Below are 50887 nucleotides of genomic sequence, written 5' to 3' on the forward strand. Positions count from 1 at the left end.
TGAGTTTGAGTACGCATTAGAAGTAAATTTAATTACACAAGAACAACATGACAACTATCTGCAGGATCTTAATGAATTAACGTCTTATATTTATGAAAGATATAAAGATAGTTTTACTTTTCGTGCTGAAGATTGGCGTAAAATCAATAACTACTATGAAAAAATTGTAGCCTCAGATTTTGTGCGTAATCGAACTAAAGAAAATTTAGAATATTCCTGGCTAATTGAGATGTAATAATGAAACTATCCCAAAAACCCTTATACTCAAGAGGCCTATCAAGCAAACGATTTATATTCAGATAGCCACAAAAAGGGGTTTTCAGAGACCCGATGGTTAACTGAGAGTGAAATACAAACTCATAATTTGCAGATAAAACCGGATGAAAAAATAACTTTTTTGAAAGTGATTTATATAAAGATAATGAGTATTATGAAAATATTAAGTTTTAAAAATAATAATTTAGCTTATATTAAGTTTAATTTAGCTAAATTTGGTGACGTTAAAGATGTTCAGAAGGCAGAGTTAAGCAAGGCATTGACTGAATCAGATAAGGTATTGGCATTAACCAAAAGTAAATATTTAACGGCTAAAAAACAGTATACAACAATATCAAGCAAAATGTTAAACCAGACATTAGATACTCCAGGAAAAAATTTAGCAGAAAAATCTATTATTGATCAGAAAATAACATCGCAAGGTATGGAGTTGGGAGATTAAACGATATATTATCGTCACAATTACTTTATTTGAATTAGAAATTTTATAGAAATTAATAATTTCTATAAAAAATCAGTTCGCATAATGTTAATGCCGTTATGTTTAATTCGTAGGCTGTATAATGTTGGCCACCGCAGGTGGCTAACAGTCAAGAATTTAGCATAACGGCAGATTATGCGAACTAAAAAAAACTATGACATATATAAAACCCTACACAAAACCCAACGGCAAAGATTAAATATCTTGGTGTGTCATGTGTGTTATTGTTGTTATTTTTTTAGAACGATATAGCTTTGGATTGTACCAAAGATTTTTAGGGTCTCTATTTTTCATTTTTATATTTTCACAGAATTTATTTAGTGTAAGGTTGAACTATATATAATAGTTCAACCTTGTGTCATTTTGACACATTTTAGCCTTTATTTTATTTTTTTGTCAGAATGTATAATATCTTGTACCGCATCTTTTGCATAATTATCTAGTATGTACGTTGCTAGTTCTGTCCATGAAATGGATTTTCCTATTCTGTAACTTAAATCTACTGCTAATCTTTCAATTCTTAGTTTTCTTTCTGCGCTTATTGCTAGGCTAGTTCTCTTTGGTTTTTGCGTTGTCATTTTAACTCCTAAACGTCTTTTGGTTTATGCAGTATTGTATATTATTAAATATCAGAAGGATAATCAAAAAAATGGCATTAATATTATTAGAGAATTATGGCAAATAGCTTTTAAGGATATATTGTCTGTTATAAAAGGTGCAGATATGAATGTTTATGATGATAAACGTATACGAACATTATTAAATGATAGTTATTTTACTGTTACTAGAACAGGGAAAATCTCATATTCGAAGTCAAATAAAATTTATTCGTTTTATCGATCGTTATTGAATGATGGTTATCAATTCGTTAAAAATTCCATGGATCGTAAAACGTTTTGGCGTTACGAACAAGATTTTTTATGGATTGGATTAAGCAAGATGCAATTACAGAATCTACAACAACAGAAAAATAATGTAATTCCGATGTGCAGAGTTATAAATATTGATTTTAATTGTCAGCGTCCGAGTTGGTATGTAGAACCAACATCATTTTATGATGATCCAAAAAATTTAGAATTTTTAAAAGCTGTTTAACGCACTTCTCTTATAAATCTATATTGGTGCGCATAATGTATATTATGTTAAATAAAGTATATTAAATCAATTAAGTTCATTTATTCGCCATTCACCCTCTATTAACAATTCTAAATCTTTATAAGACTATTCTTTTATCAAGAATTCATTTATATTGTTTAGATTAATTACTTAGTGTAGTTATTTAAAAATTTAATAGTGATTTTCTATTTCTTTTCTTTTTATTGAATAGAAATACAAAAAAAATTGGTCAATTTTTGTTTTATGACAAAATATGGTAACCTTATCACTTCAAATCAACAGCCCTTGTATTTAGGATATTATGCATAGTATTTATAAGACATTACGTTCCAATAGTTATTCTGTTCCGTGCGAATTATGCAGTCTCGGTGGGCTCTGTATTCCGATGTTACTCAATAATACATTAAGTAGTGTTTTAGAACGCAAAAGATCTTATTCAAAAGGCGAAATAATAGTTAAAGCAAAAACGCCATTTAAAAAATTCTTCATCGTTCATTCCGGTGCACTTAAAACATTTGTTACAACTTCTGAAAATAATGAACAAATTAATGGATTTTATCTACCTGGAGATATTGTTGGTTTAGACGCCATTTCAACCAAAGTTTATAACAACAACATTCAGGCATTAAGTAACACACTAATCTGTGAACTGCATTATGATGAATTAATGACATTAATTGATACTAATAAGAATGTTAGAGATTTAATCTTTAGATTATTAAGTGCTGACATTTATAATTATCAAAAATTGGTTCTTTGCTATTCTCAGAAAAAATCAGATGAGCGTCTGGCCACCTTTATTTATTCTCTTTACCTTCGATATCAGCAAAGAGGACATTCTTCTTTAAATATAAAACTAGCAATGAGCCGTGCTGAAATAGCTAATTATTTAGGATTAACGATTGAAACTGTAAGTCGTAATTTATCAAAATTACAAGAGCAAAATATTTTAATAGCTAAAGGTAAATATATTTATATCAATAACTTGGAAGCTTTAATAGATTTAGGAAATTAAATTTATTTATGCTAAAATAACTAAAAATTCATTGTAAGGTTTTTTATATGTTAAGTTTCAAGAAAACAATTATCGCTACAACTGTTGCGCTTATTCCATTTTGTTCTTTTGCTGCTCAGCAATTAACTGAAGAACAAGCAAACAGCATGCAATCTTTTAAAAGCATTACGATTCGAGGTGCTTTTTATACTGATAGCGATTATGTTATGGCTATGTCAAAGGCTGCAGACAATGAAGGAGCTGCTTCTTTTTACATAACAACAACAAATATCAGCCCTTCTAATGATACTTTGCGTATCGTTTATGCAAAATTATATAAAGCAGACGCACCTAAAGCTTTAGAACAACCAGAAACTTTACGTAAATTTGAAGGTGTTTACGAATATCCAAAATCTAAAGCAATTCGCTTAGAACCATTTAACATTGTGCGTATTCGTGGATACTTTCCGACAGATTATGATGTAAATCAAGCTATTGCTAAAGAAGCATCAGCGCAAGGTGCATATGGCTTTTACATAGATTCACGTTCAGAATTAGGCAGTAATATTCAAGTAGCTGCTTATTTATTTAAAAAAGATGCTCCTGAACGTAAATTACAACCTGAAAATGCTATTCCTTACGATTCTGAAGCGGGTCAATTAGCATTAGCTAAAGGTGGAGAAGCTGCAATGCAGGTTGAAAAACCTGGTTATTACTCCCCTTCTGCATTTAACGAGAAATATTATGCAGATAAATTTAATAATAAAGTAATTGATAAAACTACAACAAATTCTGCTGCAACTAATAAAGTTACAACAACATCAAATACAGAAACAATAAGTACCGTTGCCACTGAACCTCAAAGAGTAACTCGTTACACTGTCACTCTTCCTGATGGGCGAAAAATTCAGGAACTTAACGATGCAACTGCGGCTAAAATGGTTGCCTTTGATACACTGAAATTTAGAGGTTACTACGTTACTGATCAGGAAATTTCATATCAAGCAGGAAAAAGAGCAATAGAAGCTGGGGCTAAATATTATCATATTGCTCGAGTTGCTCATGATTCTAAAGGGCCAAACATCACTGTATTTGTAGATCTTTATAAATAATCAAAATGGGCGCATAAGCGCCCTTCTTTTTTATCCTTATAATTATATTCTATAATTCAGAAGATACAGTTTCTATTTGTTGTTTTATCCTTTTTGCAGAAATTGGATACGGTGTGCCGAGTTGTTGAGCGAATAAGTTAACTCTAAGTTCTTCTATCATCCATTTAATATTCGTAACATCATTCAATGATTTTTGATGTTCTGACAAACTATTAAACCAACTTTGATATTCGTTTTTCACTTCTTCTATTATATTCATCGACTGTCTATCTTTAGCCACATTAGTTCTTAACTTCTCTATCCGTTTTTCTATAGCGGTTAAATAGCGATAAATATCATGGAGTTTGTTATAACCAGTTTTTGCCACAAAACCCTTATAAACTAGCTCATTTAGCTGCGCTTTGATATCAGATAACGCAAATGCTAAAGACAAATCGATACGGCCTTTAAGTTTTTTATTAATATTAAAATGGAGAGTTAAAATTGATTCCACTTGTTTAGCTATATCCACTACAATTTCATTGATATGCTCTTTGGTATAACCTAACAGTTCTTGATATTGTTCTTGATTTTTAACTTTCTGATTGTACTTCTTAATCAAGTAGTCTATTCCACAGGCAATGCAGTCATCAATAAGGTTAAGAACTGTACCGAATGAATTAAAATATAAGCCTAATTTAGATTTATTTGGTAACTTTTCGTGCAAATATTTAATTGGAGATGGAATATTTAAAATCAACAATCGTCTAATCCCGAGCTTGGTTAATCTTTTTTGTTCCTCAAGTGAATCAACCAGTTTAATACTGACCGAGTTTTGATTATCAATGATGGCTGGATAGGCTTTAACTGTATAATTATTTTGTTTTTCTTCATAAATACTTGGTAAGTGACCAAAATTCCAATCAATAATATTATCTTTCTCTATTTTGACAGATTTTTTTGGAGTCAGCGATGATAATGCTTCTTGAACTTCTGTTTTAAGATGTTCTTTAATCATCATTAGATCTTTGCCAAAAGCTATTTCTCGTCCCTTATCAACAATACTAAAATTCATTTTTAAGTAATCTGGTACTTGTTCTAATTGCCAATCAGTTGGCTGAATTTTTATACTTGTCATTTTCCTAAATTCATTTTCTAATGTTTCAAGTAATGGATGTTCAATTGAATTAACTCTACTTAAAAAAGCCTCAGCATAGTTAGGCGCAGGAACTAAGCTTTTGCGTAAAGATTTTGGTAATGATTTTATTAAAGCAATAACTAAATCATAACGAAATCCAGGTACTTGCCAATCAAATCCTGTATCTTTTATTTGATTTAATATATTAAGCGGAATAGAAATTGTTACACCGTCACGTGCATTACCTAGATCAAATTGATAAGTTAAAGGTAATTTCAAGTTATTCTGATACCAAAAATCTGGATAATCGTTTATTTTTACAGGCTGAGCTGATTGTTTAATCAGCATATTTTTTTCAATATTTAAAAAATCAGGGTCTATTTTTTGTTTGTTTTTCCACCACGTATCAAAGTGTTTTGCGGAAATAACTGATTTGTCTATTCGTTCATCATAAAAATTATAAAGATCATCATCATCAATCAGAATATCCTGACGACGAGATTTATGTTCAAGATCCTCAACTTCATTGATTAATTTCTGATTTTGTTTATAAAACTGGTGATTAGTTTGCCAATCACCTTCAACCAAAGCATTCCGAATAAATAAGGAACGACTTAGTACTGGGTCAATTTTACTATAATTAACTATGCGGTTTGCAACAATTGGTAGACCGAATAAAGTTACTTTTTCATTGGCTAAAGTTGTCCCATTCTTTTTAGACCATCTAGGCTCACTATAACTATATTTAACTAGATGTTTTGCTAATGGTTCAATCCAATCTGCTTCAATTTTAGCAGCCGTTCTACCCCATAGCCGGCTTGTCTCAACAAGTTCACTAGCTATACACCATTTTGGTTGATTTTTAAAGATGGCTGAATTAGGGAATATAGCAAATTTAATATTACGAGCACCGATATATTCATGTTTTTCAATTTCTTTCATACCAACATGTGACAATAAGCCGCTTAATAACGCAGTATGCAGTGAACGATAATCCGCTAATTGACTATTAATCGGAAAAGCAAGTTGTTTAATGGTTTGTCTAATTTGTGTATAAACATCTTGCCATTCTCGAATTCTAAGATAGTTAAGATATTCTTTTTTACACAACCGTCTAAATTGATTACCCGACAAATCTGCTTGTTGATTTGTTACATAATTCCATAAATTGATAAGTGATATAAAATCAGATTCTTTATCAGCAAATCTACGGTGTTTCTCATCAGAAGCTTGCTGTTTATCAAATGGCCTTTCTCGAGGATCTTGTATTGATAGTGCTGCCACAATAATCATAACTTCTTTTATACAACCTAACCGTCTAGCTTCAACTAGCATTCTAGCTAATCTAGGATCAATAGGTAATTGAGATAAAATTTGTCCTATCTCAGTCAAATGATAATGATGATGTTTAGTATAAATTGCACCTAATTCTTCTAATAATCGTATACCATCACGAATATATCTAGAATCAGGTGCTTCAACAAATGGAAAAGCCGCTATATCACCTAAGCCTAATGAAGTCATTTGTAATATAACTGATGCTAAATTGGTTCGAAGAATTTCAGGCTCAGTAAATTCAGGTCTGGATAAAAAATCTTGTTCATCATATAAACGTATACAAATACCATCTGAAGTTCTACCACAACGCCCTTTTCTTTGATTCGCTGATGCTTGAGAAATAGGTTCAATTGGTAATCGTTGAACTTTCGTCCGATAACTATAACGACTAATTCTTGCTAAACCAGGATCGATAACATATTTAATACCAGGAACGGTCAAGGATGTTTCAGCCACATTTGTAGCTAAGATAATTCTTCGAGCACTGTGTGATTGAAAGATACGGTTTTGTTCAGATGCTGATAATCTAGCATATAAAGGCAAAATCTCAGTATGTTTCAGTTCAATTTTCCTTAGCGTATCAGCCAGATCACGTATTTCACGCTCCCCTGTAAGAAAAATCAAAATATCCCCATTACTTTCAAAAGATAATTCATCGATTGCATCTATAATAGGCTGAAAATCATTATTTTTGTCATTTCCATAATCATCATTAAGAATTGTTGGACGATATCTAACTTCGACAGGATAGGTTCGACCTGAAACTTCAATGATTGGAGCATGATTAAAATGATTTGAAAAACGTTCAACATCTATTGTAGCTGAAGTTATGATGACTTTTAAGTCAGGACGTTTAGGTAATAATTGTTTCAAATATCCCAAAATAAAATCGATATTTAAACTACGTTCATGAGCTTCATCTATAATAATAGTATCATATTGAAGTAATAATTTATCTTGCTGAATCTCTGCCAGTAAAATTCCATCAGTCATCAATTTAACCAAAGTAGTTTCGCTGACATGATCAGAAAATCTGACTTTATAGCCCACTAAGTTGCCTATTTCTGTTTTTAATTCCTCAGCAATACGATTGGCAACTGAACGAGCTGCTAACCTTCTCGGTTGGGTATGGCCAATAAAACCTTTAACACCTAAGCCTAGTTCCAAACATATTTTAGGTATTTGTGTCGTTTTTCCTGAACCTGTTTCACCGGCAATAATTACAACCTGATTATTTTTAATTGCTTCAGCTATCGCCTCTTTCTTATCAACTACTGGTAGATTATCTGGAAAATCGATATTTTTAGGTAACGATTGTAATCGAACATTATAATGTGCAACAGCTTGAGCAATCGCCTTTTCGATGGTATCTAAATTTTGATTTTTGTTTGAAAGCTTTCTTATTTTGTGTTGATCTAAGAAAGTCATTGATTGAAAAAATTTAATTTGCTGTTGAATTAACATAAAGAGTAAAATGTAATTATTAAATTTTAATTAAACTGATTATATCAAATTTAGCCAACTATTAGGAGTTAAGATGAAAAAGACTTTACTATTAATAATGCTTTTTACTGGAACATTCGTGATGACTGGTTGTGGTGAATCTAAGAGCGTTAAAGCTGAAGATTTAATGCATCATCGCTTTGTATTGATTAAAGCCAATGGTCAAGATATTTCAACAGATAAAAACGCTGAGCTTGAATTTGGTGAAAACATGAATATTTATGGAAAAATGTGTAATCGCTTTGTTGCAAAAGTAGAATTGGAAAACGAAACGATCAAAGGCCCTGGTGTTAGTATGGCAAAAATGGCTTGTGATGATGAGCAATTGAGTAAGTTAGATGATACCATCGCTCAATTAATTCAAGATGGAGCATCAGTCAGTTTGGACAAAGATCTATTGACTTTAAAAAATAAAGATATTGAACTAATTTATCAACTTAAAGATTTAATGTAATTTAAAAAGACATTTTTTATCACAAACTTGGTAAAAATTTAACCAAAAAAATGTTTTAGTTTTTTTCTATCTCAATTGATGTCTAGTTTTTTGATAAAAAACTTTATTTAAAATGTCGTTAAGACTATAATAAAAAAAGTTTTTAAGAATGGCTTATATTGATGAGATTACTAAATTCTTTAGATATTGCTTTTAATAAGAGTAACTTTTTAAAGTTACTCTTCCCTTTTTATACCAATGCACTGGCATTGGTTTTTTTTGTTTAAATATTTATATTTAAAACCATTTATTTAAATTTGAACATTAACTTTAACAACTAGTAGATAATATTATGAAAAAGACAAAAATCGTTTGTACCATAGGACCAAAATCAGAATCAAAAGAGATGCTAACTAAATTATTAAATGCAGGCATGAATGTAATGCGTTTAAACTTCTCTCATGGTGATTATGAAGAGCATGGTAATCGAATCAAAAATTTACGTGAAGTAATGCAAGAAACAGGCTTAAAAGCTGCCATCATGTTAGATACTAAAGGCCCAGAAATTCGTACTATTAAGCTTGAAGGTGGTAACGATGTATCACTTGTAGCAGGCCAAACTTTCACTTTTACTACTGATGAAAATGTAGTTGGTAATTCAGAACGTGTAGCCGTTACATATAAAGGATTTGCTCAAGATCTTAAACCAGGTAACCGTGTATTAGTTGATGATGGTTTAATCGCTATGGACGTTCAAGAAATCAAAGGTAACGAAGTTATTTGTAAAGTTTTAAATAACGGTGACCTTGGTGAAAATAAAGGTATTAACTTACCTGGTGTTTCAATCAAATTACCTGCACTAGCTGAAAAAGATAAAAATGACTTAATTTTCGGTTGTGAGCAAGGTGTAGATTTTATTGCAGCATCATTTATCCGTAAACGTTCTGATGTTGAAGATATTCGTGCTCATCTTAAAGCTCACGGCGGTGAAGAAATCAAAATCATTTCTAAAATCGAAAATCAAGAAGGTTTAGATAACTTTGATGAAATTTTAGAAGCATCTGATGGTATCATGGTTGCTCGTGGTGATTTAGGTGTGGAAATTGCGGTTGAAGAAGTTATTTTTGCTCAAAAAATGATGATTAAAAAATGTAATAAAGCTTCAAAACCAGTTATTACTGCAACTCAAATGTTAGATTCAATGATCAAAAACCCACGTCCTACTCGTGCTGAAGCTGGTGACGTTGCTAATGCAATTATTGATGGTACAGACGCTGTTATGTTATCTGGCGAAAGTGCTAAAGGTAAATATCCATTTGAAGCAGTTAATGTGATGGCTACTATTTGTAAGCGTACTGATGGTACTATCCCAGCTAAATTAGAGCTAACCACAAAAGAAGAAACATTACGTATTACTGCTGCTGTATGTTGTGGTGCTGTTGAAATCGCAGAACGATTAAATGTACCATTAATTGTTGTTGCTACTCGTAGCGGTAAATCAGCTCGTGAACTTCGTCATTACTTCCCGACAGCTCGTATTTTGGCTCTATCTTCAAGCCAAAAAACTGTCAATCAACTTGCCTTATCTAAAGGTGTTGAACCTATTTTAATTGATGCAATTAATTCAACAGATGATTTCTACCGTTTAGGTAAAGAAATGGCTGTTAAAATTTGTAATGTAAAACAAGGTGATACAATTGTTATGGTATCAGGTGCATTAGTTCCAAGCGGAACAACTAACACAACTTCTGTTCACCGCATCTAATCACCTTTAATTTTGTTTAAATGAATGATAAAAAGCTAGCTATATGCTAGCTTTTTTTTTATCTTACGTTATTCTGTAATAAATCAAATTAGTGGAATGGGCATTACAAAAAATGATAATAGAAAAAGTATATTTACCTAAAGAACTAAGTTGGTTATCATTTAACCAACGGGTGTTACAAGAGGCTGCTGATGAAAGTAATCCTCTCATAGAACGAATCCGTTTTTTAGGTATCTACTCAAGTAATCTTGATGAATTTTATAAAGTCCAATTTGCAAATTTAAAAAAATATGTCCTTATTGAGCAAGAACAAGCTCAAGCAACATCTAATGCTAAACATTTATTGCGTCAGGTTAATCAAAAAGTCATTCAACTTGAATTACAATTTGATCAGCTTTATAACGAGCTATTATTAGAAATGGCAAGGAATCAGATTTTCCTAATAAATGAAAGGCAACTTACCACTTATCAAGAAACTTGGATAAAAAATTATTATAAGCAAAATTTAAGACAGTATATTACCCCTATTTTGTTAGATAGCCATACTGAGTTGATTCAATTTTTAAAAGATGATCATGCTTATTTAGCAGTTGAAATTATCTGTAAAGATAGTATTAGCTATGCATTACTTGAACTTCCTACAGATAATGCGCCTCGGTTTGTTTTATTACCTTCAGAAGTTTCAACTAAAAATAAATCAATTATTTTTTTAGATAACATTTTACGTTATTGTTTAGCGGATATTTTTAAAGTCTTCTTTGATGCGGTAGAATTAAATGCTTATTCTATAAATATTAATCGTGATGCTGAATACGAATTAAATACTGAACTTGATAGTTTACTTGAGTTAATGTCTCAGGGTTTGAAACAGCGGTTAACTGCTCAGCCAGTTCGTTTTACATACCAAAAAGACATGCCAAAGGCATTATTTGAATTATTAATAAATAAACTAAGATTAACTGAACAAGATGCAATGCCTGGTGGACGTTATCCCAATTTCAAAGATTTAGCAAATTTTCCAGATCTTGGTGTCAAAAACTTACTTAATAAACGCTTACCAAGCCTTGCTTATAATCGATTCAAGAAATTCAGAAATGCTTTTGCAACAATAAAAGACCGAGATGTATTGCTCTATTATCCTTACTATTCATTTGGACATGTGCTTGAAATTATGCGACAAGCGTCATTTGATCCTGCTGTTACCCATATTCGTATGAATATTTATCGAGTAGCTAAAGACTCCAGATTTATTCATGCTGCTATAAATGCAGCAAACAACGGTAAAAAAGTCACAGTAGTCGTAGAACTGCAAGCTCGATTTGATGAAGAAGCAAACATAAAATGGGCTAAAAGGTTAATTCGTAGTGGTATAAAAGTTATCTATTCACAACCAAAACTTAAAATTCATGCCAAATTATTCTTAATCGATCGTAAAGAAGACGATCGAATTGTCCGTTATGCTCATATTGGTTCAGGTAATTTTAATGAAAAAACTGCACGTATTTATACAGATTTTTCATTATTAACGGCTGACCCCGCGATTACTGATGAAGTTATCAAAGTATTTAACTTTATTGAAAACCCATTTAAACCGGTAACTTTTCACCATTTATTAGTTTCGCCACAAAATACACGATTACGCTTTCATGAATTTATTGAAAGAGAAATCAATAACGCCAAAGCCGGGAAACCTTCAGGCATTTATCTCAAACTCAATGCGATAACTGATAAAGAGATGATAAATCAACTCTATAAAGCTTCATGTGCTGGCGTGAAAATACGCATGATTGTGCGAGGTACCTGTATACTTGTTCCTCAAATTCCTAATTTAAGTGAAAATATCTATGTAACCAGTATTGTTGACCAATATCTCGAACATGCTCGAGTTTATATTTTCGAAAATGACGGTAATAAAGATACCTACATATCATCTGCCGATTGGATGCCTAGAAATCTTGATAACCGGATTGAGGTTGGCGTAAAAATATTTGATCTGACATTAAAATCCACTATTCATAATATTTTCAATATTCAGTGTAATGATAATGTCAAAGCTCGAATTATCGATAAAGATAATATGAACAATTACGTCCAAAGAGGTAATAAAAAGAAAGTAAGAGCACAACGTGCAATTTATGATTATCTAAAACAATTAGAATCAGCAAGTTAAGGATTTGAACGTGAATAAATTTGATGAATATGCTGTTATTGATCTAGGCTCGAATAGTTTTCATATGGTCATTGCACGTTGTATTGATGGTGCAACACAAATTATTTACAAAAATAAAAAAAATATTCATTTAGCTACCGGTTTAAATGAATTCTATGAGCTAAGTGAGTCAAGTATTAAACGAGGTATAGAATGCCTTGCACTCTTTGCTGAACGGTTGAATGGATTTCCCCCGGAAAATGTTCGAATTGTTGCAACCTATACATTACGTATCGCCACCAATCGGCATAAATTTCTAGCCGAAGCGGCTAAGGTTCTACCCTACCCAATTGAAATTATTTCCGGACAAGAGGAAGCTCGTTTAATCTATTTAGGTACCATGACAGCCGAATCAACCGCCGAAGAAGATACCAAATTTGTTATTGATATTGGTGGTGGATCGACTGAAATTGCCATAGGTCGAGGAAACGATCTCAAACCATTTATTGTGGCAAGTCGACCAATGGGCTGTGTTACTTACACTAAGCAATTTTTTCCACAAAAGACCATTGACCGATATTCATTTTTAAGAGCTAAACTGGCAGCTGAGCAACAAATTGAAAATCTTATTACCACAATAAAAAGACAAAATATTAGTGTCGCATTTGGTACTTCCGGCACAATCAAAAGTATTTACAAAATATTATTAGATTTAGGTGTCAGCGATGGAATCATTACGCCTAAACGTTTGGATGATTTAATCAGTTATATTTTAGAATTCAAGTCTTTTCATGATATTGACTATCCATCTCTTTCAGAAGAAAGAAAAAACGTTTTCGTCAGCGGGTTAGCCATTTTTAGTGGCGTTTTTAATGCATTAGGGTTACAAGAGCTTCAATTTAGCCCATGCGCATTGCGTGAAGGAGTTTTGTATGAACTTATTGATGGTCCAAATTATCGAGATATAAGACAAACAACAGCCGAATCACTCTCTCAGCATTACAACATTGATGAGCGTCATGCCAAACAAGTGGTGAAAACGGCAAAGTATCTTTTTGCACAATGGAAAATGCAAACTTCGACTAATATTCCGCAACATTTAGAATCTATCCTCTATTGGGCAGCGCAACTCCATGAAGTGGGACTGAAAATAAATTTTTCATCAATTCACAAACATTCGAGTTATATTCTATTAAATAGTAACCTACCTGGATTCAACGAAGAACAACAGCTTTTATTGTCTACCCTTGTACGTTATCATCGAAAGTCAATTAACATTGATGAACTGCCCTATTTTAGTTTATTCGAATACAAGCATATCATCTCGTTATTGCAGATTTTGCGGCTTGCCGTTTTATTTAATAATCAGCGTAATAACGATCTGGATCTCACTGCATTTAGATTAAAATTAAATAGTGATAAATTGAGCAAACTGACGATAGAACTCAACGAAAAGTTTGTTGAAAATAATAAGTTAATCTTGCTTGATTTAGAGCAGGAGCAGAAATATTGGAAATCGGTTAATGATTGGAAATTATCGATTGAAATGTTTTAATCACTCAAAAAAACCGCCAGTTAAACTGGCGGTGACAGCTAAACTTTTAGCCTAATCCAATGATTTTCCACCATAAAATACCAATAGTGAAAACAATAATTAAATTTACTACGCTACAAATGAAACCGACTTTCCACCATGTTTTAACCGGTACGAAGCCTTCAGCAAACAGTAACGGGTTACGAGCATTAGCAAATTGGGTAATCGAACCAAAATAGTTAGTACAAATAACTAATGCAAAAATGGCAATCATTTGCGGCACGCCGAGCGCTAAAGCAACCGTTAAAAATACTGGGAATAAAGCAGCAATATGCGCATTACCACTCGCAAAGAAGTAATGTAGATAAACATAGGCTACACACAAAATAACAATGACTAAAACCCAGCTACTATCTCCTAAGTGACCTTTAACCGCATTACCAATTGTATCGCCTAGCCACTTAGTTACGCCAAGTTTATTGACTTGTCCCGCCATCATCAGTAATGCTGCAAACCAAATTAAAGTATCCCAAGCGGCCTTTTCACCTTTGATATCATCCCAACTAAGTACACCGGTTAAAATTAAAATTGTTAAGCCGATAAATGCAGTAGTAGTTGAATCAATACCAAAGTTTTTACCAAAAATCCACAAGCCTAACAGTAATAAAACAGTTGAACCCATAATAAGTTCTTTAAAGGTCAGAGCCCCCATTTTTTTAAGTTCTTCTGTGGCTAATTTAGGCGCTTCTGGTGTCTTTTTAAGTTCAGGATTGGTTAAAAAGTAGATAACTAAAGGAATAACAATAAATGAGACTAAACAAGGTACAATAGCCGCCATAAACCATTGTCCCCAGCCTAAAGTAATACCAAGTTGACTCGTTACTAATTTGGCTGCCAACAAGTTGCCGGTAAAGGCAGTTAAAAACATTGCCGATGTAATATCATTTACATGACTAATGGTTAACATTAAGAAAGTGCCAATACGATTTCTTGATTCATCTTTTGGATTTGAATTAAAATTGATCGCTAATGCTTCAGCGATTGGATAAATCACACCGCCAGCACGAGCTGTCGTACTAGGAATAGCTGGAGCTAATGCCATATCCGTTACCGACAGGCCATAGGCTAAACCTAATGTATTTCTACCTAAAAGTTTAACTAGATAATAAGCTATACGCTTACTTAACCCTGTTTTGATAAAACCACGTGCTATCATAAAAGCAATAACGATAAGCCAAATAAGGCTACTGTTTAATTCGCTTAATGAAATTTTAATCGCCTCTGTCGCTGTTGCTGCCCCTGATGGTCTTAGAACCGCAAAAACTGTTATCGCTAATAATCCAATTGCACCAATTGGCATAATTTCAGCAACAATACAGGCAATAGTTGCAACAAAGATGATACTGGTTTGCCAACCCTCAATACTAATTCCTTCAGGCGGAGAAACAAGTTCCCATAATATTGCTGAAATAACAGCAATAATTATGAGCGGTAACCATTTGACAGGTGGTTTTTTCACTGTGTTCATAGTATTTTCCTTTTTAATTAAAAATGACTTAATTTAATTCATAATAAAAACGATTTAGTTTGATATAAATCTTTTCGTTTCCAATAAAATGTTAATGTAAAACATATTGTTGGCTAATTAGCTGAAAAGCAAAATTATCAGTATTAACTAGTTCGATTGTTTTATTTTTTAAAACAAATATGGCTGATAAATTCGGATGTTCAATCAAATATTTACTAGCTTTTTTAACCCCTAATCCATAGAGAATAGTTGAAAAAATATCTCCTTCAAGCGACGTATCTGAAATTACCGTTACACTTTCTAATTCATTATCTAACGGGTAACCGGTTGAAGGGTTGAATATGTGATGATAACGGTGATTATTTAAGGTAAAGTAACGCTCATAAATCCCTGATGTAACAACAGATTTATTGTTAACTTGAATAATCCCGGCCAGTTCATTGTTGAGTGAAAATGGCTCTTTCAAACCTATTTGCCAATTGCCATTCCTATTTAAAGGTGATTTGCCTAAAGTTAAGACGTTACCACCTAAATTGATAATAGCTTGATGTATGTTATTTTGCTGTAAGACTACTTTAACCACATCTGCTATATAGCCTTTGGCTATAGCACCTAAATCAATTTCCATTCCCTTTTTTTTCAAAAAAACTGCACAAGTTTTAGGATCAAGCTCAATTTCGTTAGGATCGGTTAATAATAGCTGATCATAAATTTGCTGTGGGGAGGGAACTTGCTGGCCTTGAAAACCGATTTTCCATAATTTGACTAAAGGACCAATAGCAAAATTGAAACAACTATTGGGCATTAAACTGATTTTATAAGCTTGCTCAATAAGCGAAAACACAGCACGGCTAACGATAACCGGATGTTTACCCGCAGCAGCGTTAATCGACATAACTTCTGAATGACGGCGGTTAACGGTCAATTTATCTTCAAGTAATTTTATGGTGTGAAACACCCTATGAGCTACGGCTTCATTAGGCTCATAAAGCGTTAATGAAACCGTGGTACCCATTAATACTTGAGTATATTCATGGCTTGAATTAAGCATTTTAAACAAGCTTAAGTCATATTAGTCAATTAATGATTAATGTAATCAGTGGCTTTTCTACCTGCCTGCATACCAAATATAATGATATCAGCAACAGCGTTTCCACCGATACGATTGGCACCATGAACACCACCGACCACTTCGCCAGCAGCAAATACGCCTTGTATTACATGTTTATCCGTATCTAAAACTTGAGTATCGGTATTAATCGTTACCCCACCCATAGTATGATGCACACCCGGAGCAATCTTAATCGCATAAAATGGTCCTTTGTTAATAGGATGTCGCATACCAGTTGTTCGACCAAAGTCTTCGTCACGTTTTGTTTCAGCGAACTGATTATAACGCTCAACAGTTTGAGATAAAGTATTGCTGTCAATTGAGAGTTTATCAGCAAGATCTTTAATCGTATCAGCTTGAACGACTAAATCATGTGATACATATTCTTCAACAGCTTTGTTTTCATTACGTACTTGTTGATCAAATAGAATATACGCATAATGCTCAGGTAATTTAATAATTTCTGCTGAAACTTTATCACGAGTATCTAACTCATTGACAAAGCGTAGCCCTTTTTGGGAGACCAGTATCGCCCCGCCTCCACGAATTGATTCGGAAATCAAATACGAAGTTGTTTGCTCAACAGTTGGATGAATCTGAATTTCTTTCATATCCACTGTGCCTGCGCCCAGTTTTTCTAGAATCATAATTCCGGAACCAGTAGCACCTTTATGGTTAGTGGTAACAAATCCTTTCAGATCTGGTCGATATTTTTCAACCATTTCACGATTTGCACTAAATCCACCAGTAGCAATAATAACCGCTTTGGCTTTAATCGTTTGAACGGAGCCGTCTTCTTCACTGACTTTAACTCCGACAACTCTATGATTTTCAGTTAATATTTCAGTTACATTGGTATCAAGCATGACTTCAATACCACGTCGGTTGATATTTTTTTGCAATCCACTAATTAAAAATCCGCCAACAGCAGCGCCACTTGCCGGGCGATGCGTACGGTCAATGCTCATGCCCCCCGTTGTTGTGATACCACTAAGTTCGATACCATTATTATCTAACCAGTCAATGGCATCAGGTGCATTTTCAACAAAATAACGAAGTAACTCAGGATTATTTTTGTTTTTACCACCTGTTAACGTTTCTTTATAGAACAGATCTTTACTGTCCACAATGCCTTTAAGTTTTTGGAATTTGGTTTCGGCTGCATTCATACCGGCAGAAGCTTTATTTGTATTGCCGCCAATAACCGGCATTTTTTCAACCACAACTACACTTGCTCCTAAATCATGTGCTTGAATAGCGGCTGCTAGTCCAGCGCCACCACTACCAACAACCACCACATCATAAGCTTTATCATTAGGATCACCACCCTCAGCAAGGATAGCTTCTTTATTTGATTTCGCCATAGCTTTCGTTACGGCTTTTTTGAACGCCTCACATTGTGATGTCGCGCCAGAAATTGCATCGACGTGAGGGCTATTAGAGTCAATAATACGATGTTTGATCTCAGAAAAGTTGTTGACCACTTCACTATCAAAATCATTAGCATTGAGCAATTGCATGTCTTTAACAAAGTCATTACCTAATTCAACATTAATTAAGTATTCATAAGACTCATCATTAACCTTTTCTTGATAATTGCCCGGCTTGAATTTTTTTACATTAAGATTCACATCACGAATCAAGCTTTCAACCAATGAAAAGTGCCATAGTGGCTCAGGTATATTGAGTTCTTCACGTTTATCACTATTGATGAAAAGTTCAAGTTTCTCCCCTTTTTCGACTCGACTAAGCCAATCAGGGTAAGCAATACATGCCCGACCAACTGCAACCAGATCAAAGCCGTTATCCATAGCGGCTTCGACATCACTTATATTAACCACATTACCGACACCAACAACCGGAATTTTAGCTAATGTCTGTGATCGCATTGCAACATATTTATTAATTAAAGGCGTTGGATCATTAGTTTCAACAATAGATGGTCTTAAGATCGCCCCCATAGAGAAGTGAACGTAATCAAGTCCCTTTTCAGCCAATTTTTCAAGTAAGTACATCGAATCATCAAAACGAATTCCAGGTACTTCTAATTCTTCCGGCGAAAAACGATAACCAACAATAAAATCAGGGTTGGCATACTCTTTAACCATATTATGAGTAATATCTAAAACAGCCAATGGGAATCGAGCTCGATTATCACGGCTACCACCCCATTTATCAGTTCGTTGATTTGAGTTAGGTGAGTAAAATTGTTGAATTAAGTAGGTATTAGCGCCATGAATTTCGACTCCGTCAAATCCAGCTTGGATCGCTCGACGAACAGCTTGACCAAACTTATCAATCATTTCATCAACTTCATCTGCCGTCAATTCAATTGGGGTTGCTGCGCCTGGTCGTGGTGCAGCTATCGCACTTGGCCCAACTGGCGATTGTCCACCAATAAGTTTAGGCTCAACCATACGGCCACCATGATAAACTTGGATAACCGCTTTGGAGCCTTTCTCTTTAATGGCTTTAGCGATCTTCGCTAACCCTTCTATTTTATCATCATTATCTAAACCAATCGCACCGGGAAACGCTAACCCTTTATTGTCAACAAATCCACATTCAACAATAATAGTGCCAATTTCACCCGCTCTTGCTCGGTAATATTCAATTAAATCATGCGTAACAGAACCTTCGTAAAACCCTGAACAAGTAGTCATTGGTGCCATCATAATACGATTTTTTAGGGAAACACCATTGGGTAAGATTACTGGTTTAAAAATATCTTCGTTTTTCATATTTCATTACCTAATCATTAATATTTAAATGTTAACGTGGATCATAACATCCGAAATTTTTCTTCTCCACTTACATAAGTTTCATTAGTCGGAAAATATCATTTTTTCGACAAAAATTTATTCAAATTTATTAATAATTTATAAAACAATCTATGGATATAACAAAAAGAATTGTCTGTTTTTTATATTATTTTGAAAGTGTTTGCGTACAATACTGCATAAACCTGTCTAAAAAAAAACACTATAACTATTTCATTTACTTATATTTTTTTTAACTTCTATCACTTGTACTTTATTTTTATTCGACTAAAATGCTTACCAATTTTAGAAAAGAGAATTTGATTATGCTTATGGTCCATACAAATAAACCAATAATAAAATTGAATTGTCTTTTTATTTTGAATATTCATCCTCCTTTATGGAGGATTTTTTATATCTATAAATTCAACCTTCCAATTTTATATCAAATTACTAAACAATACCACTTCCAGAACAGCCATAAACAGGAGATACCATGAAACCTTTGATCCCTTTTTATAACCCAAGTATTAGCTATGAAGATAATTATGCTAAAGGGCCTTTTGGACTTTTTGCAGAATTAGACAAAGCAGAACAAGTTTCAACTAAACCAACCAAATTCTTAAATGTTGATGTTAATTTACCATTTGGCCAACCCGCTGGACCTTTGTTAAATGCAAATTATATTAAAGCAGCATTTGCTTATGGATTCGATTTATGTGTATATAAAACGGTAAGAACAAAATTACACAAATGCCATCCGTTACCTAATGTTTTATCTGTTCATCCGAAAGGTAAACTTACGTGTAATTTAGACACAGTTTTAGCTGATACCAATTATAGCCAACCTCTTTCAATCACTAATTCATTTGGGGTTCCATCATTTGCTCCTGATATATGGCAACCAGATATGGCTGATGCTGTTAAAGCTGCGGGTCCAGGACAATGTGTTATTGGTAGCTTCCAAGGAACTCAAGGTAATGGAGTGATTGAACAAGATTATGCATTAGCCGCTAAATTAGTAAGAGAAACCAATGCACCAATTTTAGAAGCAAATTTAAGTTGCCCGAATGAAGGTGCAAGTAAATTACTTTGCTTTGATGTAGATAGAGTTGAAAGAATTGTTAAAGAAATTAAAAATGCTGTACCTGACCGCCCTCTGATCCTGAAATTAGCTTACTTCCCAGATGATGAAAGAATCGTTTCATTATTAACTCGTATTGGAAATATAGTTGATGGGTTAAGCGCGATTAATACGTTGTCAGCAAAACCTGTTGACGCAAATGGTCATCCAGCTTTAGGTGAAAACCGAAAAGAAGGCGGTATCTGTGGCGATGCAATTCGTTGGGCTGGCTTAGATATGGTTAGTCGACTCGATAAATATCGTAAACAAATGGATTTAAAATTTGCAATTATAGGTGTTGGTGGAGTTAGTAACAGTGAACATTATCATCAATTTATAAAAAATGGTGCTGATGCTGTAATGAGTGCAACAGGTGCGATGTGGAATCCGTTACTTGCTATTGAAATTAAAAAGAGTTTGAAATAATAGTAAAAAATAATACATCGCAATAAAGAGCTAATACTTTTGTTACAGGGTAACTTATTTACCCTGTTTTCTCTTAATTTCAACCTTTATATTGATCATTTTTTATAAAAATAATAGTAGACAAAAACGACATGAGCAAAAAACACAGTGGCTAAGATTATTCTAACATGTAAAGAATTAAAAATAATAAAAGGAATAAGTAGCACAACAAACACCATTGCCAACATCTTAAATAAACTTGACCTGGTTGCCTTCTTTTCAATTAGCATTTTTTGGATATAAGTTTGATAGTAACTAGTTTGTGTAAAATAGTTATAGAGGCGCTCTGAACTATTTAACCATAGATATGCAGTAAGTAAATAAAAAGGTACTGTAGGTAACAAAGGAATAAAAATACCAATAGTTCCTAAAGCAAAAGAAACTCCACCTAGAACAACAAATATCGATTTTTTTAGCATGTCTAAATCAATTTAATTAATATTCATAGGATATCGAAGATAGCACAATTATAATAAACAAGGAAAGTATAAAGAAAAATAAGAATTGGCGGAACGGACGGGGCTCGAACCCGCGACCCCCTGCGTGACAGGCAGGTATTCTAACCAACTGAACTACCGCTCCGCTTTTTAGATACTTTAATGTGGAACATCAAAGTAGGCGTGATGTTAAAGATTATTTTTATTTTCGTCAATAAAATTTTTAAAAATAAAGTTCAATTGAATAGAAAACAATCATTAATGTGCTTTAATGTGCTTTCCATAATGCCCCGCCACTTTTTTTATCAATCTTTTCTAAAATTGACTCGTGAGCAGAGAGTTCAGATTCATTTGCTTTAATTATCTTTAAAGGAGTTCCATTACGTTCAATTTTCTTGACGGTATTATTTGACATTGATAATGGATTATCTTCAGCGCTGAATGCTAACGTCGTTTGCCCCCCTGTCATTGCTAAATAAACTTCAGCTAGAATCTCAGCATCAAGTAAAGCGCCATGCAGTGTACGATGTGAATTATCAATCTGATAACGCTCACATAGTGCATCTAGATTATTTCTTTTACCAGGGAAAAGCCGCCGAGCCATAGCTAGTGTATCAGTAACAATACAATGTTCAGCTGTTTTAAAATTTAAACCACAAAGACGAAATTCATAATCCATAAATCCGACATCAAAAGATGCGTTATGAATGACTAATTCAGCACCATCAATAAATTTTATAAAATCATGTGCTATATTTTTAAATATTGGTTTATCTTTAACAAATTCATCACTTATACCGTGAACTCTAAAGGCTTCTTCATCAATTAAACGTTCTGGATTGATATAAACATGGAAATGATTGCCAGTTAGTCGCCGATTTAATACCTCAACAGCACCAATTTCAATAATCTTATGCCCTTCATAGTGATTATTACCATCTTGGTTCATACCTGTTGTTTCAGTATCTAATACAATTTGACGTGTTGAATGTGTTATCACGTTATACTCTTCTTCTAAAATTGGGAAATTTAATAATTAATGGTATAGTCTAACACCAAAATGCGCTGATGTTGATACCTACAGTGTTTTCGCCACTAATTACACAACATCACATTATTTAATTCTAAATTTTATTCAATAGGCAAAGTTTATTTAGTATGTTAAAAAAAATTCAAATTTTCACAGATGGTTCTTGTTTGGGTAACCCTGGTCCCGGTGGATATGCCGCAATTTTAAAATATAAACAAACAGAAAAAGTATTAGCTCAAGGTTATTTTAAAACTACCAATAATCGAATGGAATTATTAGCTGCAATTGTTGCTTTAGAGCTTCTTAAAGAACCGTGTCAAATTCAACTGTATTCTGACAGCCAATATCTACGTAATGGCATTATGAATTGGATTCATGGCTGGAAAAAAAATGGCTGGAAAACATCAAATAAACAACCTGTTAAAAATGTTGATTTGTGGCAACGTTTAGATGAAATAGCTAAATCACATACTATTGAATGGATTTGGGTTAAAGGTCATGCTGGTCATATCGAAAATGAGCGTTGTGATATTATTGCTAAAAATCAAGCCGAATCCCCAACTTTACACGATACTATTTTTGAAGCATCGTTAAAGGACTGAATACAAAAAACAGTTAGATAACTAAGAAGGTATAATAACTATGTATCGATTACATGTTATCCCGGCCCTAAAAGATAATTATATTTGGTTGTTGGAAAACAACGATAAACAAATTGTTATTATCGACCCAGGTGAAGCTGCCCCTGTAATTAGTTATCTAAAAAAACATCACTTGTCACCCCTTGCAATTTTACTAACTCACCACCATATCGATCACACTGGCGGGGTAACAGAGCTAAAAGCATTTTATCCCGATATTGAAGTTTATGGGCCTAGTGAAATTAATTTGCAGATTAACTATCTAGATAATATAGATAAAATATCAATTGCTGATTTTCAATTTGATATTATTTCAGTACCGGGACACACATTAGGACATTTAGCTTATTATTGCCGACCATATCTATTTTGTGGTGATACCTTAATGTCTGCTGGTTGTGGTAGAATTTTTGAGGGTGATTATAAGCAAATGCTAAGCTCGCTTAATAATTTAAAGCGACTACCTGATGATACGCTTATTTGTACAGGACACGAATATACTAAAGCTAATTTGAACTTTGCACAAATGATGGTTCCACATGATAAAGTTATTCATGAATATTATAATTATATTTGCAAAAAGAAAATTACTTTGCCTTCTATTTTAACCAAAGAAAAACAGATTAACTTATTTTTACGGTGTAAAGAAAAATCTTTACAAAACAAATTCAATTGTAACAATGAGTTAGAACTGTTTGCTTTTTTTAGGAGCCAAAAGGACATTTTTTAGGTATAATAAGTCGTTTAAATTAATGTCCTAACTTATAATCTAATGAAAAAATTATTAATATTTACAGTGTTATGTGCTTTTTTAGTCGGGTGTCAAAACCAAGGGTCGCGATACACTTCTGGCTCAAAACCATACAATTCTAAATCAATAGTTAATTCTAGCGTTAAAAGTGGTGGTGTTAATTACGCTTCAGTCACGCAAAATCCTTGGCATTACATGCTAACTCAAATTAACGTAAATGTTCCGAACAACAGCCGAGTTGTCGCGGAAAGAGAACGTTTACTGCGTAATCCACAGGGATTTGAAAATATTGCATTACGATCTGAACCTTATGTATATTACATCATTAATCAGTTACGAAAAAATAAGCTACCGGTTGAACTTGCTTTAATTCCATTAATTGAGAGTGCTTATGACCCTTTAGCTACCTCGCCTGCTCAAGCGGCTGGTTTATGGCAATTTGTGCCAATTACAGCTAAAGAATATGGTTTAAAACGTAGCAGTAGTTTTGATGGACGTCGTGATCTAATTGCTTCAACCAGCTCAGCTATATCTCTTTTACAAAATCTTAATAACCGCTTTAATGGCGACTGGTTATTAACATTAGCTGCATATAATGCAGGTGAAGGTCGAATTCAACGAGCGATTGATAAAAATAAAGCTAAAGGGCTACCTATTGACTATTGGTCTTTAGATTTACCACAAGAAACAATGCATTATGTGCCAAAAATATTAGCTATCATCGACATTGTTAAAAACAATAAACGTTATGGAATTAAACTACCGGATTGTAATTATCAAAACTCTTTAGTTAGAATTGATATGTCTAAAAACATTTCATTGTCTAAAATAGCGCAATATACTGGATTATCACTAAATGATTTAATGACATACAATGCCGGTTATGTGCAACAAACTGTAAATGGCCCTTTTCATCTATTAGTTCCTTATTCTCATGCTAATAAACTATTCAAAAAGTTGAAAAATGAGAATTTAGTTACTAGTCAAGTAACTGAGCTTTTAGAAGATGTGCCACATAACAATATGCCGTTTGAAATTAAATCAACGACAATTCAATACAGTACAGTAAATGCTAAAGATGCTAAATCTATTTTAAGTAATGGCAAAAAACAGATTACTTACCAAGTTAAAGCTGGTGATAATCTTTATTCCATTGCGAGGAATTACCGAGTGAAAATCACCGATCTTTTACAATGGAATAAATTAAAAAATGGACGAGTAAAAGAAGGTGATGTATTAACAATTAATTTAGTCAATTCGAATTCATTTTAAAATTAACTAATAATGGATTATGATCTGATGCGGCTGTACTAATTATCTTAGCCGCATCAAGCTTCAAACCTCGATAAAAAATGAAATCCAATGGCCTGCCTAAAAACGTTTTTCGAATATCAATAGCAAAATTAACCGGTTTAAGATTTATTGATCGAGTCAAATGATAGAGTAAATTCAGTCGTTGCCGACTCCATGCATTAAAATCACCAGCCAAAATCACTGGTCCATCATGTTGCTTAATATAATTTAATAACATATACATCTGTTGACGATATATCTTTACACCAATACTAAAATTGATGGCATGAATATTGGCAACTAATAGCTGTTTAGTAGAATTTTTAATTGGATAAACAGTGATTAGAGCTGATTTGGGTACTCGAATAAATGGCTCTTTTTCTCTAAACGATAATATTTTAGTCGGTGCTGAATCAGTTATAGTCATAACTCCAGCAAAAATATCATTAAAGCAATAAGCTGGTACGTGATCGGCAACTTTGTTATTCGCAGATATAAAATTCAATAATTGTGGTGTTGTTTGGGCTTCTTGTAATAGCATTAACTTGGATTGGCTAGCATATTGCTCAAGAATTTTAATACAATCAGCCCGTTTTTGTTTAAAAATATTCCAAACCAAAACCGAGAATGATGATTGATCAATTAGTGGTTCATCATTGACTATCTTATGGTTTGGTAATATCAGTTCAACACTACTATTTCCTTGATATCGTAGTGTATAGTCTCGATGTTTAAACATTTTAACCGTTCATTTTTTCTTTTAAATAATCATCAAATGACAAAGTATCATTCTGTTCTTTCTTTTGTTGCTTTTCAATTGACATAGTTCTTTGCTGAACAAAATCACCATCAGTCAATAATTGCAAAGGTTCTGAACTAAGCTGATTTTTATATTGAGTTGCTAAAACTAAGCCAAATTTAGCAGTACCTAAATCGCTGATAGCCTCAAGCGTTCTTGCTGAAAGTGTTAATTCAGGCTGGTCAAACATCAGATCAAGCCGTTCGCAAACTTTACGATAATGTTGTTTATCATCTTGATGATCCAATACATCAGCAACACGGAGCAAATCTTTAAATAATTCGTGGCCGACTTTCGATAATGGCTCACGATAACTATCACAGCCGATACCAATTTCAAGACCAGGTCTACGCCCTTCCATAATAACCCGATTCCAATTTAATTTTGTACACTCAAGTTCGGCACTACTCATTTCAGGCGCTGGCGCTAACGCACACCATATCAAAAATAGATCAATAAAGCGGATCTGTTCCTCAGTAATACCTATTGGTGAAAATGGATTAACATCAAGCGCACGCACTTCAATATACTCTATTCCACCACGTAACAAGGCATCTGAAGGTAACTCCCCTGCTCTAGGAACTCGTTTAGGACGAATTGGTGCATAAAATTCATTTTCAATTTGTAAAACATTATCATTTAGTTGTCGATAATGACCATTAACTTTAATGCCTAATTTACTGAACTCATCTGATTTGACATGGGTAGCACGTTTTAATCCTTCAACATAGGTATCTAGATGATTAAAGGTAATACCTAATTGTTTCTGGGCATTGTTTGTGTAACCAATATCGCTTAATCTTAATGAAGTTGCATAAGGCAAAAAGCAGTTACCATTGGTTTGTTCTATAAATGCTTTAGCTTTTTGCTTATCTTGAATAAATGAAGAGCACATAGAAGGCGATGCACCAAACAGGTAAGGAATCACCCAACCAAATCGATAATAATTACGTATTAAAGTAAAATAACCTTCAGAAATAACCGCTTTTCCTTCTTCGGCGTTTTTCACCCCAAATCGGGCTTGCCAAAATGCCATAGGCAAAGAGAAGTTATAATGCACGCCGGATATGGTTTGCATCATTGCGCCATAACGATTCTTCAATCCTTCTCGATAAACCGTTTTAAAACGCCCTTCATTTGAGGAGCCATATTGCGCCAAAATAATATCGTCTTCATTTGCCACAAAACAAGGCATACTTAATGGCCACATCATCTCATCGCCGATACTGACACTAGCATAACGATGTAAATCACGCAAAAACGTGAGCATATAATCAATATTCGTATTAACCGGCGTGATAAATTCAAGCATCGACTCAGCAAAATCGGTTGTTATCCAAGGATGAGTTAATGCTGAACCAATTTTATTAGGAAAAGGTGTTTTTGCTAAAGAGCCGTCTGGTAAAATTCTGAGCGTTTCACGTTCAACACCCCGTTGAATGCCTTGTAAAATTGTATAGTGTTTTTCCAACCAATTGAGTGCTTTAGAAACATCAGGAATCATAATTTTATATTTCCTAAATTCAGTTTAAATTGGCTTAATTTTAGCATAGTTTAATGGTTTATATAGGCTGTTTTGTGACTATTAAAAAGAAAATAGAAATCTATCAATATACAAAATAATATAAACTAATAGAATGTCACAAATAAGAAACCATTATCTACTAGATAGATAATGGTTAGTAACTTTGCTAATGAATCAGCTTATTTATTGGCTTGTTCAATTTTTTGATTAGCGACATAATCCTCATCGACCGGTGTGATAAGATTATTCTGATGATCAACAATATAGGTTTTTCCAAAACCTAAAACTAATCTACCGACTGTTGGTGTGATTTTAAACAAATTGAAATCTTTCATTTCCGCTAACATATACACCATTTTACTTACCCTTTTAGCAAGTTGGTCAATGATGTTATCAAAAAGCTCAGATTCTCTTTCAACAATGCTTGTTGTTGCACGGAACGATAGTCGTCTACGAGCATAGATATTCTTGGTATTGCATTCATCATCAATAATTAAAAAAGAGAGATTTGCATTATCTTTCATATTTTGACTATGAGGGGCGAGATCTGATATTAAAACGTAATAATCTTTTCCATCAAAAAAATAAGGTGAATAACTCGTATCTACTTCACCATTTTTAGTCATTGTTGATAATATAATTGTGCGAATTGTTTCATGTAAATTTTCTATTGTACTTTCAACAACATCATTTTTGGACTCAGCCATAATTACTCCTTGTTTGTCTATTCAGTTAACTTATTAACTTCATTGTTATAAATTAAATTGGATGCATTTATCAAAATAGTTCGAAATATCAGTATGAGAAATTATAATAAAACTACTTGTCGGTAGGTTTGTCTTTAACAATTTCAACAATTGTTTTTCTGACTGCTTATCTAACGCATTGGTTGTTTCATCCATAAAAATCCAATCAGGTTTATGCATTAAAATTCTTGCAATCATTAGTCGTTGCTTTTCACCACCGGAAAGTGTTTTTAAATTATCACTGAGTAAATTTCTATCGATAAATTCTGTAGAAAAACCAACTTTTAATAGAAGTTGCTTAATCAAACTTAAATCTTTTTCAAACAAAGGTTGCGGATAGCTTATTGCATGTGCTAATCCCCCAACCGGAAAATAGGCATTTTGCGATAAAAATAATGTCTTTAATTTTGGCACTTTAATCATCCCCTCAAAATTGGGATAAAGGCCAGAAATTACTTTGAAAAATGTTGATTTACCTATACCCGATGCACCGGATATAACAACCGAATCGCCTTTATTAAGATAAAGATTGGGTAGTGTTAATAAAACAGTGCCATCCGGTTTTTTTATAGTTAAATCTTCAATCGAAAATGCATCTTGATTAATCTCTAATTGGCTAGCTGATTGATATTGATGAGCAGCTTGATTAGCTTTTTCAAAAAACTGGGTTAAACGATAACTACATGCAATAAGTTCGGCAAGTTTAGTATAATTGAAAATAAACCAAGACAAGTTAGTCACAACATTACTAAATGATTTACTAATTTGCATTAAAGAACCTAAGCTAACTTTACCAATTAAATAGATAGGCAAAGAAAAGAAAATAGGCACACTTAACACCGTTAAATAATAAGGCCGTGTAAAACAGCCTAAAATAAGTTGTCGTTTAATTAATAAATACCAATTTTTAATAATATGATTAAAATGCTGTTCAAATTGTTGTTTCTCCACTTTTTCACCATTCGCTAACGCGATTGCCTCTTTCGATTCACGAAATCGAGTTAAGACAAAGCGATAATTTGCCTCTAAGTGTTGTTGTTCAATTAACACGTTTTTTAAGGGGCGCCCCAGCATGTGGGCAATACAAGAAGTGAATAATACATAGATAGGTGCTAGCCAAATTAAATAATGAGAAATACTTATATCAATATTGAATAGACTAAAATTTAAAACAAAATTATCGGTAATTTTCCATAGAAGCATAAAATAGGAAAACAGGCCTATACATTGAGTAATCAGCGAAAAGCCTTCATTTGTTAATCGCTCAATAAATAGCAGACAGTCTTCGGAAATACGCTGATCAGGATTATCAATTTGGTCTTGATTTAAATACCAATATGCCTTGTTATTCAGCCATTTATCAAGTATCGAATCATTTAAAACCTTGCGCCATGTAATCACTAAGGTTTTTCTTAAAAATTCAATTATTAAGTAAGTTATTGCCCCCGAAATAGTTAATAACACAAAAACGATTAATTGGGTAATAACGCCTTGCATGTCATATTTTTCTAATGCATTAAAAAAGTTTTTATTCCAATTAATCATTTCAAGACTAATTTTAATTAAAACAATATTTAAACAAATAATAATTAAAGCATAACAGTAACCATATTTACCTTGTCTTGTTTTGAAGCAAAGCTTCATAAGCAAGATTATATTTTTCAATGTTTGCACAACTTATACTCTCAAAACTGCCTTTTTCTAAATCAACTCCTGCCAATTATCAATTTGACAGAAGTATTTAACTTTAATGATTAAAAATTAATAACCGCACTAACTGCAAAAGTTCTTCCCGGTGCGGTTTGAAGCTCGATAGGATTCGTCACTTTTACATTATTTTGTGGATTTTTATAATAACTACTAAACATCGGCCATTTAAAATAACGGCGGTCAAATATATTTAACACCGATCCCCGAATAGTAATATTTTTGCTAGGGTGCCAATTTAAATAGGCATCATAGACTGCATAACCGCTTGGCTTAAATATTTCATCTGATGAGGATTTATCCCTAGAAACGTGAGATACCGCTTTGGAAAAAGTGCCGACGACTTCAGTATCAAAATTAAAATCGGGAACATTCCATTTCAAACCGATATTACCTTGCAGAGGCATGGCTTCATTAAAATAAGTTCTTTTATCACCGGGGGAATCTTGTTTTTTTCCATATTGATATGAGCTTGAAGCATTCAAAGTCCAATTTGGCGCAAAATGCCACTCACCCGATGTTTCAATTCCCCATAGATTAACATTGGATAAATTTTTGTAGGTATAATCCTTCGGTCCAACCCGAATGAAATTCTTGATATAGTTGCTATAATCAGCTTTGAATAAGCCTACACTAAACCAACCTTCTGAAAAATCGCCTCTGATGCCGGTCTCATAAGATTTCACTTTTTCTGGTTTTAGTTTAGGGTTAGGAATCAGATTCATCGTTACCGAAGGCAATGAGGTATAAAGCTGTTGAGCCGTTGGCATTTTGAATCCTTCAGCATAACGGGCATAAACAGAGTATTGATCAGTGATGTTATATAATATGCCTAACTGCGGAATGAGGCGATGTGAACTCAAATCACGAGGTTCTTTGCCTTTAACCACCGCATAATGGCTATCCGTATTGGGTTTAATTTTATACGTTGCATATCGTAAACCCGGTTTAATTTTTAAATTTTCTGATATAAAGTGAAATTCATCTTGAAGATAAATATCTGCACGCTGCGTTTTAGCGTTAGCAAAATTAAATCCGCCACCTATGGTTTTTACGCCATTTTTTGTGCTCTCATTACGATAATTGCTACGGGTAATATCCCCTTGAAAACCATAAATTAAATCATGCGTTGTATTGAAAAAATCAACGTTTGAATTTAACTGAAGATCCAACTGCCAAAACTTTTCTTTATAATCATTCGTGGTATAAGTATAAATCGGTGTTTGTCTTCGATCTTTTTGTTGACGATGCGATTTTAAATAACGTTCTTGCGGCGAGTAAGAGAACATGGTCTTGATTTGATCGATAAAGCTTATTTCGGGAGTCCAACTATCATCAATCGCAAACCTTTTACGAGTTTGAATTTGTGTTCTTCGATAATCCCCGTTGAATGTTCCATTGGTTTGTAATCCATAATCATACATTTGTTTTACATACGAATTAGAACGGAAATTCTCAAATGCTAACTTTGTTTCTCGAGTATCATTATGATAAACCAATTTGGTTAACATATTTTCAGCTTTAGCATCCAACGGATTTAATTTATTACATTTAATAGCATCTGCGCCACGTGGACAGCCCCAAATACCGCCATTTGCTTTAGCTTTAGTTAACTTGGTTTCTTGGTAATCTCTTCGACTAAAACTGATCAATCCTTCTAAGTTAGGCATCAATTCAAGCGCTAACATACTCGTTTTGGTATTTTGTTTATTTAAACTATCATAACCGCCACTTACTCGAACAGCATAAGATTTACCTTTAAGTAAATCACTCGGATCTATGGTTTTAAACGCAACTACCCCACCAACAGCATCTGCCCCCCATAATACCGAGCCAGGTCCACGAATGACTTCAACAGCTTTTATATTTGCTAAATCAATAAAATTTCTATTGCCGTCTTGGATACTTTCAATCACTCTTGAACCGTCAACTTGCATTTGAATACGGTTACCCGCCATACCACGTATTCTAATACTGCCTAAATTACCAAAAGGGTCGGTCCCTGAAGTTTGCCGATTAACTGATATTCCCGGTAAATATCTAACTAAATCTTCCATTGTTGACATTTGATGATCATCTATATTCTTTCTAGAGATGACATCAACGGTTTCTGGAATAGCTAATTTGGCTCTTTTTTGTCTACTAGCCGTAACCGTCATAGTTTCCAATTCATCATCAGCAGCAAATACTGAGAAGGATATTGAAGCAGTCAAAACGGTTAAAAAGATTTTATTTATTTTCATTTTTCACCACAAAGTTATATTAATAAACTGCTCAAATTAATTCCCAATATTTGATAATTATCATTTTTTACTAATTAATCTAGCAAAAATAAAAAATATGATCAATGAGAATAATTATCATTTATATTAGATAATGATTATCATTAGCTTTAATACGAGAGGTTAAAATATTAAAATAAGCGATTAATATCAATGAGGTTTAATAGAGAAGCAAATCTAGACCAATAGTTATTAATAACTAATATAAATATTAGTCATTAATAGCCTAAATCAGTAAATAACTATCTGAATTTTTCCAACAAAACCAAAACTTCCATGTGTGAAGTGTGCGGAAACATGTCGAACAATTGGGCTTTAGTCATTTGATAATCGCTTAAAAGCTGCAAATCTTCTACCATAGATGCTAAGTTACAACTTGAATATAATATATATTTCGGTTTTATATTATCTAAGTATTGAATGAGTGATTTACCAGCCCCGCGCCTTGGAGGATTAAGTAAGACTAAATCAGGGATACCTTGTTCATTGTTTACATATTTAGTGGCATCTAACGATTTAAAATCGAGTTTATCATAACCAAGTTTTTCAGCGGATTTTGTTGCGCACTCAATGGCATCAGAACTAATTTCAATGCCAGTCAATTGGATCTTTTCATTATTAGAATGACCAATACAATGCAAACCAAAACCACCTACTCCACAAAATAGATCCCATATTGAGTTAACATTTAAGTTTGCCACCCAATCACTAGCCGTTTGATAGAGTTTTTCTGCAATGTAACTATTTGTTTGAAAGAAACTTTTAGATTTAATATATAAAGGTATCTGATTAAATTGGAACGCTAAAAAAGGGTTATCGGTTAAAATCAGTTCTTCTTCCCCCTCTAATATCGCTGCATGGTTAGGTTGGATGTTGATAGTAACAACTTCTAAGTTATTTATTTGCAAGTTGTGGTAACTATTTTTAATTTTTTCTACAAATTTATGTGATTTCAATACAAATCGCAGCATAAAATGGCTGTTATTATCAATAATGCTTTCTGTGATGATAACGAATTTTAACTCCCCTTTTCGCTTGTTGATATTATAGGGAACTAATCCTTGCTTACGAATATAAGTACGAACCAATTTTAGAATATTTTGCATGTTCGAGCTATAAAGCGGGCAATCGCACAAATCAATCGCATCATTACCGTTTTGAATGCCTAAAATTGGTTTTTCAACCGTACCCAGCACTGCCATTTTAGCTTTATTACGAAACTCTGATTCAGGACTCGCATACGGATCGTTAACTTGGTTAGGATTAAAATCAGCTAATTTCTCCAACAAATGACTTTGTTTCTCAGTTAATTGAGAATGATATGGTTGATTAATTTTATGACAAGACAAACATTTTTTTTCTTGATAATAGCTACATTGCATCATATTGAAACCTTTTTTTATAATGTTTTATTATATAATTAAACGGTTTCAAGCTGTATTAGTTTTCATTTTTTATACACAAAAACCCCGTTCCTCAACTTTTTTTTCGTAAAATTTAAACTTTTAATCAAGAGGAATTATCCACCGCTATGCTTTAAAGAAACAACGGTATATGATAGGATATTGCCATTAAAATTACAGGAACACGTTAATGTCTATTAAGTTAAAAACTCCCGCCGAAATTGAAAAAATGCGTATTGCAGGCAAATTAGCTGCTGAAGTTTTAGAGATGATCGAGCCGTATGTTAAACCAGGAATTACTACTGGTGAACTCGATAAAATTTGTTATGAACATATTGTAAATGTACAAAAAGCTATTCCTGCCAATATTGGTTATCATGGATTTAAACATACAAGTTGTATATCCATTAACGACGTGGTGTGTCATGGTATTCCAAGTTTTGATAAAAAATTAAAAGATGGTGATATTCTTAATATAGATGTAACTGTGATCAAAGATGGTTATCATGGGGATACTTCAAAAATGTACATTGCAGGTAAACCCACTGTTGCTGGCGAAAAACTTTGCCAAGTTACTCAAGAAAGCTTATACGAAGCGATTAAAATCATAAAACCAGGAATTCGATTGAGAGAAATCGGTAAAGCTATTCAAAAATATGTTGATAAATTTGGATTCTCTTCAGTTCGTGAATATTGTGGTCATGGTATTGGTGAGGTATATCATGATGAACCTCAAGTATTACATTATGATGCTGATGATGGTGGCGTAATTTTAAAACCAGGTATGACTTTTACGATTGAACCGATGGTGAATACTGGCGATTGGCGTACACGCACAATGAAAGATGGTTGGACCGTTAAAACTAAAGACCATGGACTTTCAGCTCAATATGAGCACACTATTTTAGTAACCGATAACGGGGTTGAGGTTTTAACCCTTCGTAGTAACGAAAACTTTCCTCGTATTATCGAACATTAAATAAAAAAAGAGATTCAACAAAACTGTTGAATCTCTTCATTTCATCCTTCTAATCTATCAACTTTCTTTTGATATCTTTTAACTTTCCAAAGTTTCGATAGAAGCTCATAAAATTTTTTAGGAATTAATGCCAAGCTTTTACCATCGCCAGAATTCAATTAAGTATTTCTTAATATAGCAGCGTATAAAGCTTACGACGATAACTACTAGCTAAAGCGTTATTAGTACCCAATGCAGCTAACAGATCAAGTAATGTTTTCTTAACTTGACCATCTCCCGCATTTAGATCTTTTGTTAACGGTTTGAATAGTAGCTCTAAAGCCTCTTCGTGTCGCCCTACTTGCATCAATTGTGATGAAAGTTGGATCATTAATTCAATATTGTCAGGCTGTTTTGCCAATTCAGCTTGCAACTGCTGTAATTCTGGTGAATTTGCCGCTTGTTCAAGTAACTCAATCTCAGCTTGTAATCCATGAAAAGCGGAATCTTGGTCTTGTAGCGGAATTGTTGCTAAAACTTCTTTAGCATCGTTAAGTTGCTTTTGTTCAATTTGCGCTTTAGCTAACATTAATGCGATATCTGATCTTGGTTTGCCTAAGTGATCAGTTAGCGTCGTCCATGCTTGTTTTAATAAAGGTAAAGCTTGGTCATATAACCCTTCATTAAATAATTTTTGAGCTTCAACAAGTTTTAATTCATCTTCATTAGGTAAGATTTTGGCTAAAAATGCTTTAATTTGATCTTCACTTTGTGGACCTTGAAAACCATCAACTGGCTGCCCATTTTGGAACATATAAACTGTTGGAATCGCTCTTAAACCAAATTGTGCTGCAAGCATTTGTTGCTCATCACAATTTACGCTGGCTAAAATAAATTGTCCTTGACGCTCTGTCGCTAATTTTGTTAGCGTGTTTGTCATCTCTTGATGATTTGGACTTCTTGGTGACCAAAAGTAGAATAACACGGGAGTATTTGTCGATTTTTCGACAATTTCTTGAATATTCTGTTCGTTAACATCAAAAATAAATTGATTTGACATAATTTATCCTATGAATAATTTAATTTATTACTTATTTTCTAAAATTTTATCCATTAATCTGTCGGGAAGCAAACGTTTAGCTATCGCTGCTAACTTCGTTACTTTAGTTACCCTGTAACGTATTTTTGGCTTATCGTGCTCCAATGCATGATAAAGATAGGGTAAAACAGCTTCGGGAGCTAAGGTAAAACGTCTAGCAATTGGTGGATTTTTTACAATATTCTCTTTTTCGGTTTGATTCACATTATTTGAAAAATAGGTTTTTAATGGACCAGGTTCGATTAAACAAACCTTTATATTCGTTTTAGCTAATTCTAACCTTAATACATCAGACCATGCTTCTAAGGCGTATTTACTGGCTGAATAAGCTCCTCTCCCTGGGGTTGCAACAATTCCAACAATAGAGCTTGTTTGAATAATTCTTCCTTCATTTTGCTCTAGCATTGCCGGTAGTAATAATTGAGTTAATTGATGAACACCAAAAAAATTTGTTGAAAACTGTGACTCTAACTGCGCTCGACTAATGGTGTTTAATCGGCCATAAACCCCAAATCCGGCATTATTAAATAAAGCATATAATTTACCTTCACATAAAGTTAAAACTTCCTGCGCAGCTTGAGTAACAGAGTCAGGATCATCTAAATCTAAAAGAACGGTTTCAAAACCTTGCTCGACTAATTTTTTTTGGTCTTCAACTTTACGGCAAGAAGCAATAACACGATAACCTCGCTTTTTTAATGCTATTGCTGAAATCAAGCCAATACCGCTTGAGCAACCTGTTATAAAAATTGTACGCAAATTTTATCTCCGTTATGATTCATTTATTGTCAAGTTCACTTATGGCAATTATGATAGCACATTTAAAACAAATATACGGCTAATAAACACCTAGAGGTCCTTATGAAAATTGCTATTATCGCAGCAATGGAAGAAGAAGTTGCAATATTAAAAAGTCAAATTACTGATTATCAATTAGAACATCATTTAGGATGTGATTTTCACATTGGCAAAATTGCTAATTGCGACATCGTATTATTACAATCAGGTATCGGTAAAGTAGCTGCGGCATCAGGAACTACCCTGCTTTTAAATAATTACCAAGTTGATGCGGTAATTAACACTGGCTCAGCTGGTGGGCTTTCAACTAAGCTCAGTATCGGTGATATTATTGTATCAAAAGATGTTTTTTATCATGATGTGGATCTAACTGCTTTTGGATATAAGCCGGGCCAAATGTCTGGTTGCCCTGTTTCGTTTCCTGCTGATGAAAACTATCGATCATTAGCCGAAGCTTGTATCAAAAAACATGGTGTCAATGCCGTGGCTGGTTCAATCGGTAGTGGAGACGCTTTTATTAATGGAAAAAGTAATCTAGAACGAATTAAGCAAACTTATCCTGACGCAATTGCCGTTGAAATGGAAGCTGCTGCGATCGGCCATGTTTGTTGGTTATTTAAAGTTCCTTTTGTAGTGGTTAGAGCGATTTCAGACAATGGGGATAATGAATCAGCAATTGATTTTCAATCCTTTTTAAAGTTAGCCGCAGCTCAATCATCTAAAATTGTTGAATCGATGCTAAGTGAACTTGCTTAAATAACGTGGTGTCAATTTCATTTGACACCCTAGATATTGATCAATTTAATAAGCCATATTGTTCAAATAGTGGTTTTCTCCACCCAGATAATATTTCAGGCATACTTTCGTTTTTATCTATTTTCCATTTTATATATTGATTGATTAACCGTTTTGATATAATTAATTCACGGCTAAGTCCAGTCTGTGATGAAATATTTTCAGTGATTTGCTTTAATAAATCAGAAGTTTCTTTGTAATTTGGATAACTATTCATTCGTTTAATTGGTGGAATATTCGGTATAGGTTCCTGCAATATTTCCAAAATGGTTGGACCATATAGCCGAACTTCTTTCCCTTTCATTCCTAATTTATCAAGTTCAGCTAACGACGAAGGTTGGAAACGGGCAATCTTAAATAAAACAGCTTCATGTATAACAAAATTTAATGCAATATTTTCAGATTTGGCTAATTGGTATCGCCATAATGCTAACTTAGCCAATTGTCCTAAGCTGTCACCTTTTAATTGCCAGCTATTTCCGATATTTAGGTAAGCATCTTTAGGATCAAACGGCTTGCATTTACGGGCAATCGCACTTTGACATTCTTGATAAGCTGCATCTAAATAATGATTAGTTGTGAGTTTAGCTTTTAGAATTTCCATTAATTGGAAGAGATATAACACATCATTAATCGCATATTCACATTGTTTTTCAGTCAAAGGACGTTTTAACCAATCTGTTCGAGTTTCGCTTTTATCTAATTCAATGCCTAGGTATTTATTAACTAAACTAGCATAGCCACTGCTAACAGGATTATCTAGGAATGATGCCAAAATTTGGCTATCTATAATTGGAGTGGGTACACAGTTAAATGTAGAAAGAAACACATCAATATCCTCACTACAAGAGTGAAAATATTTTTCAATTGTAGGATTGGCTAAAATAGCTAAAAAATCCTGCCAATTGTTGATATTAACTGGATCAATTAATGCTGCATGTTTACCATCAAAAACCTGAATAAGTCCTAATTGAGGATAAAATGTTCGCGTGCGAACAAATTCCGTATCTAATGCGATTGCATTGCTGTTCGCAATTTTTAAACAATAACTAGATAATTCTTCATCAGTAGTAATATATTGATAACTCAAAATATGAATCCTATTTAAGAGGTCGATTTTTTTGCAAATGATACATCTATTACAACAATTTCAGAACGGGTCATTAATCGTATTGGTGGCCCGCCAAACCCATAACCACTACTCACGATACTGGTAAAATGATGATTAGTATCTTGATAAATTCCCTTAGCATTTTTATACATCATGGCGACTAAAATATTAACCGGGAAAATTTGCCCACCATGTGTATGTCCAGATAGCATCAAATCTACATTTTGTTCAGCGGCTTCATCAAGATTTCTTGGTTGATGATCTAACAATATTATCGGTTTCTCGGTATCAGTAAACAGGATTAAATCAGATAATGAAGCACGCTTAATATCATATCGAGATGAAGAAAAATCATCCCGCCCTATCAATGTTATACCAACTTCATCAAGATAGACTATGTCATCTTTTAAGACTTTCAAATTTGCTTGTTTGAAGGCATTAATAATATCATCTTCACGATTATTAGCGTCATTAATTCCTAAATATTCATGATTACCAAAAATAATATAGCTACCATATTTTGGTTTTAATTGTTGAAACTGCTTATCAAAGCCATATTCTAAAAAAGGCTTTAAACTCTTATCCAGTGTATCCCCCGTTATCACAATAAAATCAGGTTCCAAAGCGTTTACCTTTTCGACCATTTCTTGAATCATTTTGGAAGACGTATGTTCATTGATATGAATATCTGAAAGTTGAACAATTCTTAAATGCTCTACATGGGCAGGTTTATTAATTTCAACTTTATAATGGACAATTTGAGGATTTATCGCCATTTCATGCCCAAAACAAAACAGCGCTGCAACAGCAATAATAAAGCTAACCTTAAGCCATAGATTGGGTTTTAATCTTTTTTTACTAAACCAATAAGTGATATCAAAAATAGTAGCTATAAAAACGCTACAAATCATCAATCCAGAAATGGAGATTAAAGAAAGATGTATATATGAAGGTATAAAACCATCTAATAATCTGGCAAAAATTAATGATAATCCAGCAAAACAGACAGTGACCCAATAAATAATTCGAAAGTAACCTGTTAAATTCAAATTAAACCAAAACTGCCAACGTTTACCAAAATAGAATGTAACAAACACACTCATAACAATCGCTGCAAAAATGGCTATAAAATCAACAAATGTCATAATTATCCGAACAATCGAAAGCAAAAAATGGTATGATAACAGAATTAGATCCTATAGCACCAATAACTTTTATGAATAGCAAAAAAGATCAGTTATTTTCAACACCAATTGATAAATTAGGCGATTGGACTTTTGATGAAAAAGTTGCCGAAGTCTTTCCCGATATGGTTCAACGATCTGTTCCCGGTTATTCGAATATAATCTCAATGATAGGCATGTTGGCGGAAAGATTTGTTCAACCCAACTCAATGATATATGATTTGGGATGCTCGCTAGGCGCTGCATCACTTGCAATTCGTCGGAATATCAAGCAAGAAAATTGCCATATCATTGCCGTTGATAATTCATTACCAATGATAGAACGATGTAAAAAACACCTTGATGCCTATAAATCAATTACACCTGTTGATGTTATATGTGAAGATATTTGCAATATTAATATGCAAAATGCTTCAATGGTTGTCCTAAATTTTACCTTGCAATTTTTAACGCCAGACAATCGTCAACGTGTTTTAAATAATATCTACCAAGCATTAATCCCTAATGGCATATTAGTGCTATCTGAAAAATTTAGTTTTAATGATAAGAGTGTTGATGAATTATTATTTAACATGCACCATGACTTCAAACGAGCGAATGGTTACAGTGAACTAGAGATTAGCCAAAAACGGAATATGCTTGAAAACGTTATGCTTACCGATACTATTGAAACCCATAAACAGCGTCTTGCTAAAGCAGGATTTAAACATGTAGAAACCTGGTTTCAATGTTTTAATTTCGGTTCCATCATTGCTATAAAATAACATCAGATTTAACCCAATTACAAAGGAATAACGAATGATTGATTTTGGTGATTTTTACCAAATTATCGCAAAAAATAAGCTTAAAAATTGGCTTGAAGTATTACCAGCACAACTAGCTAATTGGCAAAAGCAAAATTTAGATAACCGTTTTAGTCAATGGTTAAATAGCATTAAACACTTGCCAGCAATTACCCCTTTTCAAATCGACTTCTTACACAGCGTAACGGCTAAAACTGAGCAACCGTTATCTTCAGGAGAACAGCAAAGAATCACCCAATTATTGAAAACTATGATGCCGTGGCGTAAAGGCCCTTTTCATCTTTATGGTGTGGATATTGATACCGAATGGCGTTCTGATTGGAAATGGGAGCGACTAATTAATCACATTGAAAATTTAGAGGGCAAAACCGTTCTCGATGTGGGTTGTAATAGTGGTTATCACTTGTGGCGAATGGTTGGCGCAGGAGCTAAACTTGCCGTTGGTATTGATCCAATGGCGCTTTATTTATGCCAATTTGAAGCAGTAAGAAAACTATTAGGTAATGATCAACGAGCTCACTTACTACCCTTAGGAATTGAGGAACTGCCAAAATTAAATGCATTTGATACGGTTTTTTCAATGGGGGTATTATATCATCGTCGTTCGCCACTTGATCATCTTTACCAATTGAAAGAGCAATTAGTTGATGGTGGACAATTAGTGCTTGAAACACTAGTTATTGAGGGAGTCGAACACCAAGCATTAATGCCAGGTGAACGTTATGCTCAAATGCGAAATGTCTATTTCATCCCATCTGTCCCCACCATGATAAATTGGCTACATAAATGTGGTTTTAAAGAGATAAAAATGGTTGATATATCGAAAACCAGTTTAGATGAACAGCGCAAAACAGATTGGATGGAATCTGACTCATTAGCTGAGTTTCTTGATCCGAACGATTTGACCAAAACGATTGAAGGTTACCCTGCTCCAATACGAGCGGTATTTGTTGCCCGAAAATAGTGTATTGATCTTATCGAATCAATTAACATAAAAAACGGGCTTATGCCCGTTTTATTCTTAATTCTATAGATGATATTAATTATTCTTTATAATCATTTGAACTGGGTAGTGATCTGAATACTTATCAGTAAAATCATCTTTGAGTACCTTAACATCAATCACGTTATCTTTAAGTGGTGGTGAGACATAGATATAATCATAACGTAATGGTACTGATGCTTGATCATAAAAGACTTTAGTTGGTGCGGTTGAGATAAATTCTTTGTGTTTTATCTTTAATGCATCAATATAACCCGCATCAAGTAGATTTTGTTGAACGGTATAGCTTAATTGGCCATTTACCAGATTATCAAGAATTGGTCTTTTCTTCTGTTTTTCTTTTATATCTTCTAAAAGCGTGCTTTTATCATAATCAGGTTTATCTGCTGGAGAGAATGAATTCAAATCCCCCGCGATTATCCATTTACCATTAGGATCACGACTGTATTTAATTGAATCTATAATCAAATTAATTTCATCGATACGCTTAGCCGTCCAAAACGGGTTCATATGGGTTATCACAAAATGATAATTACCAACATCTGCAAACAGCGCTCCATGCCATAAATTATCGACCACTTTATTCACATTTACGATAGGATATTTTGAGGTAATGGCAACTGGGAAAAAAGCAGGATCATCTGGTGACTCTTTTAACAGAACAGCGTATTTGTGACCATAACTGGCTGCAAATTTTTCAAGTTTTTCTCGAGTAAAGAAATTCATCTCTTGCCAGGCAATGATATCGGCATCTTGCGCTTTTGCCCAATCAATATATTTCTGCTTGCCTTCGCTCTCATCTAACTTCATCCCGTTATAAACATTATAACTGATGATTTTAAGTTGCTTAACATCATCAATTGATGCGTAAGCACTTGAAGCACTAAAAATAATACCACCAATTAATGCTGCAATTTTCAATCTAGTTTTACTCATAAGATATTCCTTTATTTTATTAACTCACTATAAATATTATATTGATTCGATTTTAATCAAAATTCTTTTTATGATTTATGTGATTTAGGTCAATATTATTATCTACAATTCGTGCGATTCGAATTTTATTCAAGGAAGGAGCATGATCTGTGAATATAAAGATTGGATAATTGCGATTTTGAAACTTCAAAAACCCCGCTCCTCAACTTTTTTTATAATATAAATACAATTCAATAAATTCAGAATAACGGTTATTGATAAAATAAAAGGCATAATAAAAATATTATGCCTTTTATAATTATTGTAGTGATAAATTACACAATGACTAAAATTTATTTGATAATATAGATATTAGTATCTTGGGTAAAATTTAAAAATTTTTCAAATGGGCCATATGCTTGGTAATAAGTCATATTTGGATCTATTTCTTTAGGACAAAGTTCATCAGATTTTCTTAAAGAATTTATGCCTTCCTCTCCACCTAATTTTTTATACTTACTAGCAAAGTCATCACCATTTAAAGTGAAAAGTTGTTTCCAATTATCTAATGTGTCTGCTAAATATTTTTTACCAGCATCACATTCAATTCCACCCAAATTAATTTTAGGGAATACGTATTGCTCAATCTCAGCAAATTTTACTGGTTTATTAGGAAAACTTACTTCAAATCCTGTCTCTGGATCTTCATTGGATTCAAAAAATTCATTTTTTAATAAGGTGATATAATCTTTTTCACGATAGACTTTAATTCTAGGAAGTTGGATATCTTTTTTGGTTTTAAATTTTTTAGGAAGTTCATTAGGGGCTTCCTGGTTGATTGAATAGTCCCAAGTATTATCTTCCCTTTCGATAAAAACATCATTTATCACTTTAACAGGTAGTTCAACTTCATCTTCTACACCATTTATAATAATGGAGACTTTACGTAAAGATTTTTCATATAACTTATCATAATCTTCGTCACTGGTATTTTCAGTAGCGTAGATATAGGTATGAAACATATAGTTGCTTTGTGTAGGATTAATAAAACCATCATTAGGAAACCTAGCTGGTTTAACGATAAAATCGAGCGACTCATTGTTATAAGCTAAATTATGCTTACCATATTCAAAAGTATAGGTAGTGTTAGAGTTAGCCGGAATAGCGAGTTCTTTACCATCAATGGCTACTACAATTTCATTATCAGTGGGATTATCAATCATACGAACAACTGACTTAGGTTCATCGGAACAGCTACAAAGCATAACGCCACAGACAATTAAAATGGGTAATTGAATTTTTTTCATCACATTCATTTATATTCATAATTGGGGAGATAACAATTTTATCATGGTGAAAAATCAAAATAAATGAATTATTTATCTTTAAATTGCTTTACAAAATAGTTTTTGATCTAATCAAAGTTTGAAAGCAGTTATATAAAATATGAAAAATATCCTAATAGTAATTAGGATATCTTGGAAAGATTTACTGCTGTGGCCAAATAAAGCGACCTTTAGCGTCAGGATCTTCATTAATAAATTTTCTAAGCTGATCTGATTGATAAAGTTTTTTTACATCTTGCGCCCACTTGGTATTTAAGTTTTCTTTCTTAACTACGACCATTAATTCAAGATTCGGAGTTAACTTTTCTTGAACTAAAACATTATCTGCAGGAATATGACTTAACCATGCTATTCCCCCAGGCATTATGGCATAATCAACTTCATTAAGCGTTCTAGGAATAATTTCAGATAATATTGCTTTAAATTTTAAATTATACTTATTTTCTGCAATATCATTTAAATCTAACGTTCCTGCTTCACTTTCAGGTTTTAAGGTGATCCAATTCAAACTTTGTAATAATTGTAATGAACGAGCTTTATTTGATGGGTCATTTGGAATAAGAATTGTCTGTCCATCAGCAATTTCATTTATTGAATGATGTTTTTGTGAAAAAAGCGCCGCGGATATTGAAGGAATATGAACTAAAGAAACAAGATCACTCTTAGTTTCTTTATTATATACATCTAAATAAGATTGATGTTGAGCGGCATTGAGATCGATACTTCCTTCAACTAAAGCGGTATTTGAATCCCTTAATGAACTGAAATTTACCATCTTAACTTTATAACCTTCTTGTTCTAAAGCAGGTTTTACGACTTTTTCCATCATTATATTATGCATACTTGGTGGCAAACCAACTACGATTTCTTTCTTCTCTTGTTGGTTGTTTTTAGCTGAATCAGACTTATTGTCACACCCAATTAATGTAAATCCTAATAATATAAACAGGTAAATATATTTTTTCATTATCACTCCCTATTAAGATAAATTAGTCGAACATATTCTGATACGACTATTGAGTCATTATAGTCGGTGAATAACTATTGGGATAATACGAAAAAATTATATCTATATTCAAATTGGAAATATGTGAAATAAGATTAAAATATTGCTAAGAAAATAGGATATCAATAAATTAGTTAAACTAGTATCCTTAATATTATTAAGCTTTTGAGTTCAATGTCCTTATTATATTAAAAAAATAATGGTATCCTTAGGATTAGGGCCAGATTTTAAACATAAGGATCATAATGAAAAAAACTATCATTTGCTTTTTATCATTTTTGATAATTGGCTGTAATCCAATGAGTGATAATGAGCAAGCTATTAATAATAATTACTTATTTTTTCAAGCTCCTGAACTTAAACCATTTTCCAAACCAATAAAAAAACAAATATTATCTGGTAGCATAAACCAAGAGTTTACTATAAATCAGCAAGGTTTTATTACCTCTGTTGTTTCACCCGAAATTAAACCTACTTTTAATCAATCATCAGATAAAGAATTTCCAGTCAAAATAGATATTGATTACCAAAAATCCTTAATGATTTTCTCGCAACAAGATCAATTTCTTTTAGAATTTTATATAAAATTTGATAATGACAAGAATATGACCGAAATTCATGAAGCAAAACTACCTATTGCTTGGTATGCTAATTATGATGAGCAAAAAAGATTGATTAAGCTTACAAAAAAAACTGATCCCAATCTTATTACCTTCGTATCAACATTTCTTTATGACCAAAATAATTTGAAAAAAATCATTGAAGAAACCACAATTAAAGAAAATGATGAAACAAAACTAATGTCAAAAAATGAAGTGGAATATTTTTATAATAATAATCATCAAATTGATAAAAAAATAATTTATTTAGATGATTATATAACAAAAAATAACCAAAAATTAGAATGCCAATTTTATGATTTTAATCAATTTGGTGATTGGACGAAATATTATTGCTTAAAGCCTAATGAAAATTTCAGTTTCTTTGTTTTACGTGAAATTGAATATTAACCTTTAAGTAAATAAATAGGAGTATAATAATGAAAATCAAAATAATTCTGCTTATAAGTTTAGCGCTATTTGGATGTAAAGATAATCATACACCCAATATAGCCGTTGAAAATAGCTATTTAATTCATGCTGGTATAGATTTAGCCCCCTATTCCATTCCAATTAAAGAACAGTCAATAAAAGGGGATAATCCTGTAACTTTAACGGCAAATACCGATGGACTCATTGAATCAATGACTTTAGATTATTATAAATTTGTTATTGATTATAAAAATGGGAAATATACTTATGAATCTGAAAATAAGAACCTGAATCTTGATATCAAGTTTGATCAAGAAAAAAATATTCTTTCTTATCAGGATGCTAAAAAAAATAATAAATTATTGGTAGGTTATGATTCTAATGGGCGAATAATAAAAATTGAAGATTCAACCTATGACTTGGATTTCATTAGTCAAGTTTATTATGAAAACGATTTAGTCTCTAAAAGGGTTGTAGAAATTTTTCAAAAATACGATGAAACTGACAGTTTCATCGTTGTTTTAAGAGAATATAAATATTTTTATAATGATAAAAAACAATTGAGTAAAAGAATTCAATACGACTACAAAATTGAATTTGGCAAAATTGTACTCGATGAAAACAATCAAAGAATAGCTGAGATGAAGGAAGAGTGTTCTTATGGTGATTATAATCAGCACGGCGATTGGACTAAAGAATATTGTTTAGGTCCAAATAAAGTGACGACGCATTTTTATTTACGAAATTTGGAATACTTTTGATTAAATTGATAAAAAAAGTCATTTAAATATTATTTAAAATCAATTTATTATTTAACCCTCGATATTTCAAATATAATATCGAGGATTAGTGAGCTGTAAAAAACAGTTAAAAAACAATACTTTTAGATTGCTCCCATAATAACATGGGGGATATAAAGTTCCTCAAGATAAGCAATATCATCTTTAGTTAATGAAACTTTTAACGCGCCGACTGCATCATCCAAATATTGCGTTTTGGTTGCACCAATGATAGGTGATGCAACGCCTTTAGCAAATTGCCATGCTAGCGCAACTTGCGTCATGGTTACACCATATTTTTGTGCGATATCATTTACTCTTACAACAATTTCTCTATCTATTTGTTGCGTACTATCATATTTGGCAATAGCAACTTTATCAGTTTTACTTCGCAACGTATCGGTTTTCCATTCTAATCGGGAAAGCCTACCAGCTGCTAATGGGCTATAAGGAGTTAATGAAACATGGAATTGCTTACAGATCGGAATTAACTCTCTTTCATCTTCCCGATATAATAAATTATAGTGATTTTGCATTGAAACAAATTGAGTCCAACCATTTTGCTTAGCTGCCAGCTGCATATTATAAAATTGATAACCATACATTGCCGATGCACCTAATGCTCGGACTTTACCTATCTCGACCAAATGATGTAATGCCGCCATGGTCTCTTCAATCGGTGTACTGTAATCAAAACGATGAATTATGTATAAATCGACGTAATCGGTACCCAATCGTTTGAGCGATCCATCAATTTCTCTTTCAATAGCTGTTTTAGAGAGGTGTCCTTCGTTAAAATAGACTTTAGTGGCCAAAACGACTTTATCTCTAGCGATATTTCGTTTCAATGCTCTTCCAACATATTCCTCGCTAGTTCCACTTGAATAAGTATTAGCTGTATCAATAAAATTAATACCTAGATCTAAAGCATGTTTAATGATGGCTTCACTTTGGTCGGGATTAAGTGTCCAGTCATGCATTTTACTGGCAGGATCACCAAAACTCATACATCCTAAGCAAAACCTGGAGACCTCAATATCAGAAGTACCTAATTTTATATAATCCATACAATAACTCCTCAGTATGTCAGAATCGTTTAAATAATTTAATAAATTGATAAAAAGTCAATTTTGATAATATTATTTTAGAGATAACTTTTATTGAGATAAACAGGGTATTCATTTATAGTATCATGAATTAAATTCATTAATTTTATATATTATGCATAACTATAATGAACTCAATTACTTTATTACTATCGCTGAAGCAAAAAGCTTTATTGGAGCAGCTAAATCTTTGGGAGTTTCCTCTTCCGCATTAAGCCATAGTATGAGGAATTTAGAAACTCGATTAAATCTCAGGCTATTTAATCGTACAACTCGAAGTCTTTCACTAACTGAAGCTGGTGAACAACTTTATAAACAACTAGCGCCTCTATTTAAACAGATAAATGAAGAAGTTAACGCACTTGGCGATTATTTAGATACGCCATCAGGTACAATTAGGATCAACGCATCAAATATTGCGATTGAAAACTTTATATATCCTAAATTAAGTCAATTTTCCTTACGCTATCCACAAATTAAGATTGAAATTGAATGTGACAATAATCTAGTCGATATCGTTAAAGATGGTTTTGATATGGGTTGTAGAATTGGGAATGACCTTGCTAAAGAAATGGTTGCTGTAAAAATATCAGATCCTTTGCGAATGGTCCTAGTTGCTAGTCCTGATTATCTAAAGCAGAGAAAAGAGCCTAAACAGATAAGTGATTTAGATCAACATCTTTTAATTGGCAAAAAAGTTTCAAGCCAACATGGAATGGAAACAATTTGGGAATTTACTAATAGCGGTAATATTATTCAATATCACCCCTCTACTCACTTCTCCATCAATAATCATTTAAGAAAACAGGCGATACTTGATGGCTTAGGTATTTGTTGGATTGGTTATCCTGATGTAAAAAATGAATTAGCAACTGGAAGACTTATAGAATTATTAAGCGACTATTCAATTACCTATGAGCCATTTTATATCTATTATCCAAGCCGTAAAGGCCATTCAAATGTTTTTAAACTTGTTTTAGATGCATTGAAATCTTAATTAGATTAATCTTTATATTTTAAAAAGGCAGTAATACTGCCTTTTTAATTTTCCAAAATGGCCTATCAATTTTTTAATAAACTATATTGATGATTAACTTCGTCAATTGCTTTGCGAAGATCTTCTTGAAACTGTGGGATAGTTTGTAATTTTGAGTACTCCACTGCCCCAACCATTCTACCGGCATTTACGTCGGTCTGCCAATGGGCCCCACAAATCATTCTGCTTTGACCAAATTCATAGCCTCGTTTGATTAACGCTTCAGCATGTGAAGGTGAAATTTGAGCTAGAACTAAAGCTAATGTCCAACCATAAGCGGTATGACCTGATGGAAATGAACCATTTTGACGTAATCGTTCTTCTTCATCAACAGGCTGGCAAGAGTGATTACCAAAATAGACAAAAGGACGTTTTCGCATATAAAACTCTTTAGCCGTTTTAGTGGCATTATCAGCAGAATCAACCAATAAATCACCAAACATTTTATATAAAGTGGGTGTTGTTTCGGCTGATATTGTAATACCTAAAGGTTCAGAAAAAATTTCAGCTACATTTGCCGTATGCAAATCAGCATCCTTTGTTGCTTGTTTCCAACGATCAGTATCTTTGAGATTATAACCATGTAAATAGGCAATCTTATCTGCTTCAAATTCAGGCGTACCTTCTTGAGGATAAATAGGCAAGTATTCTTTACTACTAACGGCTTGATCGGCAGTATGATATGTAACCCCAACTTCATGACCAAGAAAGTCTTCTGTTGATCCTTTTTGAAAAGCAAATAATGATGAAGAAAATATTAAAGAACAGTAGAGTGTTGAAATGAAAATTGTCAATTTTCTAATATTTATTTTTTCTGCCATATTTTACTCCTATTACCAGATTAATGATTAAACAGGCTTACTTCGGAGAACTTGGAAAAATTTTGATGATAATAATAACTTTATTTAGTATTAATTTTTTAGGATTTGGGTGAGCAATTGAAATATGATCTATTATTGGTGCCAGTGGTCGGACTCGAACCGACACGCTTTTAAGGGCGGCGGATTTTGAATCCGATAACTTATTATTATAAATCAATATGTTATAAAATTTACTTGGAATATACAGTGCTTTTTGCTAAGTTTTTTATCATTAAATATCAATACTTTATTCAATTTTATTCTTACATATTCTAACACTTTCTGCGATCCGCTTTCCAGCTTTTCATTTCAATTCACTCTCCAAAAAAATATTAGTTTATGATGAATAAAACTAACTAATCTTTCATAACATGATCACAATAAACTACACAAAAACAATTTACATACTAACCGACCCTGATAACGATTCTATTTACGATTGCGAAAATGATTCGTACTTGATTTTTCCGTCATGCGATATACACAATGATTGGTGGTGTTTTTATAAAAACGATAGATTAAACAAAATTGGAATTTTTAAATCGTATCAAGATGCGGTGGAGTATGTGAAGTTGAGGATTGAAGATGAATCTTTTAACTGGATATGATTTAATAATCATCTTATTAATTATTGAGATCAACCATGAAAAAAATAATAGCGATATTTTTTATCTTATTTTCGTTTAGTGTTTATTCTTATGATATTGATGAGTTAATTAAGAAAGCTAACAACGGAGACGCTGAAGCTCAATATAAGTTAGGTAATATATATTCTGATAACAACAGTACAATTACAGATTATGAGAAGGCTATAAATTATTATAAATTATCCGCAGAGCAAGGTAATTTATATGCTCAACACAACTTAGGCGTAATGTATTATTTTGGCAAAGGAGTACCTAAAAATTTATCTATTGCAAAAGAATGGTTTAAAAAATCTTGTGACCAGAAATTTGTAATTGCATGTGGTTATTATAAACAATTAAATAAGTTTAATTAATAACTAGACCTGCACCGTCGGTTAAAACTCCCGAAATTTTTGCCATAATTTTAATTTCTCCAGATAATAAAAAAACCGCTACTAAAGCGGTTTTTTTATTTTTTTAATGTCATAAGCGTAATGATGTCGGGAATGCCCGCTGTATGATGTTTATCGCTCTCGCGCATACTAACACTAAATGTTGCGTGCGCTGGAATGGCAATAAAATATGTTTTGCTAGCAACAGGATTATAACGTGTTGTTTCAATTTTTTGTATAAAAACAATTCTACCATTAGTGTTATTGAATATAGTTATTTCAACTTCCCCGTAACGCCATATGCGAGAATCATCAGGTCGCTGATACGCTATTAACGTAAAAGGTAAAATAAATAAATCTCTGTCAAATGGCTCAGGTGCTATAGTAACAGAGCCATTTTTTTTACACACGTACATTTTTACAATGTCGCCAACAATTTGCATTGCTGTCAATTTTCCCTGAATCTGACAATTTTCATTAATCACAACATTGTTTAATTGCCCTGAATTTGCATAAATGTTACCTGAGATGTTAGCACGTCTTGCGTTTAATGTACCGTCTTCCCAAAGCTCAAAAGCAGGTGGGGTACCTGCACTAATAACACTACCAGCTATCATCCTG

The 50887-nt window shown here is 32.9% G+C and carries 44 protein-coding genes and 1 tRNA gene; 21 read left to right on the forward strand and 24 right to left on the reverse strand.

Annotation, left to right across the window (positions count from 1 at the left end):
- Positions 1-235 (forward strand): hypothetical protein (locus J3U16_RS10165; protein WP_267342989.1); only part of this gene is annotated, 235 nt, incomplete at its 5' end.
- A 195-nt stretch (positions 236-430) separates the two neighbouring features.
- Positions 431-718 (forward strand): hypothetical protein, encoded by a 288-nt coding sequence (locus tag J3U16_RS10170; protein WP_267330367.1) that lies wholly within the window; start codon positions 431-433, stop codon positions 716-718.
- 419 nt (positions 719-1137) lie between these two features.
- Here the strand turns inward: J3U16_RS10170 and J3U16_RS10175 are convergent, their stop codons facing one another.
- The gene (locus J3U16_RS10175; protein WP_065734120.1) at positions 1138-1335 is read right to left on the reverse strand and encodes a hypothetical protein; all 198 of its coding nucleotides are present in this window, start codon (positions 1333-1335) and stop codon (positions 1138-1140) included.
- A gap of 34 nt (positions 1336-1369) precedes the next feature.
- Between J3U16_RS10175 and J3U16_RS10180 the strand changes: the two genes are divergently transcribed.
- The 3 genes from J3U16_RS10180 (at position 1370) to J3U16_RS10190 (ending at position 3979) form a co-directional block, all read left to right on the forward strand.
- On the forward strand, positions 1370-1852 hold the full coding sequence (locus J3U16_RS10180; RefSeq protein ID WP_267330366.1) for a phage/plasmid replication protein, II/X family: 483 nt from the start codon (positions 1370-1372) through the stop codon (positions 1850-1852).
- A gap of 322 nt (positions 1853-2174) precedes the next feature.
- Positions 2175-2888 carry a helix-turn-helix domain-containing protein gene (locus J3U16_RS10185; protein ID WP_065562825.1) on the forward strand — a complete coding sequence of 238 codons (714 nt, stop codon included), beginning with the start codon at positions 2175-2177 and terminating at the stop codon, positions 2886-2888.
- 47 nt (positions 2889-2935) lie between these two features.
- Complete coding sequence (locus J3U16_RS10190; protein WP_267330365.1) at positions 2936-3979, forward strand: YdgH/BhsA/McbA-like domain containing protein; 1044 nt, start codon at positions 2936-2938, stop codon at positions 3977-3979.
- A gap of 49 nt (positions 3980-4028) precedes the next feature.
- On the opposite strand, the gene hrpA is transcribed toward J3U16_RS10190, so the two are convergent.
- Positions 4029-7898 (reverse strand): ATP-dependent RNA helicase HrpA, encoded by a 3870-nt coding sequence (hrpA, locus tag J3U16_RS10195; protein WP_267342991.1) that lies wholly within the window; start codon positions 7896-7898, stop codon positions 4029-4031.
- A gap of 73 nt (positions 7899-7971) precedes the next feature.
- Between hrpA and J3U16_RS10200 the strand changes: the two genes are divergently transcribed.
- The 4 genes from J3U16_RS10200 (at position 7972) to J3U16_RS10215 (ending at position 13839) form a co-directional block, all read left to right on the forward strand.
- Positions 7972-8391 (forward strand): META domain-containing protein, encoded by a 420-nt coding sequence (locus tag J3U16_RS10200; RefSeq protein ID WP_065734124.1) that lies wholly within the window; start codon positions 7972-7974, stop codon positions 8389-8391.
- 331 nt (positions 8392-8722) lie between these two features.
- A complete protein-coding gene (gene pykF / locus J3U16_RS10205; RefSeq protein WP_065562828.1) occupies positions 8723-10135 on the forward strand; it encodes a pyruvate kinase PykF in 1413 nt (470 codons plus the stop codon).
- Positions 10136-10247: 112 nt separating this feature from the next.
- Entirely contained in the window at positions 10248-12305 is a 2058-nt protein-coding gene (gene ppk1, locus J3U16_RS10210) for a polyphosphate kinase 1 (protein ID WP_065562829.1), read from the forward strand.
- 10 nt (positions 12306-12315) lie between these two features.
- Positions 12316-13839: an exopolyphosphatase gene (locus J3U16_RS10215; protein WP_267338644.1), complete on the forward strand. Its 1524-nt coding sequence runs from the start codon at positions 12316-12318 to the stop codon at positions 13837-13839.
- A gap of 46 nt (positions 13840-13885) precedes the next feature.
- Here J3U16_RS10215 and J3U16_RS10220 read toward each other — a convergent pair whose 3' ends face one another.
- From J3U16_RS10220 to J3U16_RS10230, 3 genes are all read right to left on the reverse strand, one after another.
- Positions 13886-15346, reverse strand: coding sequence for a DASS family sodium-coupled anion symporter (locus J3U16_RS10220; protein WP_065734126.1), 1461 nt, complete (start codon positions 15344-15346; stop codon positions 13886-13888).
- 91 nt (positions 15347-15437) lie between these two features.
- Complete coding sequence (locus J3U16_RS10225; protein WP_267330360.1) at positions 15438-16397, reverse strand: FAD:protein FMN transferase; 960 nt, start codon at positions 16395-16397, stop codon at positions 15438-15440.
- A 29-nt stretch (positions 16398-16426) separates the two neighbouring features.
- On the reverse strand, positions 16427-19198 hold the full coding sequence (locus tag J3U16_RS10230) for a flavocytochrome c (protein ID WP_267330359.1): 2772 nt from the start codon (positions 19196-19198) through the stop codon (positions 16427-16429).
- A 514-nt stretch (positions 19199-19712) separates the two neighbouring features.
- On the opposite strand from J3U16_RS10230, the gene J3U16_RS10235 reads away from it, so the two are divergent.
- A complete protein-coding gene (locus J3U16_RS10235; protein WP_267342992.1) occupies positions 19713-20765 on the forward strand; it encodes a hypothetical protein in 1053 nt (350 codons plus the stop codon).
- 95 nt (positions 20766-20860) lie between these two features.
- Here the strand turns inward: J3U16_RS10235 and J3U16_RS10240 are convergent, their stop codons facing one another.
- The 3 genes from J3U16_RS10240 to dnaQ form a co-directional block, all read right to left on the reverse strand.
- The gene (locus J3U16_RS10240) at positions 20861-21223 is read right to left on the reverse strand and encodes a YbaN family protein (RefSeq protein ID WP_267342993.1); all 363 of its coding nucleotides are present in this window, start codon (positions 21221-21223) and stop codon (positions 20861-20863) included.
- An 86-nt stretch (positions 21224-21309) separates the two neighbouring features.
- A tRNA-Asp gene (locus J3U16_RS10245) sits at positions 21310-21386 on the reverse strand.
- A gap of 123 nt (positions 21387-21509) precedes the next feature.
- Positions 21510-22241, reverse strand: coding sequence for a DNA polymerase III subunit epsilon (dnaQ, locus tag J3U16_RS10250; protein WP_065562836.1), 732 nt, complete (start codon positions 22239-22241; stop codon positions 21510-21512).
- A gap of 158 nt (positions 22242-22399) precedes the next feature.
- Here dnaQ and rnhA point away from each other — a divergent pair, with 158 nt between their 5' ends.
- From rnhA to J3U16_RS10265, 3 genes are read left to right on the forward strand one after another with little or no spacing between them, the layout of a single operon-like run.
- Complete coding sequence (gene rnhA, locus J3U16_RS10255) at positions 22400-22873, forward strand: ribonuclease HI (protein ID WP_065562837.1); 474 nt, start codon at positions 22400-22402, stop codon at positions 22871-22873.
- A gap of 40 nt (positions 22874-22913) precedes the next feature.
- A complete protein-coding gene (gloB, locus tag J3U16_RS10260) occupies positions 22914-23642 on the forward strand; it encodes a hydroxyacylglutathione hydrolase (protein ID WP_267342994.1) in 729 nt (242 codons plus the stop codon).
- 42 nt (positions 23643-23684) lie between these two features.
- Positions 23685-24935: a transglycosylase SLT domain-containing protein gene (locus tag J3U16_RS10265; protein ID WP_081303339.1), complete on the forward strand. Its 1251-nt coding sequence runs from the start codon at positions 23685-23687 to the stop codon at positions 24933-24935.
- Here the strand turns inward: J3U16_RS10265 and J3U16_RS10270 are convergent.
- From J3U16_RS10270 to rlmC, 6 genes are all read right to left on the reverse strand, one after another.
- Positions 24916-25695, reverse strand: a complete 780-nt coding sequence (locus J3U16_RS10270; RefSeq protein WP_065562840.1) for an endonuclease/exonuclease/phosphatase family protein — start codon at positions 25693-25695, stop codon at positions 24916-24918. The two genes, J3U16_RS10265 and J3U16_RS10270, sit on opposite strands and share 20 nt — an antisense overlap.
- 1 nt (position 25696) lies before the next feature.
- Positions 25697-27259, reverse strand: a complete 1563-nt coding sequence (gshA, locus tag J3U16_RS10275) for a glutamate--cysteine ligase (protein ID WP_065734133.1) — start codon at positions 27257-27259, stop codon at positions 25697-25699.
- A gap of 200 nt (positions 27260-27459) precedes the next feature.
- Positions 27460-27987 carry a HugZ family protein gene (locus J3U16_RS10280; protein ID WP_065562842.1) on the reverse strand — a complete coding sequence of 176 codons (528 nt, stop codon included), beginning with the start codon at positions 27985-27987 and terminating at the stop codon, positions 27460-27462.
- Between the two features lie 45 nt (positions 27988-28032).
- Positions 28033-29691 carry an ABC transporter ATP-binding protein/permease gene (locus J3U16_RS10285; protein WP_267342995.1) on the reverse strand — a complete coding sequence of 553 codons (1659 nt, stop codon included), beginning with the start codon at positions 29689-29691 and terminating at the stop codon, positions 28033-28035.
- 89 nt (positions 29692-29780) lie between these two features.
- Complete coding sequence (locus J3U16_RS10290) at positions 29781-31976, reverse strand: TonB-dependent hemoglobin/transferrin/lactoferrin family receptor (protein WP_267336823.1); 2196 nt, start codon at positions 31974-31976, stop codon at positions 29781-29783.
- 281 nt (positions 31977-32257) lie between these two features.
- A complete protein-coding gene (gene rlmC / locus J3U16_RS10295) occupies positions 32258-33400 on the reverse strand; it encodes a 23S rRNA (uracil(747)-C(5))-methyltransferase RlmC (RefSeq protein WP_267342997.1) in 1143 nt (380 codons plus the stop codon).
- 208 nt (positions 33401-33608) lie between these two features.
- On the opposite strand from rlmC, the gene map reads away from it, so the two are divergent.
- On the forward strand, positions 33609-34397 hold the full coding sequence (gene map, locus J3U16_RS10300) for a type I methionyl aminopeptidase (RefSeq protein WP_220226051.1): 789 nt from the start codon (positions 33609-33611) through the stop codon (positions 34395-34397).
- A gap of 169 nt (positions 34398-34566) precedes the next feature.
- Here the strand turns inward: map and J3U16_RS10305 are convergent, their stop codons facing one another.
- Together J3U16_RS10305 and J3U16_RS10310 are read right to left on the reverse strand one after the other, a co-directional pair.
- On the reverse strand, positions 34567-35436 hold the full coding sequence (locus J3U16_RS10305) for a co-chaperone YbbN (protein ID WP_267342999.1): 870 nt from the start codon (positions 35434-35436) through the stop codon (positions 34567-34569).
- A 27-nt stretch (positions 35437-35463) separates the two neighbouring features.
- Positions 35464-36234, reverse strand: coding sequence for an SDR family oxidoreductase (locus J3U16_RS10310; RefSeq protein ID WP_267343001.1), 771 nt, complete (start codon positions 36232-36234; stop codon positions 35464-35466).
- 102 nt (positions 36235-36336) lie between these two features.
- Between J3U16_RS10310 and J3U16_RS10315 the strand changes: the two genes are divergently transcribed.
- Positions 36337-37029 (forward strand): 5'-methylthioadenosine/adenosylhomocysteine nucleosidase, encoded by a 693-nt coding sequence (locus J3U16_RS10315; protein ID WP_065734138.1) that lies wholly within the window; start codon positions 36337-36339, stop codon positions 37027-37029.
- 40 nt (positions 37030-37069) lie between these two features.
- Here J3U16_RS10315 and rnd read toward each other — a convergent pair whose 3' ends face one another.
- Together rnd and J3U16_RS10325 are read right to left on the reverse strand one after the other, a co-directional pair.
- Complete coding sequence (rnd, locus tag J3U16_RS10320) at positions 37070-38158, reverse strand: ribonuclease D (protein ID WP_065734139.1); 1089 nt, start codon at positions 38156-38158, stop codon at positions 37070-37072.
- A gap of 14 nt (positions 38159-38172) precedes the next feature.
- Complete coding sequence (locus J3U16_RS10325; RefSeq protein ID WP_267343002.1) at positions 38173-39324, reverse strand: metallophosphoesterase; 1152 nt, start codon at positions 39322-39324, stop codon at positions 38173-38175.
- Positions 39325-39356: 32 nt separating this feature from the next.
- On the opposite strand from J3U16_RS10325, the gene cmoA reads away from it, so the two are divergent.
- Both cmoA and cmoB read left to right on the forward strand, forming a co-directional pair.
- Entirely contained in the window at positions 39357-40127 is a 771-nt protein-coding gene (gene cmoA / locus J3U16_RS10330; RefSeq protein ID WP_267343004.1) for a carboxy-S-adenosyl-L-methionine synthase CmoA, read from the forward strand.
- A gap of 34 nt (positions 40128-40161) precedes the next feature.
- Positions 40162-41130, forward strand: coding sequence for a tRNA 5-methoxyuridine(34)/uridine 5-oxyacetic acid(34) synthase CmoB (cmoB, locus tag J3U16_RS10335; protein WP_267343005.1), 969 nt, complete (start codon positions 40162-40164; stop codon positions 41128-41130).
- Between the two features lie 75 nt (positions 41131-41205).
- Here the strand turns inward: cmoB and J3U16_RS10340 are convergent, their stop codons facing one another.
- The 3 genes from J3U16_RS10340 to J3U16_RS10350 all read right to left on the reverse strand — a co-directional run bounded on the left by J3U16_RS10340 (position 41206) and on the right by J3U16_RS10350 (position 44397).
- Positions 41206-42105, reverse strand: a complete 900-nt coding sequence (locus tag J3U16_RS10340; protein WP_220226057.1) for an endonuclease/exonuclease/phosphatase family protein — start codon at positions 42103-42105, stop codon at positions 41206-41208.
- Between the two features lie 332 nt (positions 42106-42437).
- The gene (locus J3U16_RS10345) at positions 42438-43391 is read right to left on the reverse strand and encodes a hypothetical protein (protein WP_267343006.1); all 954 of its coding nucleotides are present in this window, start codon (positions 43389-43391) and stop codon (positions 42438-42440) included.
- A 181-nt stretch (positions 43392-43572) separates the two neighbouring features.
- Positions 43573-44397, reverse strand: coding sequence for a MetQ/NlpA family ABC transporter substrate-binding protein (locus tag J3U16_RS10350; protein ID WP_220226059.1), 825 nt, complete (start codon positions 44395-44397; stop codon positions 43573-43575).
- A 284-nt stretch (positions 44398-44681) separates the two neighbouring features.
- On the opposite strand from J3U16_RS10350, the gene J3U16_RS10355 reads away from it, so the two are divergent.
- Positions 44682-45446, forward strand: a complete 765-nt coding sequence (locus J3U16_RS10355) for a hypothetical protein (RefSeq protein ID WP_267330342.1) — start codon at positions 44682-44684, stop codon at positions 45444-45446.
- Positions 45447-45475: 29 nt separating this feature from the next.
- Entirely contained in the window at positions 45476-46228 is a 753-nt protein-coding gene (locus J3U16_RS10360) for a hypothetical protein (RefSeq protein WP_267336832.1), read from the forward strand.
- Between the two features lie 122 nt (positions 46229-46350).
- Here J3U16_RS10360 and J3U16_RS10365 read toward each other — a convergent pair whose 3' ends face one another.
- Positions 46351-47313, reverse strand: a complete 963-nt coding sequence (locus J3U16_RS10365) for an aldo/keto reductase (RefSeq protein WP_065734147.1) — start codon at positions 47311-47313, stop codon at positions 46351-46353.
- Positions 47314-47467: 154 nt separating this feature from the next.
- Between J3U16_RS10365 and J3U16_RS10370 the strand changes: the two genes are divergently transcribed.
- Positions 47468-48349, forward strand: coding sequence for a LysR family transcriptional regulator (locus J3U16_RS10370; protein ID WP_065734148.1), 882 nt, complete (start codon positions 47468-47470; stop codon positions 48347-48349).
- A gap of 65 nt (positions 48350-48414) precedes the next feature.
- Here J3U16_RS10370 and J3U16_RS10375 read toward each other — a convergent pair whose 3' ends face one another.
- A complete protein-coding gene (locus J3U16_RS10375; RefSeq protein WP_267343007.1) occupies positions 48415-49209 on the reverse strand; it encodes an acid phosphatase in 795 nt (264 codons plus the stop codon).
- 682 nt (positions 49210-49891) lie between these two features.
- On the opposite strand from J3U16_RS10375, the gene J3U16_RS10380 reads away from it, so the two are divergent.
- On the forward strand, positions 49892-50248 hold the full coding sequence (locus J3U16_RS10380) for a tetratricopeptide repeat protein (protein WP_267343009.1): 357 nt from the start codon (positions 49892-49894) through the stop codon (positions 50246-50248).
- Between the two features lie 95 nt (positions 50249-50343).
- On the opposite strand, the gene J3U16_RS10385 is transcribed toward J3U16_RS10380, so the two are convergent.
- On the reverse strand, positions 50344-50887 hold a 544-nt coding region (locus J3U16_RS10385; RefSeq protein ID WP_267343011.1), incomplete at its 5' end, for a phage tail tip protein.

It is taken from the genome of Gilliamella sp. B3023 (genome assembly GCF_026536845.1).
GTDB classification, from domain to species: domain Bacteria; phylum Pseudomonadota; class Gammaproteobacteria; order Enterobacterales; family Orbaceae; genus Gilliamella; species Gilliamella apicola_E.

Coding starts and splice junctions, on each gene's coding strand:
- J3U16_RS10170 (WP_267330367.1), top strand. CDS start 431: ATGAAAATATTAAGTTTTAAAAATAATAATTTAGCTTATATTAAGTTT.
- J3U16_RS10175 (WP_065734120.1), bottom strand. CDS start 1,335: ATGACAACGCAAAAACCAAAGAGAACTAGCCTAGCAATAAGCGCAGAA.
- J3U16_RS10185 (WP_065562825.1), top strand. CDS start 2,175: ATGCATAGTATTTATAAGACATTACGTTCCAATAGTTATTCTGTTCCG.
- J3U16_RS10190 (WP_267330365.1), top strand. CDS start 2,936: ATGTTAAGTTTCAAGAAAACAATTATCGCTACAACTGTTGCGCTTATT.
- hrpA (WP_267342991.1), bottom strand. CDS start 7,898: ATGTTAATTCAACAGCAAATTAAATTTTTTCAATCAATGACTTTCTTA.
- J3U16_RS10200 (WP_065734124.1), top strand. CDS start 7,972: ATGAAAAAGACTTTACTATTAATAATGCTTTTTACTGGAACATTCGTG.
- pykF (WP_065562828.1), top strand. CDS start 8,723: ATGAAAAAGACAAAAATCGTTTGTACCATAGGACCAAAATCAGAATCA.
- ppk1 (WP_065562829.1), top strand. CDS start 10,248: ATGATAATAGAAAAAGTATATTTACCTAAAGAACTAAGTTGGTTATCA.
- J3U16_RS10220 (WP_065734126.1), bottom strand. CDS start 15,346: ATGAACACAGTGAAAAAACCACCTGTCAAATGGTTACCGCTCATAATT.
- J3U16_RS10225 (WP_267330360.1), bottom strand. CDS start 16,397: ATGCTTAATTCAAGCCATGAATATACTCAAGTATTAATGGGTACCACG.
- J3U16_RS10230 (WP_267330359.1), bottom strand. CDS start 19,198: ATGAAAAACGAAGATATTTTTAAACCAGTAATCTTACCCAATGGTGTT.
- J3U16_RS10235 (WP_267342992.1), top strand. CDS start 19,713: ATGAAACCTTTGATCCCTTTTTATAACCCAAGTATTAGCTATGAAGAT.
- J3U16_RS10240 (WP_267342993.1), bottom strand. CDS start 21,223: ATGCTAAAAAAATCGATATTTGTTGTTCTAGGTGGAGTTTCTTTTGCT.
- rnhA (WP_065562837.1), top strand. CDS start 22,400: ATGTTAAAAAAAATTCAAATTTTCACAGATGGTTCTTGTTTGGGTAAC.
- gloB (WP_267342994.1), top strand. CDS start 22,914: ATGTATCGATTACATGTTATCCCGGCCCTAAAAGATAATTATATTTGG.
- J3U16_RS10265 (WP_081303339.1), top strand. CDS start 23,685: ATGAAAAAATTATTAATATTTACAGTGTTATGTGCTTTTTTAGTCGGG.
- J3U16_RS10270 (WP_065562840.1), bottom strand. CDS start 25,695: ATGTTTAAACATCGAGACTATACACTACGATATCAAGGAAATAGTAGT.
- gshA (WP_065734133.1), bottom strand. CDS start 27,259: ATGATTCCTGATGTTTCTAAAGCACTCAATTGGTTGGAAAAACACTAT.
- J3U16_RS10280 (WP_065562842.1), bottom strand. CDS start 27,987: ATGGCTGAGTCCAAAAATGATGTTGTTGAAAGTACAATAGAAAATTTA.
- J3U16_RS10290 (WP_267336823.1), bottom strand. CDS start 31,976: ATGAAAATAAATAAAATCTTTTTAACCGTTTTGACTGCTTCAATATCC.
- rlmC (WP_267342997.1), bottom strand. CDS start 33,400: ATGATGCAATGTAGCTATTATCAAGAAAAAAAATGTTTGTCTTGTCAT.
- map (WP_220226051.1), top strand. CDS start 33,609: ATGTCTATTAAGTTAAAAACTCCCGCCGAAATTGAAAAAATGCGTATT.
- J3U16_RS10305 (WP_267342999.1), bottom strand. CDS start 35,436: ATGTCAAATCAATTTATTTTTGATGTTAACGAACAGAATATTCAAGAA.
- J3U16_RS10315 (WP_065734138.1), top strand. CDS start 36,337: ATGAAAATTGCTATTATCGCAGCAATGGAAGAAGAAGTTGCAATATTA.
- J3U16_RS10325 (WP_267343002.1), bottom strand. CDS start 39,324: ATGACATTTGTTGATTTTATAGCCATTTTTGCAGCGATTGTTATGAGT.
- cmoA (WP_267343004.1), top strand. CDS start 39,357: ATGATAACAGAATTAGATCCTATAGCACCAATAACTTTTATGAATAGC.
- cmoB (WP_267343005.1), top strand. CDS start 40,162: ATGATTGATTTTGGTGATTTTTACCAAATTATCGCAAAAAATAAGCTT.
- J3U16_RS10340 (WP_220226057.1), bottom strand. CDS start 42,105: ATGAGTAAAACTAGATTGAAAATTGCAGCATTAATTGGTGGTATTATT.
- J3U16_RS10345 (WP_267343006.1), bottom strand. CDS start 43,391: ATGAAAAAAATTCAATTACCCATTTTAATTGTCTGTGGCGTTATGCTT.
- J3U16_RS10350 (WP_220226059.1), bottom strand. CDS start 44,397: ATGAAAAAATATATTTACCTGTTTATATTATTAGGATTTACATTAATT.
- J3U16_RS10355 (WP_267330342.1), top strand. CDS start 44,682: ATGAAAAAAACTATCATTTGCTTTTTATCATTTTTGATAATTGGCTGT.
- J3U16_RS10360 (WP_267336832.1), top strand. CDS start 45,476: ATGAAAATCAAAATAATTCTGCTTATAAGTTTAGCGCTATTTGGATGT.
- J3U16_RS10365 (WP_065734147.1), bottom strand. CDS start 47,313: ATGGATTATATAAAATTAGGTACTTCTGATATTGAGGTCTCCAGGTTT.
- J3U16_RS10370 (WP_065734148.1), top strand. CDS start 47,468: ATGCATAACTATAATGAACTCAATTACTTTATTACTATCGCTGAAGCA.
- J3U16_RS10375 (WP_267343007.1), bottom strand. CDS start 49,209: ATGGCAGAAAAAATAAATATTAGAAAATTGACAATTTTCATTTCAACA.
- J3U16_RS10380 (WP_267343009.1), top strand. CDS start 49,892: ATGAAAAAAATAATAGCGATATTTTTTATCTTATTTTCGTTTAGTGTT.